Annotated in this window: 56 protein-coding genes, 1 tRNA gene and 1 pseudogene (1 of these 58 running past the window's edge); 42 read left to right on the top strand and 16 right to left on the bottom strand. The window is 55.0% G+C overall.

Annotated elements, in window-relative coordinates:
* Positions 1-91: 91 nt before the first annotated feature.
* The 5 genes and pseudogenes from ACTG1K_RS09145 to ACTG1K_RS09125 all read right to left on the bottom strand — a co-directional run.
* Positions 92-163 (bottom strand): annotated as a pseudogene (locus tag ACTG1K_RS09145) (H-NS family histone-like protein); the annotation flags it as partial.
* Between the two features lie 317 nt (positions 164-480).
* Positions 481-759 (bottom strand): H-NS family histone-like protein, encoded by a 279-nt coding sequence (locus ACTG1K_RS09140; RefSeq protein ID WP_440005132.1) that lies wholly within the window; start codon positions 757-759, stop codon positions 481-483.
* 51 nt (positions 760-810) lie between these two features.
* Positions 811-1488, bottom strand: coding sequence for an inovirus Gp2 family protein (locus ACTG1K_RS09135; protein ID WP_201883594.1), 678 nt, complete (start codon positions 1486-1488; stop codon positions 811-813).
* 236 nt (positions 1489-1724) lie between these two features.
* Positions 1725-3197, bottom strand: coding sequence for a YfjI family protein (locus ACTG1K_RS09130; protein WP_440005131.1), 1473 nt, complete (start codon positions 3195-3197; stop codon positions 1725-1727).
* 32 nt (positions 3198-3229) lie between these two features.
* Complete coding sequence (locus ACTG1K_RS09125) at positions 3230-3463, bottom strand: helix-turn-helix transcriptional regulator (RefSeq protein ID WP_163148804.1); 234 nt, start codon at positions 3461-3463, stop codon at positions 3230-3232.
* Between ACTG1K_RS09125 and ACTG1K_RS09120 the strand changes: the two genes are divergently transcribed.
* The 24 genes from ACTG1K_RS09120 to ACTG1K_RS09005 all read left to right on the top strand — a co-directional run bounded on the left by ACTG1K_RS09120 (position 3462) and on the right by ACTG1K_RS09005 (position 21678).
* Positions 3462-5591, top strand: a complete 2130-nt coding sequence (locus tag ACTG1K_RS09120) for a hypothetical protein (protein ID WP_440005130.1) — start codon at positions 3462-3464, stop codon at positions 5589-5591. The two genes, ACTG1K_RS09125 and ACTG1K_RS09120, sit on opposite strands and share 2 nt — an antisense overlap.
* A 180-nt stretch (positions 5592-5771) precedes the next feature.
* Positions 5772-6725 carry a DUF932 domain-containing protein gene (locus ACTG1K_RS09115; RefSeq protein ID WP_279503318.1) on the top strand — a complete coding sequence of 318 codons (954 nt, stop codon included), beginning with the start codon at positions 5772-5774 and terminating at the stop codon, positions 6723-6725.
* A gap of 384 nt (positions 6726-7109) precedes the next feature.
* Positions 7110-7559, top strand: coding sequence for a hypothetical protein (locus ACTG1K_RS09110; RefSeq protein ID WP_440005129.1), 450 nt, complete (start codon positions 7110-7112; stop codon positions 7557-7559).
* Between the two features lie 83 nt (positions 7560-7642).
* A complete protein-coding gene (locus tag ACTG1K_RS09105; protein WP_163148797.1) occupies positions 7643-7990 on the top strand; it encodes a YkvA family protein in 348 nt (115 codons plus the stop codon).
* A 19-nt stretch (positions 7991-8009) separates the two neighbouring features.
* Entirely contained in the window at positions 8010-8435 is a 426-nt protein-coding gene (locus tag ACTG1K_RS09100) for a DUF2787 family protein (protein WP_279503330.1), read from the top strand.
* Positions 8436-8444: 9 nt separating this feature from the next.
* Positions 8445-8747: a hypothetical protein gene (locus ACTG1K_RS09095; protein WP_163148795.1), complete on the top strand. Its 303-nt coding sequence runs from the start codon at positions 8445-8447 to the stop codon at positions 8745-8747.
* Positions 8748-8836: 89 nt separating this feature from the next.
* Positions 8837-9334, top strand: a complete 498-nt coding sequence (gene radC / locus ACTG1K_RS09090; RefSeq protein ID WP_021137991.1) for a RadC family protein — start codon at positions 8837-8839, stop codon at positions 9332-9334.
* Complete coding sequence (locus ACTG1K_RS09085; protein WP_021137992.1) at positions 9331-9522, top strand: hypothetical protein; 192 nt, start codon at positions 9331-9333, stop codon at positions 9520-9522. The genes radC and ACTG1K_RS09085 overlap by 4 nt, the downstream gene beginning before the upstream one ends.
* A gap of 23 nt (positions 9523-9545) precedes the next feature.
* Complete coding sequence (locus ACTG1K_RS09080) at positions 9546-9689, top strand: hypothetical protein (protein WP_440005128.1); 144 nt, start codon at positions 9546-9548, stop codon at positions 9687-9689.
* 12 nt (positions 9690-9701) lie between these two features.
* A complete protein-coding gene (locus ACTG1K_RS09075; protein ID WP_440005127.1) occupies positions 9702-9884 on the top strand; it encodes a hypothetical protein in 183 nt (60 codons plus the stop codon).
* A gap of 167 nt (positions 9885-10051) precedes the next feature.
* Positions 10052-10561 carry a hypothetical protein gene (locus ACTG1K_RS09070; protein WP_440005126.1) on the top strand — a complete coding sequence of 170 codons (510 nt, stop codon included), beginning with the start codon at positions 10052-10054 and terminating at the stop codon, positions 10559-10561.
* Complete coding sequence (locus ACTG1K_RS09065; RefSeq protein WP_021137995.1) at positions 10558-10773, top strand: hypothetical protein; 216 nt, start codon at positions 10558-10560, stop codon at positions 10771-10773. Before ACTG1K_RS09070 ends, ACTG1K_RS09065 begins: the two co-directional genes overlap by 4 nt.
* Positions 10770-11132 (top strand): hypothetical protein, encoded by a 363-nt coding sequence (locus tag ACTG1K_RS09060; RefSeq protein WP_021137996.1) that lies wholly within the window; start codon positions 10770-10772, stop codon positions 11130-11132. Before ACTG1K_RS09065 ends, ACTG1K_RS09060 begins: the two co-directional genes overlap by 4 nt.
* Before the next feature lie 78 nt (positions 11133-11210).
* Positions 11211-11753, top strand: coding sequence for a hypothetical protein (locus ACTG1K_RS09055; protein WP_440005125.1), 543 nt, complete (start codon positions 11211-11213; stop codon positions 11751-11753).
* Entirely contained in the window at positions 11731-12096 is a 366-nt protein-coding gene (locus tag ACTG1K_RS09050; protein WP_440005124.1) for a hypothetical protein, read from the top strand. Before ACTG1K_RS09055 ends, ACTG1K_RS09050 begins: the two co-directional genes overlap by 23 nt.
* Before the next feature lie 30 nt (positions 12097-12126).
* Entirely contained in the window at positions 12127-12423 is a 297-nt protein-coding gene (locus tag ACTG1K_RS09045; protein WP_440005123.1) for a hypothetical protein, read from the top strand.
* An 89-nt stretch (positions 12424-12512) separates the two neighbouring features.
* Positions 12513-12827: a hypothetical protein gene (locus ACTG1K_RS09040; RefSeq protein WP_440005122.1), complete on the top strand. Its 315-nt coding sequence runs from the start codon at positions 12513-12515 to the stop codon at positions 12825-12827.
* 2 nt (positions 12828-12829) lie between these two features.
* Positions 12830-13168: a type IV toxin-antitoxin system YeeU family antitoxin gene (locus ACTG1K_RS09035; protein WP_440005121.1), complete on the top strand. Its 339-nt coding sequence runs from the start codon at positions 12830-12832 to the stop codon at positions 13166-13168.
* A gap of 162 nt (positions 13169-13330) precedes the next feature.
* The gene (locus tag ACTG1K_RS09030; protein WP_427240235.1) at positions 13331-14932 is read left to right on the top strand and encodes a type I restriction-modification system subunit M; all 1602 of its coding nucleotides are present in this window, start codon (positions 13331-13333) and stop codon (positions 14930-14932) included.
* The gene (gene fic / locus ACTG1K_RS09025; protein ID WP_427240234.1) at positions 14929-15534 is read left to right on the top strand and encodes a protein adenylyltransferase Fic; all 606 of its coding nucleotides are present in this window, start codon (positions 14929-14931) and stop codon (positions 15532-15534) included. The genes ACTG1K_RS09030 and fic overlap by 4 nt, the downstream gene beginning before the upstream one ends.
* Positions 15535-15536: 2 nt before the next feature.
* Complete coding sequence (locus tag ACTG1K_RS09020; protein WP_427240233.1) at positions 15537-16724, top strand: restriction endonuclease subunit S; 1188 nt, start codon at positions 15537-15539, stop codon at positions 16722-16724.
* Position 16725: 1 nt separating this feature from the next.
* A complete protein-coding gene (locus ACTG1K_RS09015) occupies positions 16726-17868 on the top strand; it encodes a hypothetical protein (RefSeq protein WP_427240232.1) in 1143 nt (380 codons plus the stop codon).
* Positions 17861-20959, top strand: a complete 3099-nt coding sequence (locus ACTG1K_RS09010; RefSeq protein WP_440005120.1) for a type I restriction endonuclease subunit R — start codon at positions 17861-17863, stop codon at positions 20957-20959. Before ACTG1K_RS09015 ends, ACTG1K_RS09010 begins: the two co-directional genes overlap by 8 nt.
* Positions 20960-21009: 50 nt before the next feature.
* On the top strand, positions 21010-21678 hold the full coding sequence (locus ACTG1K_RS09005) for a UPF0149 family protein (protein ID WP_042060680.1): 669 nt from the start codon (positions 21010-21012) through the stop codon (positions 21676-21678).
* A gap of 196 nt (positions 21679-21874) precedes the next feature.
* Here ACTG1K_RS09005 and ACTG1K_RS09000 read toward each other — a convergent pair.
* A tRNA-Ser gene (locus ACTG1K_RS09000) sits at positions 21875-21962 on the bottom strand.
* Positions 21963-22170: 208 nt separating this feature from the next.
* Here ACTG1K_RS09000 and ACTG1K_RS08995 point away from each other — a divergent pair.
* From ACTG1K_RS08995 to ACTG1K_RS08985, 3 genes are all read left to right on the top strand, one after another.
* Positions 22171-22827, top strand: coding sequence for a Bax inhibitor-1/YccA family protein (locus ACTG1K_RS08995; protein WP_005338308.1), 657 nt, complete (start codon positions 22171-22173; stop codon positions 22825-22827).
* A gap of 249 nt (positions 22828-23076) precedes the next feature.
* On the top strand, positions 23077-25230 hold the full coding sequence (gene yccS, locus ACTG1K_RS08990; RefSeq protein ID WP_139432685.1) for a YccS family putative transporter: 2154 nt from the start codon (positions 23077-23079) through the stop codon (positions 25228-25230).
* A gap of 24 nt (positions 25231-25254) precedes the next feature.
* Positions 25255-25605, top strand: coding sequence for a TusE/DsrC/DsvC family sulfur relay protein (locus ACTG1K_RS08985; protein ID WP_005347582.1), 351 nt, complete (start codon positions 25255-25257; stop codon positions 25603-25605).
* A 111-nt stretch (positions 25606-25716) separates the two neighbouring features.
* Here the strand turns inward: ACTG1K_RS08985 and ACTG1K_RS08980 are convergent, their stop codons facing one another.
* A complete protein-coding gene (locus ACTG1K_RS08980; RefSeq protein ID WP_440005119.1) occupies positions 25717-26631 on the bottom strand; it encodes a Gfo/Idh/MocA family protein in 915 nt (304 codons plus the stop codon).
* 128 nt (positions 26632-26759) lie between these two features.
* Positions 26760-27641, bottom strand: a complete 882-nt coding sequence (locus tag ACTG1K_RS08975) for a LysR family transcriptional regulator (RefSeq protein WP_440005118.1) — start codon at positions 27639-27641, stop codon at positions 26760-26762.
* A 105-nt stretch (positions 27642-27746) separates the two neighbouring features.
* Here ACTG1K_RS08975 and ACTG1K_RS08970 point away from each other — a divergent pair, with 105 nt between their 5' ends.
* From ACTG1K_RS08970 to ACTG1K_RS08940, 7 genes are all read left to right on the top strand, one after another.
* Entirely contained in the window at positions 27747-28355 is a 609-nt protein-coding gene (locus ACTG1K_RS08970) for a short chain dehydrogenase (RefSeq protein WP_005347588.1), read from the top strand.
* A gap of 191 nt (positions 28356-28546) precedes the next feature.
* Complete coding sequence (locus ACTG1K_RS08965; protein WP_338454208.1) at positions 28547-29356, top strand: hypothetical protein; 810 nt, start codon at positions 28547-28549, stop codon at positions 29354-29356.
* Positions 29357-29641: 285 nt separating this feature from the next.
* Positions 29642-31141 carry a histidine-type phosphatase gene (locus ACTG1K_RS08960; protein WP_440005117.1) on the top strand — a complete coding sequence of 500 codons (1500 nt, stop codon included), beginning with the start codon at positions 29642-29644 and terminating at the stop codon, positions 31139-31141.
* A 513-nt stretch (positions 31142-31654) separates the two neighbouring features.
* On the top strand, positions 31655-32044 hold the full coding sequence (locus ACTG1K_RS08955; RefSeq protein ID WP_338774193.1) for a TerB family tellurite resistance protein: 390 nt from the start codon (positions 31655-31657) through the stop codon (positions 32042-32044).
* A 10-nt stretch (positions 32045-32054) separates the two neighbouring features.
* Entirely contained in the window at positions 32055-33116 is a 1062-nt protein-coding gene (locus ACTG1K_RS08950) for a hypothetical protein (RefSeq protein ID WP_429150076.1), read from the top strand.
* 49 nt (positions 33117-33165) lie between these two features.
* The gene (locus ACTG1K_RS08945) at positions 33166-34644 is read left to right on the top strand and encodes a hypothetical protein (protein ID WP_338774191.1); all 1479 of its coding nucleotides are present in this window, start codon (positions 33166-33168) and stop codon (positions 34642-34644) included.
* 2 nt (positions 34645-34646) lie between these two features.
* Positions 34647-34925: a YkgJ family cysteine cluster protein gene (locus tag ACTG1K_RS08940; RefSeq protein ID WP_371156028.1), complete on the top strand. Its 279-nt coding sequence runs from the start codon at positions 34647-34649 to the stop codon at positions 34923-34925.
* Between the two features lie 166 nt (positions 34926-35091).
* Here ACTG1K_RS08940 and ACTG1K_RS08935 read toward each other — a convergent pair whose 3' ends face one another.
* The 3 genes from ACTG1K_RS08935 to ACTG1K_RS08925 all read right to left on the bottom strand — a co-directional run bounded on the left by ACTG1K_RS08935 (position 35092) and on the right by ACTG1K_RS08925 (position 41795).
* Positions 35092-37455: a YgiQ family radical SAM protein gene (locus ACTG1K_RS08935; protein ID WP_429150074.1), complete on the bottom strand. Its 2364-nt coding sequence runs from the start codon at positions 37453-37455 to the stop codon at positions 35092-35094.
* A 174-nt stretch (positions 37456-37629) separates the two neighbouring features.
* Positions 37630-40746 carry an efflux RND transporter permease subunit gene (locus tag ACTG1K_RS08930; protein WP_440005116.1) on the bottom strand — a complete coding sequence of 1039 codons (3117 nt, stop codon included), beginning with the start codon at positions 40744-40746 and terminating at the stop codon, positions 37630-37632.
* Positions 40746-41795 (bottom strand): efflux RND transporter periplasmic adaptor subunit, encoded by a 1050-nt coding sequence (locus ACTG1K_RS08925; protein ID WP_040065810.1) that lies wholly within the window; start codon positions 41793-41795, stop codon positions 40746-40748. Before ACTG1K_RS08925 ends, ACTG1K_RS08930 begins: the two co-directional genes overlap by 1 nt.
* 197 nt (positions 41796-41992) lie before the next feature.
* On the opposite strand from ACTG1K_RS08925, the gene ACTG1K_RS08920 reads away from it, so the two are divergent.
* Positions 41993-43531: a sensor domain-containing diguanylate cyclase gene (locus tag ACTG1K_RS08920; protein ID WP_440005115.1), complete on the top strand. Its 1539-nt coding sequence runs from the start codon at positions 41993-41995 to the stop codon at positions 43529-43531.
* A 46-nt stretch (positions 43532-43577) separates the two neighbouring features.
* The gene (locus ACTG1K_RS08915) at positions 43578-44453 is read left to right on the top strand and encodes a patatin-like phospholipase family protein (RefSeq protein ID WP_005338362.1); all 876 of its coding nucleotides are present in this window, start codon (positions 43578-43580) and stop codon (positions 44451-44453) included.
* 71 nt (positions 44454-44524) lie between these two features.
* On the opposite strand, the gene ACTG1K_RS08910 is transcribed toward ACTG1K_RS08915, so the two are convergent.
* Both ACTG1K_RS08910 and ACTG1K_RS08905 read right to left on the bottom strand, forming a co-directional pair.
* The gene (locus ACTG1K_RS08910) at positions 44525-45865 is read right to left on the bottom strand and encodes an APC family permease (protein WP_005338365.1); all 1341 of its coding nucleotides are present in this window, start codon (positions 45863-45865) and stop codon (positions 44525-44527) included.
* 199 nt (positions 45866-46064) lie between these two features.
* Positions 46065-46331 (bottom strand): helix-turn-helix domain-containing protein, encoded by a 267-nt coding sequence (locus ACTG1K_RS08905; protein WP_005338367.1) that lies wholly within the window; start codon positions 46329-46331, stop codon positions 46065-46067.
* Positions 46332-46589: 258 nt separating this feature from the next.
* On the opposite strand from ACTG1K_RS08905, the gene ACTG1K_RS08900 reads away from it, so the two are divergent.
* The 4 genes from ACTG1K_RS08900 (at position 46590) to ACTG1K_RS08885 (ending at position 51093) form a co-directional block, all read left to right on the top strand.
* Positions 46590-47186, top strand: coding sequence for a hypothetical protein (locus tag ACTG1K_RS08900; protein ID WP_139432703.1), 597 nt, complete (start codon positions 46590-46592; stop codon positions 47184-47186).
* A 308-nt stretch (positions 47187-47494) separates the two neighbouring features.
* Positions 47495-48517: an OmpA family protein gene (locus ACTG1K_RS08895; RefSeq protein WP_440005114.1), complete on the top strand. Its 1023-nt coding sequence runs from the start codon at positions 47495-47497 to the stop codon at positions 48515-48517.
* A 307-nt stretch (positions 48518-48824) separates the two neighbouring features.
* Positions 48825-49823: a porin OmpA gene (gene ompA / locus ACTG1K_RS08890; protein WP_252655903.1), complete on the top strand. Its 999-nt coding sequence runs from the start codon at positions 48825-48827 to the stop codon at positions 49821-49823.
* Between the two features lie 232 nt (positions 49824-50055).
* Positions 50056-51093: an OmpA family protein gene (locus tag ACTG1K_RS08885; RefSeq protein ID WP_440005113.1), complete on the top strand. Its 1038-nt coding sequence runs from the start codon at positions 50056-50058 to the stop codon at positions 51091-51093.
* An 85-nt stretch (positions 51094-51178) separates the two neighbouring features.
* Here the strand turns inward: ACTG1K_RS08885 and ACTG1K_RS08880 are convergent, their stop codons facing one another.
* Together ACTG1K_RS08880 and ACTG1K_RS08875 are read right to left on the bottom strand one after the other, a co-directional pair.
* Positions 51179-52873 carry an NAD-dependent malic enzyme gene (locus ACTG1K_RS08880; protein ID WP_005338379.1) on the bottom strand — a complete coding sequence of 565 codons (1695 nt, stop codon included), beginning with the start codon at positions 52871-52873 and terminating at the stop codon, positions 51179-51181.
* A gap of 69 nt (positions 52874-52942) precedes the next feature.
* Positions 52943-53800 (bottom strand): helix-turn-helix transcriptional regulator, encoded by an 858-nt coding sequence (locus tag ACTG1K_RS08875; protein WP_162516069.1) that lies wholly within the window; start codon positions 53798-53800, stop codon positions 52943-52945.
* A 120-nt stretch (positions 53801-53920) separates the two neighbouring features.
* Here ACTG1K_RS08875 and ACTG1K_RS08870 point away from each other — a divergent pair, with 120 nt between their 5' ends.
* Both ACTG1K_RS08870 and ACTG1K_RS08865 read left to right on the top strand, forming a co-directional pair.
* Complete coding sequence (locus tag ACTG1K_RS08870; RefSeq protein WP_005338381.1) at positions 53921-55300, top strand: MATE family efflux transporter; 1380 nt, start codon at positions 53921-53923, stop codon at positions 55298-55300.
* Positions 55301-55423: 123 nt separating this feature from the next.
* A complete protein-coding gene (locus ACTG1K_RS08865) occupies positions 55424-55672 on the top strand; it encodes a YciN family protein (protein ID WP_005338382.1) in 249 nt (82 codons plus the stop codon).
* Between the two features lie 33 nt (positions 55673-55705).
* Here ACTG1K_RS08865 and ACTG1K_RS08860 read toward each other — a convergent pair whose 3' ends face one another.
* Positions 55706-56492 carry the 3' portion of a GGDEF domain-containing protein gene (locus ACTG1K_RS08860; RefSeq protein WP_005349944.1) on the bottom strand. The gene runs 335 nt beyond the window's last position, so only the last 787 of its 1122 coding nucleotides appear in the window; the start codon falls outside the window, past its right edge; the stop codon is at positions 55706-55708.

The raw sequence follows: 56492 nt of genomic DNA, 5'->3' as shown, positions 1-56492 counted from the left end.
GGGATAGTCTGTTGGGTATTAGCTGGTCAAGGATGGCGATCATACCTCAGAAGCCGCGCCACGCCTCGCTCATATGAGGGGATGGTTAAGGTTCCAAGGACAATTCGCGCAGTGCTGCCCGTAGACTACGGATGTTCAAAAGTACTTTCAGAAATTCATTCATTAATTGGCTCTCATGCAACAGATTGGGGGGCAAAAAAATAACTGACTTCCTCGTTACACTATGTCAATGGTCCAGTTATGTCATCTGTGAATGCCGAATAGAGTACGAGGACGTTGATGCTCACTATGATGATACTATCACGATAACTCATACACCATAAACACCAGTTGTTCTAAACATAAATAAATAATGTTTATAGCAATCAGGATTGTGATATATCCCTGATAACTTCCCAATCTCGATGCCTGGATACACATTGCATTATGGGGCCTTACCAGCCCCTACCGTGGATTAATATATTACCCCATCGTTCACCCTTAACGCTGTGACCGCTGCTTCAGGGTGCTTGGTGAGGATGCCATGAATGCGATTAAGTCCTTTGGCTCAAGTCCCGCCGATTGCAGTTGCTCTTTGACGTGAGCAATCACCGCCCGCTTGACCATTTTCTCACGCTCACTCTGGGCCTCTTCCTCCATACGCTCCAGCGTAATGGATTCAATAAGCTCGCTTAATGTAAACAATTCTTCAGATGAAAACAGCTTCACCATTTCACGCAATACCAGCGGCTGGCGCAGGTCATTTACCTTGATGTTCATACATACCTCGATGTTGTTAAAAAATACAGCGCACTAGGCGTGCCAGACCGACTAAACTTGGCTGCTGCCAAAGTTGCGCAGGCCATCATCCATGATTTTTGTTCTCGTTTTACAAAGATACGCCAAACGGATCAGGAAGTTATTAAAGTGCTCAGGCTTCAAGTCCATGGAGCGCTTGTTAAATACGTAGCTGCCATTGGGTGCGAAATGTACCAGGTGTTTATGGTCAGGATATGCAAGCCCCAAGGCACTGCACCAAGCCTTCTGTATCCTGGTTCCCATATTCTCGCCATCCGAGTTTTGATAGCTCCCCAAATATCCGTAGATATCTTTATTGAAGAACAACACCAGATGATAGTGTGCATACTTGCTGGTATCACGCTCTCGGACCCAGATATACAATGGATAGCCTGGCTTACCAGACTTTCCTTTACGTTGTAAGTCTGCCTTAATGCGGCTGTTCAGTGCAGCTATAAAGCGGGTGATCACCTTTGGATCATTACGCTGAAAGCACAGTGGTATATCACATTGCTCGTCAATTACATCATTCGCACAACGAAGGTCAACGCGCAAAGCGAATACTCGCCCAAATGTGGCAATGGCTGACTGAACCACATCCAGGCTCTTTTTGAGGTGGTGGGAAGATATCCCACCATAACAACGCTGTGCTTCTGCTAGCAGGTTATTAAATTCTGATTTTAGTAAGTTTTTATAATTCGGATGTTCCATGAGCGGTCCTTGCAATAGCATAGACTACACCATGCCATTGTTTAGCTATGCATTGCCAATGTGCCAATTTAAATGAACATGGTGATTTGGTATATTTGGGGTGCGTCTGATTTGGTTTGTTTGGGGTATAACATATACCGAATCTAACACCACAAATATTCCAAGGGATTTCTCACAACTTTTTCTTTAGAGTGACCGAGAACACCGTCGACTTTTCTCATGTGGTCACTCTGAAGTTAGATTACCAACCGGCGTTGATATGGTTGGATATATCCCACATAGCTTATTTCTTTCCCTTTTTCCTTTTCTTTGAACACCACAACCGCTCCACGTAAAACCAGCGTGCTCAATGCCCGATCAAGTTTCACGGTATTGCGGATGCAATTTGGACACCGTTGGCGAACGTCTTTTTTCCGGAAGACCCCGTTCTCGCTGAGGTGCAAGTTCTCACCCAGCCAGCGATCAAGTTTATTCACCTGGTGTATGTCATCCGGTACTGAACGCGCTTTAAACTGTTGGACGAAATGCTGGAAGTACCACTCAACGATCAGGATTGCGGCATGCATGGTTACGTCAGAGATCACCTGACCGCTCGCCGTAAAGGTGTGCAAGACTGCGGCTATCCGCGAGACATGCTCCATGAATTTCGAGGCAAAGTCCCGGAACTCGCGCCATACCCCCATGACACCAATCTTACCTTCGATGAGGTTCGCCATCTCGAACCATTTGGCACGCGCTTCCGGTGAAAGCGTCAAACATACCCGAGGCTTCCCAGCCTCGCGGCGCAACTGTGCATAATCAAGCAATTTCTCAACCTTCAGGTGGAAGTTACTCAGATAGGCCGCATGGAATTGGGCTCCAAAATCATTTTCCGATAACTCAGCAGTCATAAATCGCGAGCCTTGCGTGGAGCTCGGTTCACACAACAAACAGCGGGCAAAAAAACCAGACTCGCGAGCCTGCTCTCCTTGGCGGTCGAGAAACCGCTCAAACAGCTGACCCTGGACCATCAGGGAAAGGCTAAAACGGTAATCACTAATCGTCGTCGCCCCCTGAGTCGATACGCGCATAGCAGAAATCGGCTTTGCCCCCCACAACGAGTTCAATACAGACGTCTCGCGCATGAAGTCACTTGAAAAAAGATGTGCGGCTTCATCCGAAAACACGCCAATAGAGCGACCATAGGCGTCAATGGCATGTTTGATGGCTGCGCTCGTCACATCATTGAGCAGCCACTTTTGGTTCAAGGGAAGAGAAGGCTTGGCGGCCTCCACGTCTCGCAAGGCCTGTTTGAGTGTCGAGGTATCGCCTTGCTCCAAAATGGCTTTGCTCAACGCGGCCTTGTGTGCTTTTTGTTCTGTTTGCCAGAGACTGAGCTCGATTGTGTGCGTTTCAAGCTCATCACGGTAATGCTGCTCGGCAAGTTGTTCCCGTGTACGAAAGGGCTTCATGACCAACTCGTCCACGGCCGTTTTGCGCTCACCAGAGTCAGCCTTGGTAATAAAGAACAGTGATACCGGGTGAATAAGGCCCGCTTTAGGGCTGACATCGACCAAGTCTTGGCAGGCAAGCCCCATTGCCCCCAATACCGACGAGGCAATCAGCCCTACCGGGGCTTGAGTTTGCATGTGGATCTGGCGCATGACTCCTTGCAGGTGCTCATCAAGCACATGCACAGGAAATTCGCCTATCAGGTTGAGCGTTTGCATTGTTCGGTCTCCTTTGTTGTTAGACGGGTGTATTAGTTGATACGTGAAATGAGCCATTGGTCTACCGACGAGAGCAACCACCCCACCGAGGACGCCCCCAAGCGCAATGGCTTGGGAAACTCGGGGTCGTAGCCCTTCGATTTGGGATTCAGCTTGTTGTAGATCGTCGAACGAGACAGCCCCACAATGCGAGTTAGTTCCTTGATGCGCACGACTCGACGCCGCGTCTCACGATCCCAGTAGTGCCCCTTGTCTTGTAAGTTCATGATCTATCTCCTCTTTGGTTTGGAATGGGTGCAGCTTAACGGCTGCCAAAATATGAAAACGCCGAAAATGTGCAGAGATATGGCGCTAACTCCGTCGTCCTCTTCTCGACCGCTCCTGCAAAAGAAAAGGTCATGCTATGGTCGGCCTGGATGCTGCTTGCCTTTCCCTTTGCAGATAGGACAGGTGCAAGATAGCGAGGAAGGAAAGTCCAAAACGCAGAAAATATGCAGAGGAATGAAAAACGTGCCACAACCAACAACCGCCATGCCGATACCAGATAGCCACAGCCTAGATGAGTTCGTGACATTTATGTATGACGCTTTTGGACTCAGAGACGGCCGCCAGCATCGGCTTCAAGAATTGAAAAGCATTGATGCACTGACCATCATGGTGAAGCGAATGGTCAAAGGTCTTGCCACACATCTGATGGGCGAAGACGGCGCCAGCACCAATCAACATGACTTGGACAAACTCCAGGTTATGTTTGATTTCATGAACCTGATGGTGCTGCATTTCAATAGAACTGAGGTGTTCCATGAGCAGCCCAAGTCTCAGATCTATGCCATGTTTCTACGTGATGTGCAGTTGCCTTTCATGAGGCAAGGGATCGCCATGATCACCAACCAAGCCACGCCTCTCTTTCACTCCCCAGCCGACAGGAATACATTTCGCTCAGGCAGCTTGATGACTCACCTGCTGTATATGCTGAGCCCTGAATACTTGCGAGATGCAGAGACCCACGTTGACGCATGGTTCAGCACCCAAAAGGCGTTGTTGGGTCATGGCGTGGGAACCGACTTTAAAAAAGCGCTCAGGGGATATAAAGGAAAGTCATCCAATATCAGCATTAAAACCATCAATAAACGTTGTGTGGAGTTAGATGAGGATAATACTGCTGTTATTGCCGCAAAGTTTCCCTCGACAAAAGAGATAAGAGCATTTTGGTATAGTGCTCGGGTTACAATATACCTATCAAAACGCCTGAATTTTGCTGAATGTCCACATGATACATTCACCGAGTTAAAGGATCATTGTCTCGTTTTATTGGAAAATTCACTGGCATCTGATGTGCCAGTACTACACGCCGATGATCTCAATGCGCCTTTTGAGAAACTGTCTATCGCGCTGACCAAGTCCAGCCAACTAACACGCCACGAGCTTAGCGTGATCGCTGATACCGTTTCTGCCAATTCACGATACAATGTCGTAGCATCACAAGACATCATTCAACAACCAATCATTAAATTTTGCTATGACTTCAACGCGGTCATATCTCTTATTGCTGATGGAGACCCTCCACAAGCCTATGAACGTACAATCGCCACACTCAATGACAGTAGGCAGGTGTCAGTAGGGCGATTACAAGGCATTTTGACTCAGATTGGGTTGGCACTCGGGATCCTGCTAAAAAATACTGTCATAAAGAACCGTGAATATGAACACCATGCCAAAGTTGCATTCTTGTTTGGTAGTTATGGCTTTTCACTAGAAAAGCACAATCATGATCCTTTTCAGACTGTCACTGACAGTATGTTCTCCATGCCATCGTTACTGTATGCACTTTCCTCTATTCAAACCTATGCTGAGGTTCTGGAAAGTATTGAGGTGCTTTCACTCAAGAAAAAGATCTCGATGATGGTCCCATTTCCAAAAAAGTTAGAAATGGCGCTGAAGGCACTCTATGGCAAGCATCCAAATTTGGATGCAACACCTACCAAAGCAATACATGAGGTACTGCAACCCTTTATGAAGGGCAACTGCATCCCTTATATACCGAAGTCGACACTTTATCGTTGCCTTTGTGAAATACATTCACTTATTGAATTTTGGCCATCATGGGTGATGGACATTTCAGTCTATGTTCGACGTTTTAGTCAAGAGCCCGTCGAGTTAAAAAGAAAAGTGTTACGTTCGATAGACCGTTACAGGTATAACGAGGATGTCAGAAACAACGAGGTTTCGAGCATCATCTTTAATGTACAGTTGACCCGTGAAGGGCAGCAATCAATAGAGGGGACTGTTACCTTACCGCTTGAAAATGGACAAGATAACGCTTACTCTAAAGAGGACTTAGTCAAGGAGGTTCATAAATTGATGAACAAGCAGAATACCGCCCAGTCTGACTGAGTACTCACTGCCACCCCCACTGCATTTTTGCTACTTTTGCTAAAATAGCAACGAGTAGCGCCCCAAAAGGTCCTCGCTTGAGGACTTTTTTTTGTTTTGTGCTTTAGCGATAAAAGCCATTCAAAATAATTTCAAACCTATATTCCATTCATGATTTAACATCTGAATGGAAATTTAAATATGGCTCACCTTATTGAATCCATGGCCTACACTGGCCAAACCCCTTGGCATGGTTTGGGTAATCTATTACCAGCAAAGCAGTCTTTAGATATCTGGCAGCAAGCTGCCGGGATGGACTGGACCATCGAACAAAGCGATGTGCTCTACAATGTCACCTCTGATGCGCTGCATATCCGCCCCTTTACGATGAGTAAAGTCCTTTACCGCTCCGATACGCTGGCTCCGCTCTCGGTAGTCTCCAAACGTTACAATGTGGTACAGCCTCACGAGGTATTGCATTTCTATCAGGATCTGGTGCAAGCCGGTGGGTTTGAATTAGAAACAGCAGGCGTATTAAAAGGAGGGCGGAAGTTGTGGGCATTGGCCAAGACGGGTCAGGACATGAGACTAAACGGCGGCGACACCGTGAAATCCTATTTATTACTGGCGACCAGTTGTGATGGCACCCTCTGTACCACAGCTCAATTTACCTCTCTGCGGGTGGTTTGTAATAATACATTACAGATGGCACTCAATGATAAATTCGATGCCATTAAAGTGCCCCACTCAACTAAATTCAACCCGGAACATGTCAAAGAGGTGCTAGGTCTTGGTTTAGCAAACTGGGACCTGTTTCAACGTAATATACATGAACTGAGTCATCGGTCGGTGTCTCCAACTGAAGCAATTGAATTTTTCAGTGATTTGATTAATGATCCAACAGATGATGATGGCAACATTGTACTGAGTCGTCCGACCCTAAAATTACAAGAACTATACCAAGGAACAGGGATGGGCTCAGACCTTGTCAGTGCCAAAAATACGGCTTGGGGCTTAGTCAATGCCGTCACGGAATATGTCGATCATCATCGTCGTGCTCGCAGTCAGGATAATCGGCTTGATTCCGCTTGGTTCGGCCAAGGTGCTCAACTCAAAACTCTCGCACTTAATCGGGCGCTCACATTGCTGCAATAGTGTTGTTCACATCTCCAAAATGACAACAACTCTCCTGGCTGGTTTTCACCAGCCAGGAGAGTTGAGCCATATAAAGTATCGTGCTGATAAAACGAAAAGTGCGATCACATTATCACTCTATGTCCCTATTCAACCAGACAGGCTGACAGCAATGACTATTGCTGTCACAGAACAACACATCCTTGGGTTCTGCTGCTGGCATTGAGTCAATAGCGCAGGCCCTAGAGACACGCCCCGATACGCCCTAAATAGGCACTGTTTTCAAGTCAATAGGCTTGGTTTAAGGCTTTTGACTTGTGCCGTCATTGTACCCTGCCCTAACCAGTTCCAACCACAAAATTAATCTGTAGGTTGTGTTTAAAAAAAATGAGTGAGGCTTGGAATATGAAATGGTTAATTGTATTGCCTGGTTTGCTTATTTCATCCAGCGTAGCCTTTGCCTATGGCGAGGCCGGACGCTGGAGCAGTGGCTGGGGTCAGGGCACCAGCGAATACACGGCGGTGGTCAACGAGCAGAACCATCTCTATATCGCCTGTAGTGACACCTGCAAGGTCAGCATGACGGCCACCGTGCAGGGCAAGGAGTTCGGCTCTTATGCTGGGCAGGCTTTCTCCATCGTCGTCGATGGCAGCCAATACGATGCGCCCTATGAGACCGAGTCCCGTGTCGGTGAGAACAATTTCTTCGACATGTGGGGCAAGCTACGCAAGGCCAAGTCGATCACAATTTTGACGGCTGACGGCAAGCAGCTCGCACTGCCGACCCAAGAGGTGGCATCAGTTCTGCCCGCCACCAATACCCCCGAGTTTGACTGCTTGATGTGGGACCAATAGGTCACACCCATTCCCATCCAAGAGGAGGCATTTGCCTCCTCTTTTTATTTCTGCTATTCACCCACCCGTGAAGGAGACGCACTATGCCACCCTGCATTCCCCCTGAATGCGAACCGTTCGATCACCAAGGCTTTTGGCACAAACTCTGGGCCTTTGCCAAACGTGCCGGTCGACCCTTTATCGAGACCTGCCTGTTGCTCTACTACACCAGCCAGAAGGATGACCTGCCACTTTGGGCCAAGCTGCTGATCTACAGTGCGCTGGCCTACTTTATCTCCCCCATCGATGCCATCCCGGATGTGCTACCGATGGGGCTCGCTGATGACATTGCGGTGCTGAGTGCCGCACTCGCCAGTATTACTGCCTTCATTGATGACCAAATCCGTGCCCGTGTTGCCAGAAAAATGCGAGACCTGTTCGGCGACGCTTAACCCCTTCAAGGAGTACACCATGACCATTCCCTTTTTCCGGGACGGCTTTGCCCTGCCCGTTGCTCAAGCGTTGCTGGCTCTGCTCGACCAGGAAGTCACCAAAACAGAGCTCAATCTGGAACGCTTAACCCAACTGACCTTCAACTTTCGCAATCCCGGCTACACCCCTGAGCAAGGAGGCGTGCACCCAGTCGAGCTCCGCCTAATACGCGGCCTTGATGGCTGGCTGTTCGATTATGTCACCGACTTCAGCTACCAGGGGCTTGGTCAGGATGCCGAGATCAGCAAGGAGCTTGATTTCAACTTCCTCGATGGGGAGCACTATCTGCAGGGATGGGGGCCACTGCCTCCAACAGAAGCCCGGGAACTCTTTTACATGTGGCAAGGCGCTTTCCTCACCTACGCGCAGTTGGGCTTTTTTACCGTCACCGTCAATGGTGATTGAGAAGCACAGATGCCCAAACAACCGATTGCCGTTGAACTTGAAGCCATCAATCGAGAGGGGGAAACGCAGGTGGTACGTGACAGTGGCCTGACCGTGCAGAACTACAGCGTTTATCTGCGGGCGGTAGAGGCCAGTGGCCTTGCCCTGGCTACCTGGGTAGCTGACTACGACACCATAGGACCTGCATACGAGCTGGCCGAGCGGCTGAGCCTCGCACTGGCTATCCCGTTGAACATGTTGGTCCCCGAACCGCTGATGCCGCTGAAACGAGAACCCACCGCCACAGCTGGTACCATCACCACAACCAACTGAACTACCCTTACTCTGAATCAACAACCTCTCTGCATTTGACCTCGGCACGCCTCGCGCTGCCGGGGTCTTTCTTTTTCAGGAGTCCCAACATGCGTTACCACAAACTGAAAGCTGGGGAATGCCCCGGCACCTATGTCGTCACCGAACCAGTGACCGAGCAAGACCTGCTGCGCATCGCCAACCAGATTGCCCGCAAACGCCTGGCCAAAGGCACCGCTATCACCAGTACCACTGAGGCCGCCGAACGGTTACAAACCTTGCTGCAGGACCGGGAGCACGAAGTGTTTGGTGCACTGTTCCTCGACTCCCAACATCGTGTACTGGCCTTTGAGGAGCTATTTCGCGGCACTCTCGACAGTGCCAGCATCTACCCACGGGAAGTGGTCAAGCGGGCCTTGCTACTCAACTGCGGGGCCATCATCGCCGTCCACAATCACCCCAGCGGTGACCCGGAACCCAGTCAATCTGACCGGGTCTTTACCCAAGCCCTCAAAGAGGCCTTGGCGCTGGTGGATGTGCGACTGCTCGACCATCTGGTAGTTGGCGCTGAGGGCATGGTATCCCTGGCCGAAAGAGGTCAGCTATGAGCCTTACTCCAGACAAAACACACCTCACTGCCCTCGATATCATCCTCGAATTGCGTTGCTGGCTTGCTGACAACGTCGAGATGCAGGCCGAGCCCGCCATCGTGGCTCACCTGCCGAGCGGCTACCAACTCACCCAGAGCGATTGTGTCGAGGCCATCGATGCGCTGCTGCATCATCTGCGCCGTTAGCCAATCCAAGAAGGACACGCACCATGCGATTACCCAATCCCTATGCCCTTGAGGAAACCCTGGGCAAGCTACGCCATGGCCTGACAACCGCCTGCAACGAGGATGCGCTGACGTTGCTGGAAAAGGCCGTCACCAAGGCCCGTGACGACGAGGGTTATGCCAAGTAGTTTGAAGAGACCTTGCTGCGGGGATCCACCATCGAGATCCGCGAGTGCCTCAGTTGTTTTGGCGACTACTTCGAATGCTCCAGCGACACACCGCCCTATTACCCGCACCACGACGCCGTCAACGGCATTGATTGTGCGCTCTACGCCATCCTGTTCGATGCGGCTTACCAAGACGCAGCGCGGGCACAGCAATAACATGCATGACGATCGCCGAATAACATGCATACCGATCACATTTCCACCAGATAACCTGGATCATCAAACCAGGATCATCAGGTCCAACACCATGATCCGGATATCCCGACACAACCCCCAAGGCCACCTCACCAAGGTGGCCTTGTTCATTTCAAGGATTCATCCACATGTCTGCTTTTATGATCGACCGCAAGGATTACCTGGCCTTTGCCGTGCAGTTGCACCGCTTTTGCAACGCACCCATGCCACCTCATTACACCCTTGAGTTGCTGCGCACCCTCTGGTGGAACCCGCCAGTAGATACGACCAGTACCTGGACGTGGCGAATAGACAGGCTGGTACGGTTGATGATGCTCGCCAACCACCGTGCAGTCTGGCGTCGCTATCAGCTGGGGCGTCAGCAGGAGCGTAAGGAGTCACGCCAACATGCCTCTACCAAGCTAAGTCTATTTAAACCTGCCCACCATTACCACCAGACACCACTCACCGATACCGAGCTGGTGGCTCTGTACAAATTCACCTGCTGCGCCCTGTACCAATCGAGTGAATGGACCGGGAGCCCAAAGCAGGCACCTCGGTTGGTAAAGGTAATACAGCAGTTGCAGCAGGCCATGGCGCAAGACGTGCTGACCCGCCTGTCACTGTGGGAGCAAGCCCCCTGGGGGGAGATGCGATGAATCTCTCCACCACCCTGACCATGACGAGTTCACAGCCGGACAGCACAGCCGTGCTAGCCCAACGTATCGCCGAGGACATGGCACACCTGCATCACCGTCTGCGTGATGGGGCCAGTGATGAACTGGGCATCAGCATCAGTTACCTGGTCGAAAAATTTGCGGTGTTGGCAGCGGCTTACCGTGCACCTGCAGAAATGGAGAAACATCCATGATTGAGTTCAATGACAGCTTTAGCCAGGCCGCCGTGGCAGAGGCCATGTGTGCCCATCCGGGACTCGCCAAGCTCATCAGTCAGCAGTTGATGCTGCCTAGCTTTGCCTATGCCCACGATGTGGAGGGACGGCGTATTGGCGGCCCGCTGGTTGCACCCAACCCGGTACTGCACAAGACCACGCTCTTTGTCAGCCCACGAGATATGCGTGAACACCTGCCACGAGAGATTCACTTCGCCCGCTTTCGCTGCGCCTGTAATGCAGCGGGTCAACCGGTCGGCGAGTGGCAACGGGTGATTGTTGGAGCCTACGTCAACCACGGCAGTAACGACACGCCGGATTGGAGTAGTCATACCTGAGTCACGGCCACCAGTACAAACAAGACCTCATGCAGCCCCTCACACCGAGGGGCTGTTTGCATTTTAAGGACCCCACTCATGCACGACCTGAGTGATTACAAAACCCTGACCGCTCGGCAGATAACCACAGCCATCGGTCAGCTCAACCACAGCACCGCGCCGAAGATAATGACCCACCTGGCATTACGGGCCAGGCAGCCGCAACCGCTCGGTAATGGCCGTAGCAGAGCCAAGGCCCTCAAGCTGCTGCGCCGGGTCAAGAAGGCTCACAAGGTAGGTAGTATCCCGTTCGAGCTCACCGCAACGGGTTGCCGCATCGACCGGGGGAGCCATCAGGCTGACCGCTACTACTACGACCGCACGCTACTGGCCCAGGGCTGGCAGCAGTACGACACCGAGGAAGACGCCTGGTATTTCGGCATCTGGATTCACACCGAGAAGCTGGAGACCTTTACCTACGCCGAGGGGGATACCAGCCATGTAATTGCACCGAACGTCGAGGCGTTTCGTGCTGAATTGGCGCGGCTCTACCAGTACCACCCGCAAGCCCCGGCGTTTATCAGTATCGACCCGGAAGCGGGCGTTGTAACCCGCCACTTTGAAGCCAAACCGGAGGTGTGAAATAGCCAAGAACATCACCATCAAGGTGCCGGGCAAGCACCCGCAAACCGGCGAGCTCACCACCTTTGAGCTAAAGGGCCAACGCATGGATATCGACATCGGCGGCCAAGCTGTTCCCTTCCTCATTCACGGCAGGGGCGTCGGTACGTCGCTCACCCACATCCCGAGCGGCTATCGCATCGCGCTGCTCGGCGGCTGGCTGACCGCTCGTTACGCAATCCCTGAGAATAAGCCCAGCAGAACGGCCTGCGCCCAGATGGCCATAGACCGACTGGTAGCCCAGTACGGCTCGCTGCACCTGCTGGACCGTCTTAATTGCAAGCTGGTTATCAATCAGCTGTAACGCACAGCCCAGACAACAAGGAACGATGCAATGACCAACCCCCTCCCTGCAACACCTGACTCACTGGCAGGCCATTCGGTAATGCAGATGCTGGATGTCGCCATGAGTTCTATCATCGGCGATTACGATGACGCAGACCTGGTGCCGGAATGGCAATGGGTCAAGCAAATGGCCTCCCATGAACATGTCGGTGTGAAAGATGACTCCGCCTATGAGTACACCTTGAATCTGGCCATGGAGCTCGATGCCATCCCGCCAGCACTGCAACCCTTGCTCACTGCTGCCCAGCAGACCGGTGTGAACTACATCCTGTTTTACAACGGCTAGCCACCGCGACCATCTCATCGCTCATCAACAAACAACATAAAGGGCCAGCCCTCACAGGCTGGCCCTTTGCATCATTGGAGTCACCGAACATGACCCGTCTTATCACCGGGCTCGAGGTGCATCGCTATGCCCCCGAGCTCAACAAGCTGCACCTGCGTAACCGGCAGACGTTACCCGCTCCCGGCATCACCACCATCAAAGAGGCCAAAGCCCGTCTGTTTGGCAGCTGGCAGCCAGGGCATCAGGTGACCATCACCGTGAGCCATCCCGATTACGTCAATCTTTCACGGCTCTACCGGGGGCGACTGGCATGCCTGACAGCGCTCCCAGAGCACCTGACCAGACTACGCCAGCGCCACAACGTGCCAGGCACCATCATCCACACCCACCTGAGGTACCGCTAATTATGACCACAACCCATCCCACATGCTCTGCTACACAGCAACCAGAGGCCCCAGCTCTCACACCGTTCCCCAGCATCAGCTGGGGTCTGCCGCGTGATATCTCTCCACGCTTTGGCGCTCGTCTGATACAGAGCCGCTACCGGCTCGATTTTCTATCCGATCGTGCCAGTCTGAGCGGTGAGTGGAGTGAGGTGCAGATAGCCAAGCTGCTGACCGGCGAACTGGATGCCCAACGTCAGCACTGTATCACTATCCAGCACGGTGGTTTTACCTGCGAAGCCGATACCCTTGGTAGCCACAGCTATGTCTATGTGGCGCTTTACCCAGCTATCACTTTTTAGGAAGAAGGGGGAAGACTGGGCAAGCAGCCTTCCCACCATTTTTAGATGTTAACCAGATGGCGCCAGTTACCTGAATGTGGGTCATTTTTCCGGTATGATGCACATCATTTTCATTAGAAGTTCCGCCTCCTGGCTTGCGGGGCGACACACAGGAATCACAGTATGACAAGCATTCAACAACGCGCCGCCCTGCAACGTCAGATCTGGGCCATTGCCAACGAGGTTCGCGGTGCTGTCGATGGGTGGGATTTTAAGCAATATGTACTGGGAGCCCTGTTCTACCGCTTTATCAGCGAGAACTTTGCCAGCTACATCGAAGGCGGTGACGACAGCGTCAACTACGCAGCACTACCCGATAGCGTGATCACACCAGAAATCAAAGAGGATGCCATCAAGACCAAGGGCTACTTTATCCGCCCCAGCGATCTCTTCGCCAACGTGGCCAAAAATGCCAATAGCAATGAAAGCCTCAATACCGATCTTGCGCATATCTTTGCCGACATTGAAGCGTCGGCTAGCGGTTACCCGTCAGAGCGAGACATCAAAGGACTGTTCGCTGACTTCGATACCACAAGCAACCGCTTGGGTAACACGGTAAAAGATAAAAACGCCCGTTTAGCAGCAGTGCTTAATGGCGTGGCCAAGCTGGATCTTGGTGATTTTGAAGAGAATGATATCGATCTCTTCGGCGACGCCTACGAGTTCCTTATCTCTAACTATGCCGCCAACGCTGGTAAATCCGGTGGCGAGTTCTTCACCCCCCAGCATGTATCCAAGCTGATCGCCCAGCTCGCCATGCATGGCCAGAGTAGCGTCAACAAAATTTACGACCCGGCTTGCGGCTCCGGCTCGCTGCTCTTGCAAGCCAAGAAGCATTTCGACGCCCACATCATCGAAGACGGCTTCTTCGGGCAAGAGCTCAACCACACCACTTACAACCTGGCGCGGATGAACATGTTCTTGCACAACATCAACTACGACAAGTTCAACATCCAACTAGGCGATACGCTGCGCGAACCCCACTTTGGCGACGACAAGCCGTTCGATGCCATCGTCTCCAACCCACCCTATTCGGTAAAGTGGGTAGGTTCGAACGACCCGACCCTGATCAACGATGAGCGCTTTGCCCCGGCTGGCGTACTCGCCCCCAAATCCAAAGCCGATTTTGCCTTCGTGCTGCATGCGCTCAGCTACCTCTCCGCCAAAGGCCGCGCCGCCATCGTCTGCTTCCCCGGCATCTTCTACCGTGGCGGGGCCGAGCAAAAGATCCGGCAATATCTGGTGGACAACAACTATGTGGAAACGGTGGTCTCGCTGGCACCCAATCTGTTTTACGGCACCACCATCGCCGTGAACATTCTGGTATTGGCCAAAAACAAAAAAGAGACAACCATCCAGTTTATCGATGCCAGCGGTCCGGACTATTTCAAAAAAGAGACTAATAACAACGTGCTGCTGGACAGGCACATCGAGCAAATCATGGAGGTGTTCGACAGCAAGGCCAATGTCGATCACTTCGCCAAATCGGTGCCCCTTGAGCAAGTTGCCACCAACGATTACAACCTCTCCGTCAGCAGCTATGTCGAAGCGAAAGACAACCGTGAAGTGGTGGATATCAGCCAGCTCAATATCGAACTGAACACCACGGTTGCCAACATTGATAAACTGCGCAAAGAAATTGATACCATTGTTGCCAAAATCGAAGGGACGACGATTGAAGAAATACCGACCGAGGGCATGGAAAGCGAAGGAGAGGTAGTATGATGTTAGAAAATAAATTAAACATCACCAATCAGGTTGAACTGGCCAAAGCTGAGGAGAAAATCAGTAAGCAAAAGGCTAAGCAACTTTTCGACTCTGGCGACATTAACAAGGCTGATGTGGGAACGTTTTCCGGGCTTAGCTTTATTCATGGCTATCTGTTTGGTGACATCTATCACTTCGCTGGTAACATCCGTGACGTCAATATCGCCAAGGGTAATTTTCGTTTTGCACCACTGATGTATTTGGACGTATCGCTAAAGCATATCGATGGCATGCCACAAAGTACCTTTGATGAAATTATCGAAAAATATGTCGAAATGAACATCGCCCACCCATTTCGTGAAGGCAATGGCCGTGCTACGCGTATCTGGCTAGACCTGATGCTCAAAGCCGCGCTTAAACAAGTAGTGGATTGGAACTTGGTGGATAAGGAAGAGTATCTTTCTGCGATGCAGCGCAGCGTAGTGAAAGACCTGGAAATAAAGGCGCTGCTTAAACAAGCGCTCACCCATCAGATTGATGACCGTGCCTTGTTCATGAAGGGCATTGATGTCAGCTATTACTACGAAGGTTATAGCGAATTCAAGACGGAGGAGCTGTAATCATGAGTAATGCTGGCTTTATGGAAAAGTTGCTCGATGGCGCGAATGTTGAATGGAAGCGTTTGGGGGATGTGGCTCGTATCAAAAACGGCAAGGATCACAAAGCACTTGGCGAAGGTGAATTTCCTGTTTTTGGCTCAGGTGGCATTATGCGATACGCCGACACTTACGCCTACAACAAGCCTTCGGTTTTGATTCCAAGGAAAGGTTCGCTCGGCAATCTGTTCTTCGTTGATATCCCATTTTGGAATGTTGACACCATTTTCTACACGGAAATTGACGAGACACAGATTCGCCCAAAATTCCTTTACTATTTCTTGACGACAGCAGGCCTTGGCGAAATGAACCAAGCGGGCGGCGTGCCCAGTCAAACTCAATCAGTCTTGAACGAACTAAAAATCCCTATCCCCTGCCCGGACAACCCTGAAAGATCGCTGGAAATCCAGGCTGAAATCGTTCGTATACTGGACACTTTCACCGAGCTTACCAACGAGCTTACCAACGAGCTTACCAACGAGCTTACTGCCCGTAAAAAGCAATACAACCACTATCGCGACCAGTTGTTGAGTTTTGACGACGGGGAAGTAGAGTGGAAGTCGTTGCTTGATGCTTGCGATTACGTAGATTATCGAGGGAAAACGCCAACAAAAACCCAGGATGGAATATTCTTGGTGACGGCTAAAAATATTCGAATGGGATACATCGACTATGATGCTTCACAAGAGTTTATTTCAGAGAGTGATTATTCTGTTGTAATGAGACGAGGATTACCCAAGATCGGAGATGTTCTAATTACAACCGAAGCTCCTTGTGGTTTCATCGCTCAAGTTGACCGAGAAAATATAGCGTTAGCTCAGCGAGTTATCAAATACAGAAGCAAAGATAAGCGTTTATTAAACTCGTTTTTAAAACACTATTTACTGGGTGGTCAGTTTCAGAAAAAATTATTGCGGGCTGCTACAGGTTCAACAGTCAAAGGCATTAAAGGTAGTAAGTTGCATCAGTTGACCATCCCTATCCCAAGTGAGGTAGAACAAGCCCGCATCGTCGCCATCCTCGACAAATTCGACGCCCTCACCAATTCCATCACCGAGGGCTTACCCCGCGAAATCGAGCTGCGCCAGAAGCAGTACGAGCATTATCGCGATTTGCTGCTGAGCTTCCCCAAGCCGGATGCGATAGAGGTATAACATGGGCAAAACGCTGACCGAAATCGCCCAGCAGCTAAAAGACGCCAACAAGAAGGTGCAACTTATCTACGCCTTCAACGGTACGGGCAAAACGCGCCTGTCGCGAGAGTTCAAGCAACTGATTGCGCCCAAAGCCAATGACGACGAGGGCGATGGGGAAGCCGACGCACTCGAGTTGTCACGCAACAAGATCCTCTATTACAACGCCTTCACCGAAGACCTGTTCTATTGGGATAACGACTTGGCGGGTGATGCCGAGTACAAGCTGAAGATCCAACCCAATGCTTATACCAGCTGGCTGCTGACGCTACTCAAGGATCTGGGTCAGGATGGAAATATCGTTCATTATTTCCAGCGTTATGCGAACGACAAGCTAACGCCGCATTTTAGTGCCGATTTTGACGAAGTCACCTTCTCCCTGGAGCGCGGCAACGAAGAGCATTCCCCGCACATCAAGCTTTCCAAAGGCGAAGAGAGCAATTTCATCTGGAGTGTTTTCTACACCCTGCTGGATCAGGCGGTGACGATTCTCAATGTTGCCGAGCCGGGCGAGCGCGAGACCAGCGCCTTTGACCAGCTGGAGTATGTGTTCATTGACGACCCCGTCAGCTCTCTCGATGAAAACCATTTGATTGAACTGGCTGTCAATCTAGCCAGCTTGATCAAATTAAGCCCGTCCAATCTGAGGTTCATCGTCTCTACGCACAGCCCACTGTTCTACAACGTGCTGTTCAATGAACTGAATGGCAAGGCCTGCTACATGCTGGCGCGGTTTGAAGACGGCAGCTTTGCCCTCACTGAAAAACAGGGCGACTCCAACAAGAGCTTTTCCTACCATCTGCACCTGAAGCAGGTCATTGAGCAGGCGATTGCGGACAACAGGGTTGAACGGTTTCATTTCACCTTGCTGCGAAACCTCTACGAGAAAACAGCCAGCTTTTTGGGTTACCCCAAATGGTCAGAACTCTTGCCGGATGACAAGCAACTTTATCTAAGCAGAATAATTAATTTCACAAGCCACAACACGCTATCGAACGAAGCCGTTGCAGAGCCAACGCAAGCTGAGAAAGCGATTGTCAAATTGTTGCTCGAGCATTTGAAGAGCAACTTTGGCTACTGGCAGCAGGAGCACCAAAATGGCTGATTATAAAACCATCGCAGAATCCAACAAATTTATCGTGCTGGATAAATACACTAAGGAATGGTCGGTTGCTGAAAGTTATCAGAGCGAAAGTGATCTGGAGCACGAGCTAATTGAGGATCTTGCCAATCAAGGTTATGAGTTCCTGCCCACCCTGAATAACCCTGCTGCCATGCTCGCCAATGTACGGGAACAGCTGCAAACGCTCAATAACGTAGCGTTTCTTGATGGCGAATGGCAGCGTTTTGTTGAGACCTTCCTCGATAAGCCCAGCGACAGCATCGTCGATAAAACCCGCAAGATCCACGATGACTATATCCATGACTTCGTTTTTGATGATGGCCGAATTAAAAACATATACCTGCTGGATAAGAAGAACACCGTCCGCAACAAGGTACAGGTGATCAAGCAGTTTGAACAAACCGGCAGCCTTGCCAATCGCTATGATGTGACGATCCTGGTGAACGGTCTGCCACTGGTACAGATCGAGCTTAAAAAACGTGGTGTGGCGATCCGCGAAGCATTTAATCAGGTCCACCGCTACAGCAAAGAAAGCTTTAACAGTAAGCACTCTTTGTTCAAATATTTACAGCTATTTGTCATCTCCAACGGCACCGATAGTCGCTATTTTGCCAATACCACGACACGCAATAAAAACAGCTTCGACTTCACCATGAATTGGGCGAAGTCGGACAACGCGCTTATCAAGGATCTGAAGGACTTTACTGCAACCTTCTTTCAGAAACACACATTGCTCAATGTGCTGCTGCATTACTCGGTGTTCGACATCAGCAACACCTTGCTGGTGATGCGCCCTTACCAGATTGCCGCCACCGAGCGCATTCTGTGGAAGATCAACAGTGCATATCAGACAAAGAACTGGAGTAATACCGAAAGCGGCGGCTATATCTGGCACACCACAGGTTCAGGCAAAACCTTGACCAGTTTTAAGGCGGCGCGGCTGGCCACCGAGCTGGCGTTTATCGACAAGGTATTTTTCGTGGTGGACCGTAAAGATCTGGATTACCAGACCATGAGGGAGTACCAGCGCTTTTCACCCGATAGCGTCAATGGCTCAGACAGCACAGCGGGCCTGAAGCGCAATCTGGACAAGGATGACAACAAGATCATCGTCACGACCATCCAGAAGCTCAACAATTTGATAAAGAGCGAAACTGACTTGCCGATTTACGGCAAGCAGGTGGTCTTTATTTTCGATGAATGCCATCGCAGCCAGTTTGGCGAGGCACAGAAAAACCTGAAGAAAAAGTTCAAGAAGTTCTACCAGTTTGGCTTTACCGGCACGCCCATCTTCCCGCAGAACGCGCTGGGCGCAGACACCACCGCCAGTGTGTTTGGTCGCGAGTTGCACTCTTATGTCATCACCGATGCTATTCGCGATGAAAAAGTGCTCAAGTTCAAGGTGGACTACAACGATGTGCGCCCGAAGTTTAAAGCAATTGAAACAGAGAAAGATGAGAAAAAGCTGAGCGCGGCGGAAAACCAGCAGGCCTTGCTACATCCGGATCGCATTCGTGAGATCACCCAGTACATCCTGAATAACTTCCGGCAAAAGACCCATCGCCTGCAAGCGAACGCCAAAGGCTTTAATGCCATGTTTGCGGTGAGCAGCGTAGAGGCAGCCAAGCTCTACTACGAGTCGTTCAAGGCGTTGCAGAAAAAGAGCAATAAGCCCCTTAAAGTTGCCACCATCTTTTCGTTCGCCGCCAATGAAGAGCAGGATGCAGTGGGCGACATCGAAGATGAGAGCTTTGATGTCTCTGCCATGAATAGCAGTGCCAAGGAGTTTTTAAACGCAGCAATCGCAGACTATAACGCACTGTTTAAAACCAATTTCAGCGTGGACAGCAATGGTTTTCAGAACTATTACCGTGACTTGGCCAAACAGGTTAAGGCCAAGGAGATCGACCTGCTGATCGTGGTGGGTATGTTCCTGACCGGCTTTGATGCCCCCACGCTAAACACTCTCTTTGTAGACAAGAACTTGCGCTACCACGGACTGATGCAGGCTTACTCGCGCACCAACCGCATTTTTGACGCTACCAAAACCTTCGGCAATATCGTCACCTTCCGCGACCTGGAGCAGGCGACCATCGACGCCATCACCCTGTTCGGTGACAAGAACACCAAGAACGTGGTGCTGGAAAAGAGCTACAAGGAGTACATGGAAGGCTTTACCGACCTCGTAACCGGTCAAGCACGGCGCGGCTTTATGGATGTGGTGAGCGAGCTGGAGCAGCGTTTTCCTGATCCTGCGGCCATTGAGAAAGAGGCCGACAAGAAAGCGTTCGCGAAACTCTTTGGCGAGTATCTACGCGTAGAGAACTTGCTACAAAACTATGACGAGTTTGCCAGCCTGAAGGCCCTGCAAAGCGTAGATATGAGCGACCCTGAAGCGGTAGAAGCATTCAAAGCTGAACACTATCTGGATGATGCAAAACTGGCCGAGTTGCAGACCATTCGCCTGCCTGCTGAGCGCACGATCCAAGACTACCGTTCTACTTACAATGACATCCGAGATTGGCAGCGTCGGCAAAAATCGGCAGAGGAACAAGACAAATCCACCATCGATTGGGATGACATCGTCTTTGAGGTGGACTTGCTCAAATCCCAGGAGATCAACCTCGATTACATACTTGAGCTGATCTATGAGCACAACAAGAAAACCAGAAGCAAAGCCGAGCTGGTTGACGAAGTACGCCGTTTGATACGCGCAAGCCTTGGCAATCGAGCCAAGGAGAGCCTGCTGGTCGATTTTATCAATCAAACCGACTTGGATCAGATTGGTGATGCCGCTAGCGTCATCGAAGCTTTCTACGCGTTTGCTCAGGCTGAGCAACGACGAGAAGCCGATGAGCTGATCAGCTCTGAAAATCTGAATGTAGAAGCGGCAAAGCGCTATATCATCACTTCGCTCAAGCGCGAATTCGCCAGCGAAAACGGCACCGAGCTCAATTCACTGTTGCCCAAGATGAGCCCGCTAAACCCGCAATATCTGACCAAAAAACAGAGCGTTTTCCAGAAGATCGCCGCTTTTATCGAGAAATTTAAAGGGGTGGGTGGTGACATCTAGTCAATATTCGACTCCATGCCAAAACGGATGGATTACTGGAGTTGGTAAAAATGCAATCGTTTGAAATTTTGAGTGATGAAGAGTTCGATGAACTGGAAGCGCTGCTGGAGCGCTATGGCAGTGAAAACAGCATAGCCTCAATGTCTATGCTCGATGGTTTTTTAACAGCTGTGGTCTCTGGCCCTCACCTCATCATGCCGAGTACCTGGCTCCACACGATCTGGGGTGGTGAGCAGGATCAACCCGAGTGGCAAAGCGAAGCCGAACTGGAACGCTTTATCGATCTGGTTATGCGCCACAGCAACGACATTGCGACCACGCTGACCTATGCGGCAGAAGACTATTTCCCGGTGGCACCGGAGTTTGAACGACATGGTGAGTGGGTTCCGCTGATCCACGACTGGTGTGGTGGTTACCTGGGGGCGATTGAATTGGCACCATGGCCAACGCTACCGGCTCCGGAAGCTGCTGCACTGGCGATGATAGCTGAACCGCTGGAGAAGATGCCTACATCGTTGGAAGCGCTCAGCAATGAACACTTGCAAGAGCAAGCCACCAAGGCCCGCTTTGCTGCTCGTATCCTGCACGCCCACTTTTTGGCGCAACGAAGTGAACGTCCGGAGCGCTCTCAACCAGTAGTTGCTCCCATCAAGATTGGCCGCAACGAGCCGTGCCCCTGTGGCAGCGGCAAGAAGTACAAGCAGTGCTGTTTGCACTGACCAACAACATAGATAGCAAGAGAGGGCCGCTGGCCCTCTCTTGCTTTGGTTAAACTGAAGGAGTAATGACGATGACCTGTCCAAAGAGATGCTATCGAGGAGCAGGACAGCCAACACCTAATGGCATACTCACTGGCATACCAAAAATCGCAGATACAAAAAAGCCCAACCGAATCAATCAGTTGGGCCATGTATATGGCGGAGGAGGTGGGATTTGAACCCACGGATGGTCGCCCATCGCCGGTTTTCAAGACCGGTGCATTCAGCCGCTCTGCCACCCCTCCGAACGGCGTGCATACTACGCTAAGCCCTTGTTCATATGCAATACATATTTCCTGTGGGATAGTGTGCGGGAGCAAAATGGCAGGTGGCTTGAAATTGTTCCTCGTCATCCCTATTTGTTCTACATACAATGCGTAAACATGCAGTAACAAACAGCGATAACGAGGCGGCTGCTCGCCGTCTCACCCGGACATCAAGAGGACACCCAAGATGGATACCCGTTCTATCTACACTGGCACCCAAAGTGCCGTACGCGATACCAACAAGGTGCTGCGTAACACCTATATGCTGCTCTCCCTCACTCTGGGCTTCTCTGCCGTGGTGGCGGGGGTCGCTACCGTGATGAACATGCCGCCGCTGCACTGGGCCGTGTTCCTGATCGGTGTCTACGGTCTGATGTTCCTGACCGAGAAGAATCGCAACAACGGCATGGGTCTGGTCTTCACCTTCGCCCTGACCGGTCTGCTGGGCTATAGCCTGGGCCCCATCATCAACATGTACATGAACAATGGTGGTGGCGAGATCGTGATGACCGCCCTTGGCGGCACCGCGCTCACCTTCTTCGGTCTGTCGGCCTATGCCCTGACCACCAAGCGTGACCTCTCTTTCATCGGCGGCATGCTGTTCGTCGGTTTCTGGGTACTGCTGGTGGCCATGATTGCCAACATCTTCCTGCAGATGAGCGCCCTGAGCCTGGCTCTGTCCGCCATGTTCATGCTCTTCTCCTCCGGTGCCATCCTGCTGACTACCCAGCAGATCGTGCGCGGCGGCGAGACCAACTACATCTCCGCCACCGTCACCCTGTATGTCTCCATCTACAACATCTTCCTGAGCTTGCTGAGCCTGCTTGGCGGCAACCGCAACTAATCATAAACCCCGCTTCGGCGGGGTTTTTATTGGCTCCTCTTTCTGTCAGGATAAGTTGTAAATCAAGGATATGAAGCGAAGTGGCCCTGATTTGGATCAGGGCCACTTCGCGCTTGGCGGGTTACTATCTCGCTCTCGTTTCGATCAAGGGTTTCACCTGTCTCATGCCGATGGATCTCTCTGGCCTGCTGCGCCGACTGCTGATTGATAGTCACATCGATTTTGCTTCGCTCAAGGGTGGTGCCTAGCATGCCCATGGAATTCTCCGGTTTGTTACGCCGACTGCTGACCGATAGTCACATCTACTTCGCTCTCAAGGTGCTGCTGGCCATTCTCGGTCTGCTCGCCTTCACCCTGGCCACCGGCAATATCCAGCTCACCGTGCTGCTCTCCCTCGGGGTTGTGGCGGGCGCCATCGCCGAAACCGACGACAGCCTGTGGGGACGGCTCAAGAACCTCGCCATGACGCTGATCTGCTTCATGTTTGCGTCCCTGTGCGTGCAGTTTCTCTACCCCACCCCCTGGCTGTTTGCCATCGGGCTCGCCAGCTCCACCTTTATCTTCGTGATGGTGGGGGCGCTCGGCGCCCGCTACGCCACCATCAGCTTCGGCTCGCTGCTGATCGCCATCTACACCATGCTGGGGGCCGCCAAGGCGCCAGATCTCTTCTATCAGCCGCTGGCCCTCGGCGCTGGTGCCCTCTGGTACGGGCTGGTCTCGTTTATCTGGCTCTGGCTGCTGCCCTACAAGACCCTGCACGAGCAGCTGGCCCAGAGCTACTTCGCCCTTGGTCGCTACCTGCTGGAAAAATCCCGCTTCTTCCCGGCGGACGAGCACGGCGCCCAGGCCATTCGCCACAATCTGGCCCAGCTCAACATCAATCTGGTGAGCGCGCTGACCCTCACCAAATCGGCCCTCAATGCCCGCCTGAGCCGCCGCCATCCGGCGAGCCCCGAGCTTGCCAGCCTGCTGCGCCTCTATCTGCTGGCGCTGGAAATTCACGAGCGCGCCACCTCCAGCCACTACCCCTACAGCCGACTGGAAGCGGAGCTCAAGCAGGGCATCGTACTGGAAGGATTTCAGGAGGTGTTCCTGCAGCTCTCCGAGGCGTGCCAGCGGCTCGGTTACGCCATTCTGGTGCACAAGCCCTACGCCCATAACAAGCGCATTCACTGGACGCTGGAGGCCCTCGGCGATCAGCTGGAGTTCACCAATCTCAAGCAGCACTACCCGAAAACCTTGCTGACGCCGATGAAGTTCCTGCGCCGCAATCTGGCCAGCATCAACCAGCTGCTGGGCAGCGCCGAAGTGCTGCAAAACCCCGAGCAGCCGGAGCAGGAGCTGCCCGCGCTGGCGCGCCCGCCCCGCCTGCCGCTGCTGGCCCAGCTCAAGCAGCACCTCACCTTGCACTCCATGGTGTTTCGCCATGCGCTGCGTTTGTCACTCGGGCTGGTGATCGGCTACGGCATACTGCAAGCCTTTGATCTGGAAAAGGGCTACTGGATTTTGCTGACCGTGCTGTTTGTCTGCCAACCCAGCTACAGCGCCACCCGCCGCCGACTGGTGCAGCGGATGCTCGGCACCTTCGCTGGCATTCTGGTGGGCATTCCGGTGCTCTGGCTCTTCCCCGAGCTGCACGTTCAGCTGGTGGTGATGGGGCTGGCGGCCTTCCTGTTTTTCACCCAGGTGCGCAACAACTACAGCGCCGCGGTCTGCTTTATCACCCTCTATGTGTTGATGGCGTTCAACCTGCTTGATGGCATCGGCTTTGCCATTCTGGGGCCGCGGCTGCTCGATACCCTGCTCGGCTGCCTGATCTCCTACGGGCTGGTGGCCTGGCTCTGGCCGGACTGGCAGTACAAGCGGCTGCCGACGCTTATCGCCAATTCGCTGTCGGCCAACGCCCGCTACCTATCGGCGGTGCTGGCAAGCCTCAAGCAGCAGCGGGACGAGTCCATCGACTATCGGGTGGCGCGCAAGAGCGCCCATCTGGCGGACAGCGAGCTGGCTACCGCCTGGCAGAGCATGCTGGTGGAGCCGCAAAAGCGCCGCCGCTTCCTCGATCTCTGCTTTACCCTCACCTGGCGCAACCACGCCCTGCTCTCCTACATCTCAGCGCTGGGGGCCCATCGCGACAAGCTGGAGGCCATCAGCGGGCTGGATGAGGTGCGCCACCACATCTGCCACACCCTGGAGCAGGCCGCTGGCCATCTGGCAGGCAACCCCTCCAGCTCCATCGGCGGTCAGTGTCCGGTGATAAGTCCGGATAGCAGCGAGGAGCAGCTGATGCTGACCCAGCAGCTCAACCTGATCAGCGAGCTGGCGGATCAGCTGCTGCATCTGGCCAACGAGAGCCGGTTGCTCACCGGGGATCAAGGCGCTACCATGCCCGCCCAATCCTGATAGCCCCATTAGCGAGGAGCCCTCATGTCTGCGTCCGAAAAACATCAGCTGGAATTCAACGGCCAACTCATCGAGACCGATGCCAAGGGCTACCTGCTCAACAGCAACGACTGGAGCGAGGAGCTGGCGCTGGTGCTGGCCGCGCAGGAGGGGATCGAGCTGGAGGAGCCGCACTGGGAAGTGGTGCGCTTTGTGCGCGCCTTCTATCTGGAGTTCAACACCTCCCCCGCCATCCGCGCGCTGGTCAAGGCGATGGAGAAGCAGTACGGCCCCGAGAAGGGCAACAGCCGCTACCTCTACAAGCTGTTCCCGGAAGGACCCGCCAAGCAGGCAACCAAGATTGGCGGCCTGCCCAAGCCGGTGAAGTGCATCTGATCCCATGCATCTCATCCCATAACAACGGGGGCCGCAACTGCGGCCCCCGTTGTGTTTGGTGCGCTATCGTCGCGCACCTCGTATTCACATCCCTCAGGCTTCCAGCCAGACTTATCCCCGCTTGTCAGCCAGAGCCACCAACTGCTCCGCCAGCCGGTGACCGTGCAGGTAGGAGGCGATCAGCTCGCTATCAGCTTTGCCCGATTCAATCTGCTGATACCAGTGCGCCAGCATGGCGGCAAAGCCGCGCTGGGCCAGCACCGGCTGCCAGTCGCTGGGGCTAAGCATCTGCACCTGCTTGTCGCGGGCGATGCTGCCGCGAGTGCAGTTCTCAAGGTGCAGGGAGAGATTGTCGCCATAGGCATCGATGCGCTCCTCGGTGATCCCGGCGCTGCGGTTCATGCTGCCGCTGATGGCGCGATCGCCGCTCCGCCAGCTGACGCTCACCCCGGCCAGCAAGCTGTTGTCCTTCGTATCCGGTCGCAAGACCGCATGAAAGTCGCCGCCCGGCACGCCGCCATAGAAGCAGAGGCTGTCGAGCACATGGATAAAGTCGTCGAACATAAAATCCCGCGCCAGCCCCGGCAGGGCGAAGCGATGTTTCTGCCAGTTAAGCTCGGTGAGCGGCTGGGCGCGGGCCTCGGCCATGGCGGGCAGATAGCGGCGGTTAAAGCCGGTAAAGAGGGGGCAATCTTGCGCGATGGCGAGGTTGGCCAGCGCCTCGGCCTCGGCCAGATTGTCGCACAGGGGCTTGTCGACAAAGGTTGGGATCCCTGCGCGCAAACACTGCTCGGCCAGCTCGCGGTGAACGGCGGTGGCGGCGTGGATCATCACGGCATCGGGACAGCTGGCCAGCATGGCCGCCACATCGGTAAAACACTCGGCGACCCGATACTGGCGGGCGAGCTTTTCCAGCACCGCTGGATTGCGGGTGCAGAGCAGCGGGGTAACCCGCTCATCGCTCGCCAGCAGCGGCAGATAGGCTTTTTGGGCGATATCCCCCAGACCAATCATGGCAATGCGCATCTCAACTCCTTTTCACTCGATAACGGGACAAGCGGATAACTGCCCGCACCATCGCAGGATTTGTCCCGCAGATCCAGCCTGCCGTTAGCGCACTGGCTGGCGTGTGCAGCTCTCGGCAAACGGTGGCGTTATCCGGGCATGGCAAGATCGCTGACCGACTTGATCACCTCGGCCAGCCACTCGATAGCGAGATTGCCCTGACTTTTGCGGTGTCTGCCGACCACCACCTCGAACTGCTGCGGCGCCCCGGCGAGCTCCACGGTGCGAAAATCGCCGAGGGCGGCGATGGCCGACGGAATGCAGGCCGCCACGTCATTGACCGACATAAAAGCTTGCAGCGAGGTGTAACAGGGGAGCGTCGCCACCGCCGCGCTGGCAACCTGCTGCGGGCTCATCTGCCCTTCGAAATTGCCGACGCTGTTGGCAAACTGCACAAAGGGGATGGCCGCCAGATCCTGCGGGGTGTTGTCCGGAAGATATCGGGAGTCGCGGCGCAGCACGCAGCAGTAGTGATCCCGACGCAGGGTGGAACGCAGCAACCCCGGGTCGAGATAGGCATCAAAGCCAATCACCAGATCGACCTCGCCGCTGGCCAGCGCCTCCAGATGCGCTTCGGCCTGAAAGTCCACCACATCGAGCCGGATGGAGGGCGCCTGAGTGCGCAGGGCGCTCGCCAACCTTGGAATAATGGCGAGCTGGGCATACTCATTGGCCATCACCCTGAAGGTGCGCTGGTTGCTGGCGGGATCAAAGGGGGCGGCTACAAAGACCCCGTCGATATCGGCCAGGATCTGCTCGAACTTGTCAGCCAGCTCGCAGGCGTAATCGGTCGGCTGCAACCCGGCGCTTTGGCGGATAAAAAGCTCGGCGGGAAAAAGATCGCGCAGCTTTTTCAGATGGCTGCTCACCCCCTGCTGGGAGATCTCCAGCAGCTCGGCCACCCGCGACACACTCTTGTATCTCACCAGCAGCACCAGCACCCGCATCTGCCTGATATCGATCTTCTCCACCCTTACCTCACCAATTAAAGTTGTATCACATACAAACCACCCATGATTTACATTGTATCAGTGGCTCTCTAACCTTGCAGCTCTTCCAGCAAAGCGAGGTTAACGATGAAAACTGTCATTCTGATTGGTGCTCAGGGGAAAATGGGGCAAGCCGCCCTCAGTGGTCTGGGCAAGCACAAGGTCATTACTGCCAGCCGCTCCGGCGAGGGGTGTGATTTTCAGGTGGATATCACCAGCAGAGAGTCTATCGAGCGGCTCTACCAAAACGTGGGTTCCTTCGATGCGGTGGTCAATACCGCAGGATTTTGCGAATACGCCCCCTTTGGCGAGATGAGCGACGAGCAGTGGCAAACCACCATCCAGAGCAAGCTGATGGGGCAGATAAATCTGGTCAATATCGGCCTCAACTACATCAACCAGGGTGGCTCCTTCACCCTGATCTCCGGCATTCTCAATATCAAGCCGATCCCGCTGGCCATTGCCGATGCCACCACCAGCGGCGCCATCGATACCTTTGTCCAGTGCGTGGCCCACGAGCTGCCCCGCGGCATTCGCATCAATGTGGTCAACCCGACCGTACTGGAAGAGGCGTGGGACGTATATGGCGAGATGATGCCGGGCTTCCAGCCGGTGCCGGGCGCCCTGGTCGGCAAGGCGTTTGAGCGCTCCGTCGATGGTTTTATTAGCGGCCAGGTGCTCTATGTCGATGCCTGATCCGGTTCAGGTGTGACCCCACTGCCTTGGTAATTCCTTGTCGATGTTTTTCCTCTTCCCCGAAAGCGCCAGCTCTCGGGGCTTTTTGCATGGAGGAACCGGAGTAGCGACAGAACATGATTTCATTTCGACGACAACCCACAGATTTATGTCATCCGGGTCACTGTCAGAGTGGCCTCGTTTGGCTTACTATGGCGCTCTTGTTCCTGTTGCCGAGCAAAGGGACTATTTCAGGCCATTTGCAGGAATGGATTACCGCTGACCAACGCCCTGTTTGGCCGCAGCTTATTGGCGCGGCCACTATTGCCTGTGCGCCATCGGCGCCTATAAAACGCGTTATTTATGGATCTATAACGATGAAATCATCAATTGCACTCAAAGCCTTGTCGCCCTATATATTCGCAATATTGTCAGTTGGGCTGATATCCAGCGGATATCATGCGCTGCCGATCTATTGCGGCCTGGCCATTGTCGTCTATCCGGTGCTGGTTGCCATGCTGGCGGACGAGTGGGAAAAACAGGGGCTGGTCTATCGCGAATCGACCCAGGTCGAGGTTGATGTCAATGTGCGCGGGATCCTTATCAAAGAGCAGAGACGGCATCTGGAGAATCTCTATTTTGTCTCGCCGGAAATAATGCAGACCAAACTCACCAGCCTAGCCCGCCTCAAACTGCTGCTCTGCGGCGCCATGTTTGCCGTGTCACTGTATGAACTCGCGCAGCAGGCCGAGGCTCAATTTGCACTACCCGCCGTCAATCTGATGGATATCAATCTGCTGGATATATCCGGCCTGATGCTCGGCCTTGGTGGGGTACTGTTTCTCGGCCACTGCGCGAGAAAAAGCCTCTCCCTCTATGGAACCTGTCGCCATAAAAACTATCTGGTGCAGAGTCATAACGAACCCGGCGTCCAGCTCTATAGCGCAGCCATTTCTACCAAGGCGGCAAACCTGCAAGTGACCCATACCCGCATGTTCGATGCCTTATTGGCGTGGTATTGAGCAACCCTTAATTGGCAACCTTTAATTGCCCCCCTTGGATCAAGATGGCGGGGCAGGAGGTAAGACAATAAGGCCCCATCCCAACAACGCTCACTGACCACTCAGCCGTGATAGGCGCAGTGGTTGGTTGAGCCTCTATTGCCCTCCCTATAGCCATCCTCTATCCCTCCCCTTGCTTACTGCTTTATCAGAAGTCATCAGCCTGTCATCTGGCTGACATCCCGCGGTCATTTTCAAGCCATAGAGTTTTTCACTTATTTTTCATATGGATAGATAAGGAACATCATGACTTTCCCGCGCTCTTCTTATGTGGCTTTGGCCGTCTCGCTGGTCTTGCTTGGTGGCTGCCAGTCAGAGAACGAATCGTCTGCCGACAGCCAGGGCAAAACGGCCTATCAATACAGCACCAAAGCGGTCTACAGCCCGCAGCAGCAGGCGGAGAGCTACGAGCCAGCGCCTCAGGGGTTCAGCCCGGTCTTTACCGAGATGGTGGCGCGCCACGGCTCGCGCTCCCTCTCCAGCCCGAAATATGACGTGCTGACCAAGCTGGTCTGGGAAGAGGCACAGCGTCAGGGGGCGCTCACCACCCTCGGGCAGGGGCTGGGAGGCAAGGTCGATCTGGTGACGGCCGCCAACCAGAAACTGGGCTATGGCCTGCTCTCGGCGCTGGGCAAGGAGGAGCACGCCAATCTCGCTACCCGGCTGGCGGCACGGCTGCCGACCCTGCTCAACAGCAGCGAGCCCCACTGCATCAAGGTGGTCACCTCGGGCAAGGACAGGGCCAACGAAAGCGCCTTCTACTTTATGGAGAGCCTCAAGCGCAACGTGAGCTATGTCAGCGACTCGGCGCAGTGCTACCTCACGCAGAATGACCCCTCGAAGATCGACAAAAAGCTGGTCAACAAGTTCGAGCTCTACTTCCACAAGACCACGCCCGAGGGGGATTACGCCCGCTACCTGCCCGCCTATGAGAGCTACCAGCGCTTTATCGGTGACGAGGATACCGAGATCGCCCCGGCCCCCGAGCTGGCCAGGGCGCTGGATCAGCTTAAAAACCTGAGCAAGACCAAAGAGATGGCCCGCAGCATGCTGGAGCGTATCTACAGCAAGGGCTTTGTCGACTATCTGGCGGGCGGCGTCGAGTTTGTCGCCGTCAACCCGGAGGATGGCGGCATGACCTATGTGCGCGACGAAGTGGATGCCGCCCTGATGCTCTACAACCTCTTTATCATCGGCCCCGGCATGATCCGCGAAGCACAGGCACAGGGCAACGAACCCTGGGAGCTGGAGCAGTTCCTCACCCCGGAGGAGTCTGCCTGGTTCTCCTACCTCTCTGATGCGGAAGATTTCTACGAGAAGGGGCCGAGCTTTGCCAACCAGAGCGCCCCCTACGCCATTGCCCAGCCGCTGCTCGACGGCCTGTTTGGCGAGGTGCAGCGTCAGGTGGTGGAGGGTGAGCAGAGCCGACGGGCCACCCTGCGCTTTGCCCACGCCGAAGCCATTATCCCCCTCGCCGCCCTGATGAAGCTGGAAGGGAGCCGTCAGGGGGCCAGCCCGGATCAGCTGTTCAGCCAGCAGAACAACGAGTGGCGCGGCGGCTGGGTCTCCCCCTATACCGCCAATATTCAGTGGGATATCTACCAGAACGGGCAGCGGCAGGTGCTGGTCAAGATGCTCTATAACGAAAAGGAGATCGCCTTTAAAACCGGCTGCCAGCCCTACCGAAGCGGCAGCCACTACTACGACTTCGAGGAGCTCAAGCGCTGCTACGGCTATAACGGCTAACCCTTCGCGCGCCGGATATGGCAATCACCAGGGGCGGCCAGCAGGTCGCCCCAATCCACTCCCCTTCCCTGCTTGTCAAAGCGAGATATGGCTATCAAGCCGCCTTCCGGCTCCATTTGCTGATCAAGCTCAAAAAACGATTAATTTCTGATAGTTAAGTCATTTTAAGGCTCGCCTCGGCAGTTTCGTTTGGCTTACCATAGCCATCCAGAACCTGTTGAGCTGCGATGGGTTGCTGCCCTCGTTGGTCAATGGAGCATATTGGAAGCTGTAATCCACGGGCGGTAGCGTGGGATTTGGTGACGTTACACCCCACAGAGGAAAGTGGAAGTCCCACATTTCATTGAAAATCGTCATCAAAAGGATTTTGATATGGACTTGTGCTGAGATTAATGTCAATTAAAAATTGATAGTCAATGCAATATACATTATTTACACCTTAATTTATCCAATCAAGTTTAAAGCTCGATCACTGTTAATATGGACATAACTAAAATAGGAGTTTTACTTTAAATGTTTATTCAAAATTTAGATAAAAAACAACAATCCGCATTACTCTATCTAGCTAAAGAAATTATAAATGCAGATAATAAACTCCATAACAATGAAGCCAGTATATATACTCTATTAGAGAGTCAGGTTCATACTTCCGTCGCCCCAGAAAGTATAAAAATAGATGAGCTAAATGTACTATTTGAATCGAACATATCAAAAATCTCGCTATTGCTTGAGTTAATCGCTGTTGCTCATGCCGATGGTGATTACCACAACGATGAAAATGTGCTCATTCGGAAATACGCGAAAACACTTAATATATCTGAAGAAAAACTTTCAATGCTTGAGCGTTGGGTATCAAAACAACTTTCTCTTTCCATAGAAGCTCAAGAACTATTGAATCAATAAGGAGAACGCAATGCCATTACCATTTATTTTGGCAGGTGCAGCTGTCGCCGCTGCTTGTTATGGTGTTAAAAAGGGTATTGATGCCAAAGGTGATTTGGATGATGCAACGCATTATAATAATAAGGCCAAAAACTCAGCATCTGAGTTTGAAACAAAACTTGTAAAACAAAAAAAAGATACAATGAGTATACTTGAAGAATATGGAGCATTAAAAATAAATGGAACGGAATCAGTCCTGAATTTTCAATCGTTGTTTAGTGTCACAGACCAAAGGTCAATTAACAACAACTTCAAAGATTCCAAACGCATTGTAATAACAAAAGAAGAAGAAATTGCAATACTAAAAAAAATTGGCGTAATAGATACAAATTTGACTATTACTCAGGCAGAGCAAAAAATTATAATGGGCAACCTAGAGTTGAACAAGCTAAGCGAAGGCTTAAAGTCTGTCGCGGCCGGGTCGTTAGCTGGAGTTGCTGCTGGTGGTGGTGCATATTTAGGTGTTGGGTCATTAGCTACAGCCTCAACGGGCACCGCAATTAGCGGTCTTTCTGGTGCTGCAGCAACTAATGCAACTTTAGCTTGGTTAGGTGGCGGTTCATTAGCTTCGGGTGGTTTTGGGATGGCTGGCGGTACAATGGTACTTGGAGGCTTAGTGGCTGGCCCATTGCTCGCTATTGGGGGTTCAGTTCTCGCCTATAAAGCCGCAGAAGCAAAGGATGAGGCTTATTCACAATATTGTAAAATACTCACCCAAATAAAAAAGGGTGAAATTATAGTGTCAAAACTAGCAGCTATTGAAGCTCATACATCTCTGTGCAATTGTACGTTTAATAAATTATTGAATAAATTTAAACTTACCCTTATGCCAAAGTTAAATGCCTTCGCCAATAAAAATATACATTATAAAGATATGGATGACGAAGCAAAGGGCTGTGTCATGACAAGTTATGCAATGGCTTATCTTCTAAAAGATTTCATCGCAGAAGGCACTATTAACGAAGTTGGTGACGATGTGAACCCCAGAAGTATAGAGCTACTAGAATGTCAGAAAGTTAAAGATTTCTGTTAATCAACTACTGGAGAGGACTCAGTCCTCTCCTTATTTTTTTGGATAATTTATGCAACATAGGCAAGACTTTTTTACTGAAATTCCTCTAGCAGAGTTACTTAAACAGCCAGCACCACAAGTGGATTCATTATTCCCAGCCGTAACTAAGAATTTCAACTCTTTCAGTGAGATACTTGAAGCACATGATATAGCTCTGAATGAAATTTCAGCCAGAGAAATAGAACTTGACAAGCAGTTATCTAAAATTGAAGAAGACGTTAAAATTGGTTCGGAATGTGATAAGTGGGATTATATTTTTGCTGCATCTTCGGGGGTGTTAGCAGGACTTATTGACTCATTTTTTGTTTGTTCTCCAAATGATTCCAAGCTATTAACGCAGGCTGATTCCATAATGGACTCTCTGGTTGAAAACTTCGCAAAACTCAATGGCTGGGAAGGCGCAAAAAATGGGTCAGATTCAACCAAGAGTGCAATTGCATTTTTAGAGCGGACTTTCAAAGTAAATTATGATCATCAGCATGGGAAAATAGTGAATGATTTTATGAGGATGACACCTTCCAATCATCATCTAAAGTCACTAGCACACTCCCCAAGCCCTATCGGGCTGATTTTTTCAATCATTGATCAGTTTAGAGGTACAGCAACTTTTATAGATAATGGCCAGCTCATTACTGTTACTGCAGAAAGTAAGCTTCAGGGAAATACAGTTTTATCAAAAATTTTCTGCGCATTTATTAACTGGATAGGCCACATAATGTCTGATATCTCTGGCTCCTCGGGTGGCAAGAGTCGTGGCACAGGTGTACCTATTCCATTTTATGAACTGCTACAGATTATCAATCTCGGTAGTTTTGAACATAAGGATGAGCAATTATCATTTGCAGATATCTCTGTAAAGGTATTTGAGCAAGGTTATGATGCTCGCTTCGGCATGGTGCAAGCCATTCCGGTTTTCATGGTAGAATTGTTTACGAGAGTTTTCTGTATTATCAGAAACCGCTATCAACATGGGCATTCATGGTCTGAGTGCTTGAGTTTCATTAAGCTTGACACAAACACTAGATTAAGAAAAATGTTACTCATTGGCCACGGTACATTGTGCTTGATTGATGCCGGTGATGCATTCATTCGTAACCCAGAATGTAATTGGGTTAGTTTCTTTAGTCGTATGAATTTTGTGGCTTGGATGCGATTTTCATACTTAGGAATGAGGCATGCTTATTCAGTTTTAAATTGCGACATAGAAATCTATCGTTTTAAATTAAGAGCTAATGCACACAATAAATATATCGATGATGTTATAAACATTTCTAATAAATTCTTCGCTGAAAACAATGATAAAATAAAGATCTACTTTATTGAGCAACGCGCTGTATTAGATGGGCTACTTGGTACGTTTGAACATAATATAGAGGTCAAAGACTATCAAGCTGCAACGAATACATTAAATAATATTGGTGCTGAATTTAATTTCGAGTCGAAATTTTCAAGCCTGGACGATTTTGAATCATTCATGATGGGTGATTAAAAATGCCAGTCAAAAAAAGAAAAAGATTTCCATGTGACTCTTGCGGCATTTGCTGCCAGAACGTCCACTTAAGTGAAGAAACAAGCCATTTAGACAGAGGAGATGGAACATGTGTGAACTTTAGTGATTCAACTCGGCTGTGTAGTATCTATGAATCAAGACCACTTATTTGTCGCATTGAAGATTATTATAATGAACATTTATCACATTCCTATGAATGGGATGCGTTCATTGAAATTAACATTTCTATTTGTGAAAAATTTAAAAATGAAAATTATTAATACACAAGGTAATCAACTCTAGCCACCTTAGTCTTGAGAAAAATGAGATATAGCATAAATCACTAGTTTCTCGTTCAGCATAAGCTGCTCAATATCAAATACTGCAGAGAAAAAGGCGACCATCCGGTCGCCTTTTTTATTTAAATCGCTTTCCAGTCAGGAAAACTTACCGCGCCGGTCGCTTGGCACCATTTCCTTTGGCCGCAGGCTTGCCGCCCTGAGTGGCGGGTTTGGCTCCCGGCTTGGCAGAGCCCGCGCGGGTCGGGGTTTTACCCTTATGGGCGGGTTTTCCGGCAGGTTTGCTTTTACCAGCATTCTTGCCTTCGCCCTGTGCGGCCGGTTTGCCATTAGCCGCCCCTTTCTGCAGTTGGGAACCCACCGGCTTGCCGCCGGTCGGTTTGTTGCCTGTGCCGTTGCCGCGCTGATGGGCAATGTTACTGTGGCGAGTCAGGGCCGGTTTCAGCCCCTTGCCGCTGGCGGCGTGTTCGTTGCGCCGCTCATTCCTACCTTCTGGCGGCACCAGACAGCCGGGGCCATTGCCAATCAGGTGGCCCTTGCCCATGGCGAGCAGGGCTTCGCGGATCATCGGCCAGCCAGCGGGATCGTGGTAGCGCAGCAGCGCCTTGTGCAGGCGGCGACGGCGCTCGCCCTTGGCGACAAACACATCGCCACCGGTGCGGCTCACCTTGTTTAACGGGTTTTTCTCCGTGTAATACATGGTGGTGGCGTTGGCGAGCGGCGACGGGTAGAAGTTCTGCACCTGATCGAGCTTGAAGCGGTTCTCTTTGACCCAGAGCGCCAGATTGATCATGTCTTCATCCGTGGTGCCCGGGTGGGCGGAGATGAAGTAGGGGATCAGATACTGCTGCTTGCCCGCCTCTTTGGAGTATTTGTCGAACAGCTCCTTGAACTGGTAGTAGCTGCCCATGCCCGGCTTCATCATCTTGGAGAGCGGCCCCTCCTCGGTGTGTTCCGGCGCGATCTTGAGGTAGCCGCCGACGTGGTACTTGGCCAGCTCCTTGATATAGCGGGGGTCTTCCACCGCGATGTCGTAACGCACGCCGGAGGCAATGAGGATCTTCTTGATCCCCTTGAGGTCGCGCGCCTTGCGATAGAGGTTGATGGTCGGGCTGTGGTCGGTGTCCATGTGCGGGCAGATGGTGGGCCAGACACAGGAGGCGCGACGGCAGGTCTGCTCGGCCTTGGGGCTCTTGCAACGCAGCTTGTACATGTTGGCGGTGGGGCCGCCGAGATCCGAGATGACGCCGGTAAAGCCCGGCACCTTGTCGCGGATATCTTCGATCTCTTTCAAGATCGACTCTTCCGAGCGGCTCTGGATGATGCGCCCTTCGTGCTCGGTGATGGAGCAGAAGGAGCAGCCGCCAAAGCAGCCGCGCATGATGTTGACCGAGGTCTTGATCATCTCGAAGGCCGGGATCTTCTCGTTGCCATAGGCCGGGTGCGGCACCCGCTGGTAGGGCAGGCCGAATACGCCGTCCATCTCCTCGGTTTCCAGCGGGAAGGCGGGCGGGTTGACCCAGACGATGCGATCGCCGTGGGCCTGCGACAGGGCACGGGCACAGCCGGGGTTGGTCTCGTGGTGCAGAATGCGCGAGGCGTGGGCGTAGAGCACCTTGTCCTCTTTCACCCGCTCGAACGCCGGCAGCTTCACATAGGTTTTTTCCCACGGCTTGGGCTTGGCCGGCTGCACCAGCACGGGCTGTGCTTCCTGCGCGGCAGGGGCCGATTCGGTCGCATCGTCAGAGCATGGGGCCCCTTCCATATAGGGGTTCATGATGGGATCGATACGGCCAATCTGGTCGAGCTTGCTCGAATCCACCCCTTTCCAGCCCGGCAGCGGCTCCTTGCGGATGACGGCAGTGCCGCGAATATCTTGCATGGTGTCGATGGTCTCCCCCGCTGCGATGCGGTGAGCCACTTCCACCAGCGGCCGCTCGGCGTTGCCGTAGATGAGGATATCGGCCTTGGCATCGAGCAGGATGGAGCGGCGGATAGTCTCGGACCAGTAGTCGTAGTGGGCGATGCGGCGCAGGGATGCCTCGATGCCGCCAATGACGACGGGGACCTCCTTGAAGGCCTCCTTGCAGCGCTGGGTATAGACCAGGGTGGCGCGATCCGGCCGCTTGCCGCCCACATCCCCCGGGGTGTAGGCGTCGTCGTGGCGCAGCTTTTTGTCGGAGGTGTAGCGGTTGATCATGGAGTCCATGTTGCCCGCGGTGACCCCGAAGAAGAGGTTCGGTTTGCCCAGACGCATAAAGTCATCCTTCGATGACCAGTCCGGCTGGGCGATGATGCCGACCCGAAAGCCCTGCGCCTCCAGCATGCGGCCGATCACCGCCATGCCGAAGCTCGGGTGATCCACGTAGGCATCCCCCGTCACCAGAATGACATCGCAGCTGTCCCAACCGAGCTTGTCCATCTCTTTGCGGGACATGGGCAGGAAGGGCGCCGTGCCGTAGCACTCGGCCCAATAGCGGGGATAGGAGAAAAGGTTGGGTACCGGCTGCATTTTGAACACCTGGAAAAATTCGGGTCGCGCATTATACCGGTTGCGGCCAAGGGGAGCGATGGCTTTTTGTCCCTATAGATCCTGCGGAATAGGCCGCCGCCCGCAATAGCAAGGGCGCCCGCAGGCGCCCTTGTGATGATGAGGCTGATTTACTGGCCTCCGTCAGGATTGAGGTCAGAGCGCCGGAGGCTGCGACTCCCCTGCCCCCTTGGCGGCCAGCGCTTCGTCTACCTGCTGATCCCGCGCCCCTGTCATGCCAGCGTGACGGGCGATCAGATGGTAGATGGCGGGCACCACCAGCAGGGTAACCAGGGTCGCCAGCGACAGCCCGAAGAAGACCACAGTCCCCACCGCCATCCGGCTCTCGTAGCCAGCCCCCATGGAGAGCATCAGCGGCACAGCGCCGATAATGGCGGTCAGCGAGGTCATCAGGATGGGGCGCAAGCGGCGCACCGAGCCTTTGATTATCGCCTCCTCGAACCCTTCGCCGCGCTGGCGCAGCTGGTTGATGAACTCGACGATGAGGATGCCGTTTTTGGTCACCATGCCAATCAGCATGATCATGCCGATCTGGCTGTAGATGCTCATCTCCTGCCCCGTCAGCCAAAGGCCAAGCAGGCCGCCGAAGATGCCGAGTGGCACCGTCACCATCACCACCGCCGGGGTCAGGGTGCTCTCGAACTGGGCCACCAGCACCAGATAGACCACCAGCAGGGCGAGGCCAAAGACCAGCACCATCTCCCCCTGATTGTCGCGGTAATCCTTGGAATCACCGGCGTAATCCACCGTCATGCCGGTGGGCAGGTTGGCGTTGGCCCAGCCATCGAGGAAATCGAGGGCCTCACCCAGGGTGTGGTCGGGGTGCACGTCGGCAGTCAGGGTAATCGCTTTTTGCCGCTGGTAGTGGTTGAGGCGGTTGGCGGTCGCCACCTGCTTGACGGTGGCCAGAGTCGAGAGACTGACCATCTCGCCATTGGCCGCCTTCAGGTAGATGCGACCGAGATCCGAGATGCCGTTGAACTCGGTCTGGTTGCCGCGCAGGTAGACGTCATACTCCTCGCCCCTGTCCACATAGGTGGTCTTGCTCGCCCCGCCCAGCAGGGTCTGCAAGCTGTTGGCCACGGTGGAGACCGGAATGCCGAGCTGGCTGGCGCTGTCGCGATTGATGGTCACCTGCAGCTCGGGGGTCTTCTCGGCGTAGTCGAGATCCGGGCTCAGCATCAGGCCGCTGCCCTGCGCTGCCTGTTGCAGCGCCAACCCTTGCTGGTAGAGCTCGGCATAGTCGTTACCCTGCAGCACGAACTGCACCGGCGCGGTGGAGCCACCCCGGAAGCCGGGCTGGAAGGTGCGGATCATCACATCGGGAATGCCGGATAGCTTGGCACCCAGCGAGCGGGAGAACTCGGTGGCGGTGACGTCGCGCTCCGCCCAGTCGGTGAGCTGGATAATCACCATACCGGTCTGATCGCCGCCACGACCAAAGGCAGGGGTACTGAAGCTCAGCGCCTGCACTACCCCTTTGCCCAGCATCGGCATGATGGCGGACTCCACCTGCTGCATGTTGCGCTTCATCCGCTCGATGCTGGTCCCCTCTGCCCCCTTGACGAAGACATAGATGACGCCGCGATCCTCGGTCGGGGTAAGGCTGGTCGGCAGTTGGGTAAAGAGGGCACCGATACCGCCCAGACAGAGCAGCAGCACCAGCGGCGTCCAGCGGGAGCGACGCAGCACCCATGCCAGCAGGTGGCGATAGTGCCCCTCCAGCCAGCCGAGCCCGCGATCGAGCCCGGCTGTCAGCCGGTTCGGTTTATCCAGCGGGCGCATCAACCAGGAGCCCATGGCCGGGGTTAGAGTCAGCGCCACCAGCGAGGAGCAGAGCACCGCCAAGGAGAGCAATATCGCAAACTCGGTAAAGAGCCGCCCCACCATGCCATCCATAAAGGCGATGGGGACAAACACCATCACCAGCACGGCGGTGGTAGCGATGACCGCAAAGCCCACCTCGCGGGTGCCGTGCCAGGCGGCCAGCAGGGGCGGTTCACCCCGCTGCAGATGGTGGTGGATGTTCTCCACCACCACGATGGCATCATCCACCACCAGGCCGATGGCGAGAATAAGGGCCAGCAGGGTGATGAGGTTGATGGAAAAGCCGAAATACCAGGCGCCGATAAAGGCGGAGATGAGCGATACCGGCACCGTAATGGCCGGAATGAGCGTGGTGCGCCCCTGGCCGAGGAACAGATAGAGCACCGCCACCACCAGCACGGCGCAGATGGCCAGGGTCTCGTACACCTCGTCGATGGCCTGCTTGATAAAGATGGTGGAGTCGTAATCCACCTCGAGCTTGGCCCCCTCCGGCAGGAAGCGCTGCATCTCGCCGAGTTTCTTCTCGATCCCCTGTGCCACGGCCAGCGGGTTGGCGGTGGACTGGGCGACGATGCCGATACCCAGACTCTCTTCGCCGTTGCGCTGATAGGCGCTGTCTTCGTTCTTGGCTCCCACCTCCACGTCGGCGATATCGGCCAGATAGACGCTCTGGCCGTTGGCGGCAGTGGTGACTTGCAGTTGTTGGAAATCTTCCGCTGTGTGGTAAAGCCGGGCGATCTGCACCGCCATGGTCATGGAGTTGTTGCGGATCTCCCCCCCCGGCAGCTCGATATTCTCCCGCTTGAGGGCCTCTTCCACATCGCTCACCGTGATGCCACGGGCCGCCATATCCGCAGGCCGCAGCCGCACATACATCACCTGGGTGAGATCGCCGGAGAGCGCCACTTCGCTCACCCCGTCCACCAGACTCAGGGGGTCGACCAGCACCCGGTTGGCGTAGTCGGTCATGGCGGTGCGATCCATCTGGCTGCTGCTGAAGTTGAGCCAGATCGCCACATCGCCGTTGCCGCTGTCCTTGGTCACCAGCGGCTCGTCCACATCATCGGGTAGCCGGGGCCGCGCGCGGGAGAGAGCATCGCGCACATCGGAAATCCCCTCCACCATGTTCCAGCCGAGCTTGAACTCGACGGTGATCATCGAGCGCCCCTTGCGGGTCATGGAGTTGATGTTCTTGATGCCGCTGATGCCGGAAAGTTGATCCTCGATGGGCTTGGTGACCTGGCTCTCCATCACCGCGGGGGCCGCCCCCTCATAGGTGGTGGTGATGGAGACCGAGGGGATCTGCACATCGGGCATCTCCCGCACCGTCAATTTGCTGAAGGCGACCAGACCAAACACGGTCAGCAAGGCGCTGAGCACCACCGCCACCAGCGGGCGGCGAACTGAGATATCGGAGAGCCACATCAGCCGTTCACCTCGGCCAGATCACGCACCTGCACCCCATCACGCAGATTGACCAGCCCCTCGACCACGATGCGATCGCCGACCTTGAGCCCCTCGGTGACCCAGACAGTCTCCCCTTCGGTTTCGCCGAGTACCACAGGCACCCGCTTGACCCGGCCATCGGCCTCGAGACGGTAAACAAAGCGCTGCTCACCGGCGTACTCCACCGACTGGGCGGGGATCAGGGTGAGCTGCTGGGCAGGCAGTGCCAGCTCCACATTGAGCAGCATGCCCGGGCGCAACTGGCCGTTGCCATTGGGGATCATCACCCGCGCCTTGATGTTCTGGGTATCGTTGGAGACGCGGCTGTCGAGGGTGGTGAGGGTGCCGTTGAATTGCTGATCCGGCCAGGCAGTGCTGGTGGCGGTGACCGCCATGCCGGGTCGCAGCAGGGAGAGGTAACGCTCCGGCACCGCCAGATCGAGGCGCAATTTGTCGAGTTCATCGAGATGCAACAGGGTATCGCCGCTGTTGACCAGCGCCCCTTCGCTCAGATCAATCAGGCTCACGGTACCGGCAAAGGGCGCCTGCAGGGTACGCAGGGAGAGCTCGTAACGGGCGGCATCGAGGCGTGCCTGCACCTGGGCCACGGTGGCCTCCTGCCCCTCCAGCTCGGATTGGGTCACGGCGCCACGGGCCACCAGCTTGCGCATATCCCCCAGCTTGCGGTTCTCGTCGCGCAGACTGGCGCTCTGCTCGGCCAGCTCCGCCTGCTGCTTGCCCGCATCGAGCGCGATCAGGGTCTCCCCCTTCGCCACGCTCTGACCAGATTGCACCGCAATCTTGACGATGCGACCGGTCACCTCGGGGCTGATGATGACGGAGCGATTGGCCGCCAGCTTACCCACCAGCTTGAGGGTCGGCTCGGCCAGACTCTGTTTGACGGTTTGAGTGCGGATATTGACCTGTCTGGTCGGTGCTTTGGCGGCGGGTTCGCTGTGACGCAGCGCCCAGACGCCGGCAACCACGATTAGAAGAAGGCCCAAGCCGAGCCAGATACGCATTTTCATCGAACAGTCCATGAAGAGTGAGAGGGTAAATCCAGATTGGGGCCATTTTAGCCCCAGACTATGCCGTGACTATGTATAAATGTGACAAAACGTAACAAGAGCGGGATAAGCTCACTCTGTTTCAGGCCGCGCCGTTTGTTTTCACGCCACATCGCATACACTAACGACAATTTCCTTCGCAACCCGACTGACTGCCTATGCCCAAAATGTCTGACCACCGCTTTCTCACACGCCTGACCTGGCTCCTGTTCGCCGTGGTCATCCTGCTGATTGGTCTGACCTTGCGGCAAAGCCTGAAACAGATAGAACGACTCTACCAGAGCGATACCCTCAACAGCGCCATCTACCTGCGGGATCGGTTCAAACAGACCGAAGTGTTTCTGGAGGCGATGCGCGGGCAGGCCGAAGAGCGGCTGCGCAGCGACCCCCAGTCGGTGCTCACCCGCCAGCTCTATAGCCATATCGAGGTACTGCCAGAGGGGCTGGCCCTCGACAAACTCCCCGGTGATTTGCCAGCCGGACTGGCGGGCAACCTCACCGGTGACGGCCCGCTGCCGCCCCCCGGCAGTGCGCGGGAAGCGCAACTTCATTTGGCCCTGAGGCTCTCGCCCTTGCTGGCCACTGCCAGCCAGCGCCTGGGCAGCGAGATCGCCTGGGCCTACTTCACCGGCGTGGACAACTTTATCTACCTCTATCCCTGGATCCCCTCCAGCCAGTTTCGCTTTGCCCGCAGCATCTATGACAAGCACTACTGGCAGGATGCGCTGATGTCACCCAACCCAAGCCGGGACACCATTCTCTCCCGCCCCTACGAAGATTTTGCCGGACTGGGCACCATGGTCACCATGTCCCAGCCTCTCTACAAGGACGGCTCGCTGGTAGGGATGATCAGCATGGACATCCTGCTTTCACGCTTGCAATCGCAGCTCAATCAACTGGCACCAGCACTGGGTGAGTATCTGCTGCTCAATCAGTACCATCAGGTGCTGGCCAGCAGCGCACACCAGCCCGTGGTGCCGCAAGACCCCGAGCCGACCGACGAATACCAGTGGCGGCAAGGGGCATTGCAGCTGACCATGGCAATCCCCGATACCCCGTTGCGACTGGTGCACAACGTCACCCTGCTGCCGCTGGTGTGGGCCATGCTCTGCCAGTCCACGCCGACCCTGCTCGCCATCCTCTTTATGCTGCTGGCCGCCCTCTCCAACCTGAGATCCCATCGCCTCAACCAGCGGCTCAATTATCTCTCCTGCCACGATGCCCTCACCGGCGCCTTCAACCGCCACTATCTGGTGCTGCTGGAACAGGCGGGAGAGCTGTCCCGGTTGCAAGCGGGGATCCTGATGTTCGATGCGGATCACTTCAAACGGGTCAATGACAACTTCGGCCATGCCGTCGGTGATATCGTGCTGATCCGGCTGGTGCAGATCTGCCAGCAGCAGATTAGGCCCACTGATCGCCTGATCCGCTGGGGGGGCGAAGAATTTCTGCTGCTGATTGGCCGCGCTGATGCAACTCAGCTCGGCGAGCTGGCGGAGCGGCTGAGAAAAGCGGTGGCAGATCACGGCTGGGCCGCCATCGAACCCGGGTTGGAGGTCACCATCAGCCTCGGCTATCTGCCCCACCAGGAGAGCCTTCCCCTGCACGAAGCGGTACGCCGCGCCGATGTGGCGCTCTATCAGGCCAAGGCCAACGGCCGCAACCGCAGCGAAAGATGGCAGGGTGACGCCTCCTGACTCTCGGAGTAAGCTGAGCCCTCAACCCCTTTTTTGGAGGACTGTCGTGCCACGTAAACCCCGCGTAGGGCTCGCTCTCGGGAGCGGCGCCGCCAGAGGATGGGCCCATATCGGCGTCATCCGCGCCCTTGAACGTCTCGGCATCAAACCGGATTTGATCGCTGGCTGCTCCATCGGCAGCTTTGTCGGTGCCGCCTATGCCGCCGGAGAACTGGATCGGCTGGAAACCTGGGTGCGCGGCTTTACCCGCCTGCAGGTGGTCAGCCTGCTCGACCCGGCCCTCTCCGGCGGGCTGTTTCGCGGCGAAAAGGTATTTGGCCTTGCCGCCAGCCATCTGGGGGATCCCGATCTCGAGAACCTGCCCATCCCCTTCGCCTGCATCGCCACCGAACTCGATACCGGCCGCGAGATCTGGCTGCAACAGGGCCCGCTGCGCCAGTCGGTGCGCGCCTCCTGCGGCATGCCGGGGATCCTCACCCCGACCCGGATCAACGACCGCTGGCTGGTCGATGGTGCAGTAGTCAATCCGGTGCCCATTTCGCTGGCCCGCGCCATGGGGGCCGAGGTGGTGATTGCGGTCAACCTCAACACCGATATGCACCAACCCTGGACCGACGAGCCGGATCAACCCGGCAGCGGCGGCCTGCTCAGCCAGTGGCTCAATCGCGGTGAGTCTGCGCCAGCCACCCCGGGTCTGTGGAGCGTGATGAGTGGCTCCATCAACATCATGCAGGAGCGGATCACCCGCGCCCGGATGGCAGGTGACCCGCCGGAGATCCAGCTCTGCCCGCGCCTTGGCAGCTTCTCCATCATGGATTTTCATCGCGCCAGCGATGCCATCAACGAGGGGGAAGCCTGTGTCGAGCGCAACCTCGATCAGCTCAAGGATGAACTGGGCCGCCTCGGGTTGCTGGGCAGTTAGTTATCTACTTGCTGAGGTTTACACATGAAAAAGCTCCATTCGGCGCTTTTTTTTTCAACTCACTTACCCGGTCACTCCTTACGGTAGAAGAGCAACCCGAGCAGAATCACCCCCACAGAGACCAACAGATAGAGTCCCAGACTGGGATTGGTGATACCGCCATACAGAATGATGAGCGCGCCCAGGGTGGCGCAGGTCGGGATCACAAACCGCTTTATCCAGCCCAACTCGGTAAAGGTGCGCATGTACCAGACATAGAGGAACAGATAGAGGCCATAAATCAGCACGATCGGCATCTCGTCCAGGGCGATGTAACGACCGAATGTCTCGTTGATGCTGCAGTACCACAGCACTGAGTAGATCACCGACAACAACGCTGCCGCGAGGGCCGAGTTGATTGGCATATGGTGATGCGGTTCGATACGGCTCATCCACTTGGGGGCTGGACCCTGATTGCGGATCGCCAGCGAGTAGGGAATGCGCATGGTCGCCAGCACCAGACCATTGAGGGTTCCGAGGCAGGAGATAATCACGAACACGGTCAAAATGGTCGAGGCAGTCCCGCCAAACAGGCTGGTTGTCGCGAGATTAACCGCGTTATCCCCTTGCGCCACTATCTCGTCCGTCGGCAAGACGCTGGCGATCCCCAGAAAATAGGTGACGTAGACCACAAAGACTATCAGGGTGCCAATCACCAGCGCTCTGGGCAGATTCTTCTTGGAATCGCGAATTTCGCTGTTGATGGTCACGGCGGCAATCCACCCCTCATAAGCGAAGGCGGTGGCAACCACGGCCGTGGCCAGCGTGCCTCCGGTGCTTCCTATCCCATCCATTGCCTGCACAAAGTTGGTCACGGTGACGCCATTGAGCAAGCCTGAAATGGTGCCCACAATGGCAACCAGGATCAGCGGGATCAACTTGATCAGGGTAGAGCCCACTTGCAGCTTGCCCGCCAGGACCGGGGTGTAGAAGTTGATCAGATAGGTGACCGTCATATAGACAGCCGCCAGTATCCAGGTCGCACCAGAGTTGGTCGGATTATCACTGCCGAGCAAGATCATGGTGTACAGAGCGGCGACCCAGGCAAGGATGGCGGAAAGAGGGGCGTAATAGAGTACGCCTTTAAACCACCCCACCAGATAACCAAACATTTTGCCGTATGCCGCTTCGGCATAATCGACGATACCGTTGGACTTTTCGATCCGCTGGGCAAACTCGGCAAACACCAGCGCGCCGAAGATCATCGAAAATGCCCCCAGCGCCCATGCCAGCAGCGCAATGGCCAGATTACCGCCAGTCAGACGCAGTACATCATCGGCCTTGAAGAAGACTCCGGAGCCGATCACCACGCCGACCACCATCGCAATGGCAGTCATCAGGCCATAGCGTTTATCCAACTCATTACTGCTCATACCCATACTCCATACGATTGCTCATATCATCCTGAATGTAATAGTGTTCGGGTGGCCAGATACCACCAGGGGGCCCACTTTTCGGGGCCGCTTATTCTCGTTGGCCTGCATGGATAATTCAAAGCGTGTTAGATCAAAATATCGATCGGCAACCCAAAAAAATACCGCCCGAAGGCGGCATTTCTATTCACATCGATGATCACGCCTTGGCGAGGTCATCCGGGCCAATCTGGCCGATTTCGGCGACTTTCTTGTCTGCCAGCAGCCAGAGGGTGAACTTGTGCAGATCCGGGTGGTGCGCCAGGGCAACCAGGAAGGCGCCCCCAACTTCACGGTAACCCAGCTCGTAGTTTTTCAGCGTGGTGGGAGGAACACCCAGCAAATCTGCAAACTTCGGACGGCTCAAACCGACCGCTTCACGGATCTGACGGATCTTCTTGCCAACAGTGACGATATTTGAATTCATAATGTTCCATACTCCGTTTGGCGGATTTACTCCGCCTTTTATTTTTCGCGACGACTCGTAGTCAAGTGTATCAGTTTTGTTCGGACTCGTTATGGTCGAGCCTCTATCTTATGAGCGCCTTTCGGCGACAACCCTTGCCTTCAAGGGGGGATGGTAATCGCTCAGCCGCCTCAGGTAAACAGTCTCGAAAAGAAACCTTTATTGTGGCCCCCCCAATAACTCGTATAATCCGCCGGATACCCATTAAGAGGAATAAGTATGGCGTTTCCCGGCATTATCTCTCGCCTGCACCCCGTATCCAGCACAGAAGAACTGGCACAACAGCGCCTGCAAGGTGAACAATATCGTGCCGAAGCATTCTGGCTTCCGGCCTTGATGTCCAGCCACGCCAGCGAGCTGCTGGCCGCCCTGCCGGAGAGCTGCAGCCTGTTTCTTGAACAGGCATGCCCGGACCTGGCCCTGCGCAGCCACGACGGCACCCTGCATAACAATGAACAGCTCATCACGGTAAATGGTCAGGCGATTGCGCTGGCAACCACCCCGGGTGATGGTGGTCTGGTGCCCGAATCGGGCATGTGCGAGATGGCCGACTGGCTGGAGGCGGGACACCGCCACTTCATCTGTTCAGCTGCGGTTCAGCCTGTGGCTCGCGCCATCCTCAACATCTGGCCCCTTGACCCCTATCTGGCCCGACATTTCTTGATGACATTTACCCCCCTGCTGCAGAGCGCAACCCAGGCAGATTACCTTGCGGTCTTTGCCGCCAGAGCGAATCCTGCCAGCCCGCATAGCGATTGGGTTCAGGCTTATATGAAGCTGGAGAAGAAACTGCACAGGGCCTATCTGGATCACTAATTAATCAAAATAAACAGCCAGTTAAGGGCACGACACAATTTGCCACAAGGCTCATTTGTGAGCTTGATCATGTTTTAAAATCGGCATAGAGTGCGCCTCGTCATCGGAATGACATCAGTTGCCTGGCAGTGGTTTCTCACGCATTGCGTGCCATGCCAACGCACTCGACACACCAGGAGAGTGTGCAACCCGGTTCTGCCGGGTCATCTGCCAGACTCGACGCCAGCCGTACGGCGGAGCCTGCAGCTTACATAAATTACAAAGTGTGAAGCACGTGAATAACGTGCGATCTCAACGAGGATTTTTTTATGATGAAAATGGCTCCTTCCATGATCGCCATCGCCATGGCTGCTCTGGGTGCTACCGCTGCTCACGCCGCTGACGACATCTACTTCGGTGCCGGTGTCGGTGCTGCTCACTTCAACGGTCTGAACAAGATCGATGGCGGCGGTTACGCTGGTACTGAAGATGCAGCTGCAGCCAACGCCTTCGTTGGTTACAACTTCACCGAGAACTTCGGTACCGAGTTCGGTTACCAGTACGCTGGTCGTGGCAACATTGAAGGTGAGCGTTACGAGAACCAGGGTGCCACCCTGTCCGGAATCGCTCGTCTGCCGGTTGGCAACGACTTCTCCCTGTTCGCTGAAGGCGGCGCCTACTGGGCTCACACCGACGGTCTGGGCATCAGCGACACTAAAGTTTCCCCGCTGGCCGGTGCCGGTGTGACTTACAAAGTAAGTGACGCGCTGGATCTGCAAGCTCGCTACCGCTACATGTGGGACGTGGCTGACCTGAACGTTGACGGCACCCATTACAAGTCCAACCAGAGCGTTGCGACTCTGGAAGCGGTATACCACCCGTTCCGTACTTCCTACGTAGCTCCGGTAGCTGCTCCGGTTGTTGAAGAAGCTCCGGCTCCTGCTCCGCAAGTGGTAGAGAAGAACTTCGCCCTGAACTCAGACGTGCTGTTTGCCTTCGGCAAAGACACCCTGAAGCCGGAAGGCGTTGCAGCCCTGAACGGTCTGTATCAGCAAATCGTTGAATTCCAGCCGAAAGATGGCAACGCTGTTGTTGTTGGTTACACCGACCGTATCGGTTCCGACGCTTACAACCAGAAGCTGTCTGAAGCCCGTGCCCGTACCGTTGCCAACTTCCTGGTGAGCAAAGGTATGGCTGCCAGCAAAGTTGCCATCGAAGGTCGTGGCGAAGCCAACCCGGTTACCGGCACCAAGTGCAACGGCGTAACCGCTAAAGCTCAACTGATCTCCTGCCTGGCTCCGGATCGTCGCGTAGAAGTTCGCGTATCTGGCGTACAAGAAGTTCAGCAATAATCTGACCTCGTTCAGATAGTGCGAAAAAAAGGGATGCTGCGGCATCCCTTTTTGTTTGTCTCATTCTCGCTTGAATCCCTCAGTTCCCCCTCCCTGCGCTTGCCTGCCCCGCCCCGAAAGCATAAAGTAGTTGCGCCTGTAAGGTATTGGATAAGCACGAAAAAGCGCTTCTTGTCCGGTCTGTTGTCCATGACGCCACTGCATCATGAGAGTCCCAAGCCTTCGCTATCCACTTTGCTGGCGATTTTTCGCAGCAATAAAAACAAGTGCATTGCCCGACGCGGGCTAACACAACGAGGATAAACCGATGAAACTCAAAATGGCTCCTACCCTGATTGCACTGGCGCTGGCCGCCGCAGGCACCACGGCACAAGCCGCCGATGACTGGTACACCGGTATCGGTGCTGGCTGGGCCTATGCCCACAATCTGGATGATTTTGGCAAAGACACTGACAAAGACGCCACCGCACTGAGTCTGTTCGGCGGTTACAACTTCAATGACTACTACGCAGCTGAACTGGGCTACCTCTACGCCGGTAAAGCGGGCGTTGACGGTGCCGATTTCAAAACCCAGGGTGCCACCCTCTCCGGTATCGCCCGCCTGCCGCTCGGCGACATCTTCTCGGTATTTGCTGAAGGTGGTGCCTACTTCAATCACGTCAACGGCAATGGCAACAGCGACAACGGCACTGCACCGCTGGCGGGTCTGGGCCTGACTGCCAAGCTCTCCGACCTTATCGATGTGCAAGCACGCTACCGCTATCTGTGGAATCTGGGTGACGAGCAGAAAACCTGGGAGAGCGACATGAGCGTCGCGACCCTGGAGCTGGTGATGCACCCGAACCGTACCTCTTATGTTGCCCCGGTTGCCGCCCCTGCGCCTGAGCCGGTTCCCGAGCCGGTACTGGTCGACAAGAACTTCGCCCTGAGCTCTGACGTGCTGTTTGCCTTTGGCAAATCCACCCTCAAGCCAGAAGGTGTCGCAGCGCTGAACACCCTGTATCAGCAGATCGTTGATGTTCAGCCGAAAGATGGCAGCGCCGTGGTCGTCGGTTACACCGACCGTATCGGCTCTGACGCCTACAACCTAAAACTCTCCGAAGCGCGTGCCCGTACCGTAGCCGACTTCCTGGTTGGCAAAGGTCTGCCGGCTGGCAAAGTTGCCATCGAAGGTCGCGGTGAAGCCAATCCGGTCACCGGTACCCAGTGCAACAGCGTCAAGGGCAAGGCTCAGCTGATCTCCTGCCTGGCACCGGATCGCCGCGTAGAAGTACGCGTCACCGGCGTGCAGCAAGTACAACAGTAATCCTGCAGTCCGACATAACAAGGAGGCCACCTGGCCTCCTTTTTCTTGCCGCTTATTTCACCCACTTTGTAACCCTCTATTGCCCCCTTCCTCTTCCCGTCTCGCGCCCTAGTTCACGGCGTGTCGCCCCCCATACCTCTTTGGTGGTTAAAAACAGCCCGTCACCTATACATAAGTGTGGGGTTTGGCCAGCAGGCAACCCCACTACACCAAACATCGACGAGGATACGCGATGAACATAAGAGTAAAACCTGTGTGGATTGCACTGGCATTGGCGAGCACAGGCGCACAAGCGGAACCGGTGCACGACTGGTATGCCGGGGTTGGCGGTGGCTGGGCCATTGCCCACAATCTGAATGATTTCAGTCAGGATGTCGGCAAGGATGCGACTGCGCTCTCCCTGTTTGGCGGCTACAACTTCACGGAAAATCTGGGGGCCGAGATTGACTATCTCTCCACCGGTGACTGGGATATCAGCGGCCATGACTTCAACAGCAAGGGAGCCACGCTATCAGTCATTGGCCGCCTGCCGCTCAGCGAGATGTTCTCGCTCTTTGCCGAGGGTGGTGGCTATATCTATCACGTCGAATCGGTCAATGGCGGGGACGACAACCTGGCGCCGCTGGCGGGTCTGGGTGTGACGGCCCGGCTCCATGACTGGGTCGATCTGCAGGCACGCTACCGTTACATAGTGCGCGTTGGCGATGATCCGGATAACGGCAAAGCCAACAGCGGCACCCTGCGCTGGGTCAGCGACATCAGCACCGCCACGCTGGAACTGGTGATCCACCCGAACCGCAGCCAACCCAAAGAAGCGGCCCCCACGCCCGCCCCGGTCGTGGTTCCCCCGCCACCGGCCGAACCGGAGGTGGTGGATCAGACCTTCAACCTCAGTTCCGATGTGCTGTTCGCCTTTGGCAAAGCGGACCTCAAACAGGAGGGGATGAGCGCGCTGGACGATCTCTACCAGCAGATCGTCGACGTGCAGCCCAAGGATGGCAGTGCAGTCGTGATGGGGTATACCGACCGCATCGGCTCGGATACCAACAATCAGAGGTTGTCAGAAGCTCGGGCCCAAACCGTTGCCGACTTTCTGATCAGCAAGGGATTGCCTGCCGACAAGGTGAGCATCCAGGGCAATGGCGCGAGCAATCCGGTCACCGGCAACCAGTGTGATGCCATCAAGGCGAAGGCGGCGCTCATCGACTGCCTTGGGCCGGATCGCCGGGTCGAGGTGCGCGTCACCGGCGTACAGGGCGGCAGCGAGTAGTTGATCTTGAGGCGATAACCATGTCAGACGTGCAGTAAAAAGGGATGCCGAGGCATCCCTTTTGCTTTGCATCTTCTCGCAGAAATCAGAACGAGGTGCGGCGGTAGCGGCGATATTCGGGATGCCAGAAGTTGGCGTCGATGGCCTGATCGATCACCTCGTCCGGGGTCTGCACCGCCTTGCCCTGCAGCATGGCGGTCTTGGCCACCATCTTGGCGATGTAGCGGGAGACCTGATGGATATCCGCCAGATCCGGCAGCAGGGAGCCCTCCTCCCCTTTCACCAGCGGCGAGCACTCCGCCAGCGCGCGACTGGCCGACATCAACATGGCGTCGGTCACCCGGGTGGCGCCGGAGGCGATGACGCCAAGGCCGATCCCCGGGAAGATGAAGGAGTTGTTGCACTGGGCGATGACGTAGCGCTTGCCCTTGTGCTCCACCGGTGCAAACGGACTGCCGGTGGCCACCAGCGCCTGACCGTCGGTCCAGCGGATAAGGTCTGCCGGCGTCGCCTCGACCCGTGAGGTAGGGTTGGAGAGCGGGAAGATGATGGGACGGGCACAGTGCTTGTGCATGGTCTTGACCACCTCTTCGGTGAACAGCCCCGGCTGACCGGAGACCCCTATCAGGATGTCCGGGCGACCATGCTCCATCACCTCCAGCAGGGAGATGTTGTCACCCACCGGCCAGTCGGCGATGCGCTCCACCGGTTGGGAGAGACGGCGCTGGAAGTCGAGCTGGTTGGGGATCTTGTCGGTGATAAGACCGAAGCGATCCACCATAAAGACCCGGCTGCGGGCCTGGGCATCGGTCAGCCCCTCGGCCTTCATCTGCGCCACGATCTGCTCGGCAATGCCGCAACCGGCGCTGCCCGCGCCGAGGAAGGCAACCCGCTTCTCGGAGAGCTTGGCGCCGGAGGCCTTGCAGGCGGCGATGAGGCTGCCCAGTGTCACCGCCGCGGTACCCTGAATATCGTCGTTGAAGCAGCAGAGCTCGTTCTTGTAGCGGTTGAGCAGCGGCATGGCGTTGTTCTGGGCGAAATCCTCGAACTGCAGCAGGATATCGGGCCAGCGGCGCTTGACCGCCTGAATGAAGGCATCGACAAACTCGGCGTACTCATCCCCCGAGATACGCGGATTGCGCCACCCCATATAGAAGGGGTCATTCAGCAGTTGCTGGTTGTTGGTGCCCACATCCAGCACCACCGGCAGGCAGTAGGCGGGCGAAATGCCGCCACAGGCGGTGTAGAGGGAGAGCTTGCCGATGGGAATGCCCATGCCGCCGATACCCTGGTCACCCAGACCCAGGATCCGCTCGCCATCGGTCACCACGATCACCTTGACGTTCTGCTTGGTGGCGTTTTGAAGCATGTCATCGATCCTGTCCTTGTCCGGATAGGAGATAAACAGGCCACGGGCGCGGCGATAGATGTTGGAGAACTCCTCGCACGCCTTGCCCACCGTCGGGGTGTAGATGATCGGCAGCATCTCGGTCAGGTGGTTGTGCAGCAGACGGTAGAACAGTGTCTCGTTGGTATCCTGGATGTTGCGCAGGTAGATGTGCTTGTCCATGTCGTTGCCAAACGCCATGAACTGGCGATAGGCGCGCTCGGCCTGCTCTTCGATGGTCTCGATATTCTGGGGCAACAGACCTTCTAGGTTGAAGTTGCTGCGCTCTTCGCTGGTGAAGGCGCTGCCCTTGTTGAGCAAAGGGGTCTCCAGCAGGGCGGGACCGGCGTAGGGAATGTAGAGAGGACGTTTCTGGTTATTATCTTCAAACATGGATCTTGGTACCTAAACGGTTAGCTAGACGCAGGGACCCGCCGATCCTAGGGGCTTGTCTCATTAATTTCAAAGAGTTTGCACATCCGTTGCAAAAGGTTTGCGACCCAGTCGACGAAAGGCGCCGGGGGTCTGACCAGTCAGACGACGAAAGCGGTTGGCAAAGTTGGCCCCATCGCTGTAACCGACCCGGGCCGCCAGCTCGCCAAGTGGCCAGTTGGTATAGAGCAGCAGCTGGCGCGCCTTGTTCATTCTGAGCTCGGTCACCCTCGCCATCGGCCCCATACCGAACGCTTGCTGACAGAGCCGGTGCAGATGGGGAACGGAGCAGGCCATCTGTCGGGCCAGCAGGGCGACACTCCAGGGTTCGTCCAGGCGCGCCTCCACCCGGCGAAACAGTGCCTGCAATCTGAGTTCAGGGGTGCCACGCACCTCCCCTTGCAGGGTGCGCTCCAGCAGCGCCAGCAACAGGCTGAGCAGTTGGGGTTGCAGCGAAGAGCGAATCCCCTCCCCCTGCATCAGGCTGAGCAGATGGTAGAGCTGATCGCCGCCATCTCCTTGCCAGATACGGTGACCAAGGCGATGCAGGTGCTGCCAGCGCGGCACGTCATCGAGCAAAATCCAGCTGATCTGCCAGCTTTCGCCAATCAGCTTGAGACCGCCAGGCACGGCGGCGGGCAGGAAAATCAGCGACCCGGCCGGAATGGCTTGCTCCCCCTCGTCGGTGAGCAGCGCCCCCCCCTCATCGTGACTCACCATCAGAATGTGAAACTCGGGGCGATTGCGGCGGATCAGGTAGTGATCCCGCACCCGGGAGAGGCCGGTCAGGAAGATCCCTGCCTCACCGAGCAGGGGCAGCCCTTCACGTCCCAACATCTGCTCTTCACAGGCTGGCGCTATCTCCAGACACTCGCTGGCAAATGGCATAACACCTCAACAGGATAGTTTTACACAAGAAAACCGAGAGCTACTCACAGTGAGAAGAGCCTCGCCAGCCCCTATCATACCCCTGACAAACCTTGCTTTTCTCATACCCGGTTAACAACTATGAATTATTGGCAAGCGATTTTAAAACAAACCACCGATCGCGAGTTCATGACCCGATTGTGGCGGCTGGCCCTGCCTGTCTCGCTGCAATCCATGATGTTCTCCCTGCTCGGCCTCATCGATATCATGATGGTGAGCCAGCTTGGCACCACGGCTGTGGCGGCGGTCGGCTTGGGTAACCGGGTCTTCTTCTTCAATCTGCTGGTGATAGCGGGCCTCGCGGGCGGGGTCTCGGTATTGGCAGCACAATACTTCGGGCGCGGGGAGATGGCCGGGGTGCGCCGCTCCCTGGCGCTGGCCATAGTGGGCGCCCTGCTGGTCACCCTGCCCTTTGCCTTCATCTATGTGTTATCACCGGGCAGCGTACTCGGCTTTGCCAGTCAGGATCCGGCACTGCGAGCTCTGGCGGATCAATTCTTGATGATCACCGGCGCCACCATCCTCTGTACCGCCATCGTAGTGCCGCTGGAATCAGCCCTGCGCTCGGTCGGCAATGCCGCCGCGCCGACCCGCATCGGCATTATCGCCATCATCGCCAACGTCATCCTCAACTACGCCCTCATCTTCGGTCACTTCGGCTTCGAGGCGATGGGGGTGGCCGGTTCGGCCTGGGGCACCACCATTTCCCGGCTGCTGCAGACAGCCCTGCTGCTGCTCTACGTAAAGCGCTATGAGGCGCGCCTGATCCCGCGCGCACCAGACTGGCTGGCCGCCTTCAAGCGCAAGGAGGTGGTGCGCTTTACCCTGATCGCCCTGCCGCTGCTGTTCCACGACGGCCTCTGGGCCTTCGGCATGCTAATTTACGGCTTTCTCTATGCCCATCTTGGCACCGATTCGCTGGCCATCATGACCACCCTCGGCACCCTGGAGAGCATCCTTATCTCCCTCTTCTTCGGACTGGCGGTGGCCTGCTCCACCCTGCTCGGTCACCGGCTCGGGGCCGAGGAGTACGAGGTCGCCTGGCAGCACTCCCAGCTGTTCCTGCTGCTGGCACCGATTGGCGCGCTACTGGTGGGGATCATCGTCTGGCTGCTGCAAGCCAACCTGCTGCAGTGGGTCGGCAACCTGCCCCCCGAGCTGATGACGGAAGCGGGACAGGTGCTCGGCATCATGTGCCTCGGGATGCTGCTCAAGGTGTTCAACATGGTGGGGATCATCGGGGTGCTGCGCTCTGGCGGTGATGTGAACTACAGCATCTTTATCGATATTGTCGGCATGTGGTGCATCGGCATCCCGCTCGCCTGGGTGGCGGTCACGCTACTCGGCTGGCCCCTCTCCTGGGTGGTGGCGGTGGTATTGCTTGAGGAACTCAGCAAGGTGCTGCTGGTGCAGCGCCGTATTCGCCAGCGCTGCTGGTTGAAGAATCTGGTGATCGGATAAACAGCCACAAATCGGGGTCATATCAATGACAGAAAAACCCTGTTTGCAGTATGCTGGGCGCCTCTTCAATCAGAGGCAGGGATCCACGATTTCCCTGTCCAGTAGTCGTTTAAGGAGACGAGCATGCAACCACAGAAAGAGCTGATCACCGAGACGGCCCTGCTTGAGATGGCCAACAAGATCATCAAGGAGCATGAAGACTTCATCCACGGTATGCGCGCCGATTCGGTGGAGCAGAAGGGAGATATTCTGGTGTTCAAGGGGGAGTATTTCCTGGCCGAGGACGGCACCCCGACCGGCAAGACCATGGCGGTCTTCAACATGTTCAAGCTGCTGGCTCAGCAGCTCTCCGGCAAGTACAAGCTGGCCTGATCGCACCAGCACATTGCCAACAGGATGCCGCCCTCAGGCGGCATCTGTTTTTGCGCGGTTCTGACCCTCGACCACCACGCAGTTGCGTCCCGCCATCTTGGCCTGATAGAGACACTCGTCGGCACGGTTGATCAGAATATCGATGGTGTCATCGGAACGAGCCATGGCAATCCCGATACTTACCGTCACCTCCAGCAATTCGTCCGAGGTGGGACTCTTCACCAGCCGCGCCTCGACGGCAATGCGCAGCCGCTCGGCCATTTTGCTCGCCAGTGCCGGATCGGCGCAGTTGTGCATCAGGATGGCAAACTCTTCGCCGCCATAGCGCCCCAGCACCATATCAGGCTCAAGCTGCTCCCCCAGGGTGGTAGCCACCTCCTTGAGCACCGCATCCCCCGCCAGATGGCCGTAGATATCGTTGATCCGCTTGAAGCGATCGAGATCCAGCAGCATCACCGCAAAGGGCTTCTTCTTGAGTTGCAGCCGGATTCTGGCCTGCTCCAGCTGCTTCATCAGCAGGCGGCGGTTCATCATGCCGGTCAGCTCATCGGTGGTCGATTCCCGATATAGCCGCAGCAGCATGTTGAGTTGGCCGCACTGCACCCAGCAACTGGCCATGGTAAACATGCCGAGCACCCACACCTGATTCAGGGTGGCCTGACTCCAGATGCTCTGGCCCACCAGCAGCCAATGGCCCAGCAGCATGGTCACCAGCACCACGCCTGCCAGTTGCAAGCCGAGGGAGAGGGGGATGGGGAAGATGGCAAACAGGGTGATCAGCAGATAGGGAAAGGCCGCATAGCCCGCCTGCAACTCCTGT

Source organism: Aeromonas sp. 102P, assembly GCF_051920345.1.
Taxonomy (GTDB): Bacteria; Pseudomonadota; Gammaproteobacteria; order Enterobacterales; family Aeromonadaceae; genus Aeromonas; species Aeromonas veronii.
This window is presented reverse-complemented; position numbering and strand designations above follow the sequence as displayed.

What these genes read in the sequence shown, in the direction of transcription:
- ACTG1K_RS09140 (WP_440005132.1), bottom strand. Translation starts at nt 759, where the DNA reads ATGAACATCAAGGTAAATGACCTGCGCCAGCCGCTGGTATTGCGTGAA.
- ACTG1K_RS09135 (WP_201883594.1), bottom strand. Translation starts at nt 1,488, where the DNA reads ATGGAACATCCGAATTATAAAAACTTACTAAAATCAGAATTTAATAAC.
- ACTG1K_RS09130 (WP_440005131.1), bottom strand. Translation starts at nt 3,197, where the DNA reads ATGCAAACGCTCAACCTGATAGGCGAATTTCCTGTGCATGTGCTTGAT.
- ACTG1K_RS09120 (WP_440005130.1), top strand. Translation starts at nt 3,462, where the DNA reads ATGATCTATCTCCTCTTTGGTTTGGAATGGGTGCAGCTTAACGGCTGC.
- ACTG1K_RS09125 (WP_163148804.1), bottom strand. Translation starts at nt 3,463, where the DNA reads ATGAACTTACAAGACAAGGGGCACTACTGGGATCGTGAGACGCGGCGT.
- ACTG1K_RS09115 (WP_279503318.1), top strand. Translation starts at nt 5,772, where the DNA reads ATGGCTCACCTTATTGAATCCATGGCCTACACTGGCCAAACCCCTTGG.
- ACTG1K_RS09110 (WP_440005129.1), top strand. Translation starts at nt 7,110, where the DNA reads ATGAAATGGTTAATTGTATTGCCTGGTTTGCTTATTTCATCCAGCGTA.
- ACTG1K_RS09105 (WP_163148797.1), top strand. Translation starts at nt 7,643, where the DNA reads ATGCCACCCTGCATTCCCCCTGAATGCGAACCGTTCGATCACCAAGGC.
- ACTG1K_RS09100 (WP_279503330.1), top strand. Translation starts at nt 8,010, where the DNA reads ATGACCATTCCCTTTTTCCGGGACGGCTTTGCCCTGCCCGTTGCTCAA.
- ACTG1K_RS09095 (WP_163148795.1), top strand. Translation starts at nt 8,445, where the DNA reads ATGCCCAAACAACCGATTGCCGTTGAACTTGAAGCCATCAATCGAGAG.
- radC (WP_021137991.1), top strand. Translation starts at nt 8,837, where the DNA reads ATGCGTTACCACAAACTGAAAGCTGGGGAATGCCCCGGCACCTATGTC.
- ACTG1K_RS09085 (WP_021137992.1), top strand. Translation starts at nt 9,331, where the DNA reads ATGAGCCTTACTCCAGACAAAACACACCTCACTGCCCTCGATATCATC.
- ACTG1K_RS09080 (WP_440005128.1), top strand. Translation starts at nt 9,546, where the DNA reads ATGCGATTACCCAATCCCTATGCCCTTGAGGAAACCCTGGGCAAGCTA.
- ACTG1K_RS09070 (WP_440005126.1), top strand. Translation starts at nt 10,052, where the DNA reads ATGTCTGCTTTTATGATCGACCGCAAGGATTACCTGGCCTTTGCCGTG.
- ACTG1K_RS09065 (WP_021137995.1), top strand. Translation starts at nt 10,558, where the DNA reads ATGAATCTCTCCACCACCCTGACCATGACGAGTTCACAGCCGGACAGC.
- ACTG1K_RS09060 (WP_021137996.1), top strand. Translation starts at nt 10,770, where the DNA reads ATGATTGAGTTCAATGACAGCTTTAGCCAGGCCGCCGTGGCAGAGGCC.
- ACTG1K_RS09055 (WP_440005125.1), top strand. Translation starts at nt 11,211, where the DNA reads ATGCACGACCTGAGTGATTACAAAACCCTGACCGCTCGGCAGATAACC.
- ACTG1K_RS09045 (WP_440005123.1), top strand. Translation starts at nt 12,127, where the DNA reads ATGACCAACCCCCTCCCTGCAACACCTGACTCACTGGCAGGCCATTCG.
- ACTG1K_RS09040 (WP_440005122.1), top strand. Translation starts at nt 12,513, where the DNA reads ATGACCCGTCTTATCACCGGGCTCGAGGTGCATCGCTATGCCCCCGAG.
- ACTG1K_RS09035 (WP_440005121.1), top strand. Translation starts at nt 12,830, where the DNA reads ATGACCACAACCCATCCCACATGCTCTGCTACACAGCAACCAGAGGCC.
- ACTG1K_RS09030 (WP_427240235.1), top strand. Translation starts at nt 13,331, where the DNA reads ATGACAAGCATTCAACAACGCGCCGCCCTGCAACGTCAGATCTGGGCC.
- fic (WP_427240234.1), top strand. Translation starts at nt 14,929, where the DNA reads ATGATGTTAGAAAATAAATTAAACATCACCAATCAGGTTGAACTGGCC.
- ACTG1K_RS09020 (WP_427240233.1), top strand. Translation starts at nt 15,537, where the DNA reads ATGAGTAATGCTGGCTTTATGGAAAAGTTGCTCGATGGCGCGAATGTT.
- ACTG1K_RS09015 (WP_427240232.1), top strand. Translation starts at nt 16,726, where the DNA reads ATGGGCAAAACGCTGACCGAAATCGCCCAGCAGCTAAAAGACGCCAAC.
- ACTG1K_RS09010 (WP_440005120.1), top strand. Translation starts at nt 17,861, where the DNA reads ATGGCTGATTATAAAACCATCGCAGAATCCAACAAATTTATCGTGCTG.
- ACTG1K_RS09005 (WP_042060680.1), top strand. Translation starts at nt 21,010, where the DNA reads ATGCAATCGTTTGAAATTTTGAGTGATGAAGAGTTCGATGAACTGGAA.
- ACTG1K_RS08995 (WP_005338308.1), top strand. Translation starts at nt 22,171, where the DNA reads ATGGATACCCGTTCTATCTACACTGGCACCCAAAGTGCCGTACGCGAT.
- yccS (WP_139432685.1), top strand. Translation starts at nt 23,077, where the DNA reads ATGCCCATGGAATTCTCCGGTTTGTTACGCCGACTGCTGACCGATAGT.
- ACTG1K_RS08985 (WP_005347582.1), top strand. Translation starts at nt 25,255, where the DNA reads ATGTCTGCGTCCGAAAAACATCAGCTGGAATTCAACGGCCAACTCATC.
- ACTG1K_RS08980 (WP_440005119.1), bottom strand. Translation starts at nt 26,631, where the DNA reads ATGCGCATTGCCATGATTGGTCTGGGGGATATCGCCCAAAAAGCCTAT.
- ACTG1K_RS08970 (WP_005347588.1), top strand. Translation starts at nt 27,747, where the DNA reads ATGAAAACTGTCATTCTGATTGGTGCTCAGGGGAAAATGGGGCAAGCC.
- ACTG1K_RS08965 (WP_338454208.1), top strand. Translation starts at nt 28,547, where the DNA reads ATGGCGCTCTTGTTCCTGTTGCCGAGCAAAGGGACTATTTCAGGCCAT.
- ACTG1K_RS08960 (WP_440005117.1), top strand. Translation starts at nt 29,642, where the DNA reads ATGACTTTCCCGCGCTCTTCTTATGTGGCTTTGGCCGTCTCGCTGGTC.
- ACTG1K_RS08955 (WP_338774193.1), top strand. Translation starts at nt 31,655, where the DNA reads ATGTTTATTCAAAATTTAGATAAAAAACAACAATCCGCATTACTCTAT.
- ACTG1K_RS08950 (WP_429150076.1), top strand. Translation starts at nt 32,055, where the DNA reads ATGCCATTACCATTTATTTTGGCAGGTGCAGCTGTCGCCGCTGCTTGT.
- ACTG1K_RS08945 (WP_338774191.1), top strand. Translation starts at nt 33,166, where the DNA reads ATGCAACATAGGCAAGACTTTTTTACTGAAATTCCTCTAGCAGAGTTA.
- ACTG1K_RS08940 (WP_371156028.1), top strand. Translation starts at nt 34,647, where the DNA reads ATGCCAGTCAAAAAAAGAAAAAGATTTCCATGTGACTCTTGCGGCATT.
- ACTG1K_RS08935 (WP_429150074.1), bottom strand. Translation starts at nt 37,455, where the DNA reads ATGCAGCCGGTACCCAACCTTTTCTCCTATCCCCGCTATTGGGCCGAG.
- ACTG1K_RS08930 (WP_440005116.1), bottom strand. Translation starts at nt 40,746, where the DNA reads ATGTGGCTCTCCGATATCTCAGTTCGCCGCCCGCTGGTGGCGGTGGTG.
- ACTG1K_RS08925 (WP_040065810.1), bottom strand. Translation starts at nt 41,795, where the DNA reads ATGAAAATGCGTATCTGGCTCGGCTTGGGCCTTCTTCTAATCGTGGTT.
- ACTG1K_RS08920 (WP_440005115.1), top strand. Translation starts at nt 41,993, where the DNA reads ATGCCCAAAATGTCTGACCACCGCTTTCTCACACGCCTGACCTGGCTC.
- ACTG1K_RS08910 (WP_005338365.1), bottom strand. Translation starts at nt 45,865, where the DNA reads ATGAGCAGTAATGAGTTGGATAAACGCTATGGCCTGATGACTGCCATT.
- ACTG1K_RS08905 (WP_005338367.1), bottom strand. Translation starts at nt 46,331, where the DNA reads ATGAATTCAAATATCGTCACTGTTGGCAAGAAGATCCGTCAGATCCGT.
- ACTG1K_RS08900 (WP_139432703.1), top strand. Translation starts at nt 46,590, where the DNA reads ATGGCGTTTCCCGGCATTATCTCTCGCCTGCACCCCGTATCCAGCACA.
- ACTG1K_RS08895 (WP_440005114.1), top strand. Translation starts at nt 47,495, where the DNA reads ATGATGAAAATGGCTCCTTCCATGATCGCCATCGCCATGGCTGCTCTG.
- ompA (WP_252655903.1), top strand. Translation starts at nt 48,825, where the DNA reads ATGAAACTCAAAATGGCTCCTACCCTGATTGCACTGGCGCTGGCCGCC.
- ACTG1K_RS08885 (WP_440005113.1), top strand. Translation starts at nt 50,056, where the DNA reads ATGAACATAAGAGTAAAACCTGTGTGGATTGCACTGGCATTGGCGAGC.
- ACTG1K_RS08880 (WP_005338379.1), bottom strand. Translation starts at nt 52,873, where the DNA reads ATGTTTGAAGATAATAACCAGAAACGTCCTCTCTACATTCCCTACGCC.
- ACTG1K_RS08875 (WP_162516069.1), bottom strand. Translation starts at nt 53,800, where the DNA reads ATGCCATTTGCCAGCGAGTGTCTGGAGATAGCGCCAGCCTGTGAAGAG.
- ACTG1K_RS08870 (WP_005338381.1), top strand. Translation starts at nt 53,921, where the DNA reads ATGAATTATTGGCAAGCGATTTTAAAACAAACCACCGATCGCGAGTTC.
- ACTG1K_RS08865 (WP_005338382.1), top strand. Translation starts at nt 55,424, where the DNA reads ATGCAACCACAGAAAGAGCTGATCACCGAGACGGCCCTGCTTGAGATG.